A 57,671-nucleotide genomic window follows, 5' to 3' on the forward strand; every position below is an offset into this window, starting at 1 on the left:
ACACTTACTCGGGTTGGACTTTCACCAACTAGCAATTAACGGCTTGCTGGGCACGCATAAATAGAAAAAGACAAGGAATCACTCTCCTTGTCACTCTATTTTTTTTACCTTTTATGTCGAATTCATCCCACAGCTGAAGCAGTGGGCTTTCTTCGACTAATCTGTAAAAATGGTTATCGGGAAATCGGTGTGTTTAAGAATCAGGGAATGCTGGATGGCCGTTATGTTGACGTAATGATTATGGAAAAGATTATCAATAATAATTGCTGATCTGGCTTGTGGAATCGTTCGGATGATATACTGGAAGTACCAAGATAATCGGAGTGATGAACGTGAAACAGATGGATTTTTCTGATTTAAATAGATCAATCGATGAAAAGAAAAGTGATGTTGAACGTAATTTGCTCCGGACAACTAGTTCGGAGCGAAAAATCCGCACCCGTCCCCGTGATGAGGAAGAAGCTAAAATTCTTGATAAACTATGCATCCAGCGGTGGAAAAAAGCAGAATCTGAAGGGAAGATTAAATATATAAGTGATCGGGTGTGGTATTATGAATTCGATTGAAGAAGCCAGGGCGAAAATCAAGTCACTTACTTCAAGAAATAAATTTGAGAAAATGATCGAGGTAGCTGCCATTCTGACAAAGCTGTTAGAGAAAAACCGCATCCGACCGGTGATTGTATTTTCGGATTGCAAATGAATCGCCGGGCCAGGCGGTTTTTGTTATGAGCATCCTGTAAGGCGAACGATACCAATCACTCACAGAAAGGGACATACTATTATTGTGACCCTCGCTCTGCTACATAAAAAACACCAAACGGGGAGGTTTTAACATTGTCAGGAAAAATAGAGTCCCGCTTCGCGGACGCTTGTATTGAACGGTGTGATAAGGAATCAGAACAGGTGATTGCTGCAGAAACACCAGCATTTTTAGAGCGGCCGATTGCATACCTTGAAAAACACAAAAATGAATTTATTTATCTCGAGTCTGATTGGTTCGACAAAATCGGAATCGATGCTGTTTCATTGGAAGTTGATGATGTTTTCGGAACATATGATACCATGGTTGGTTTAAAGCTCAAAAAAGCAGCGGAAGCTAGAATAAAGGCATACCTTAATCAAGAATTAAACGGGGAAGAAACGAAATATGATTTAATGTTCGATCATGCAGACGGTTTATGGAACTTAAATTTTACACTGAACTATGTGAACGCCTTTCACGAAGAGTTGTCAATCGGAGAAGCGTATAACCTGATTTATCTTTTTTTGTTTAAACTGGTTGAGGCGGCGGATCACGAATGCTCCGCAGAATTGAAATAAATCAAAAGTAACCGCTCCTCTGCCAGAGGAACGGCAACCGGTTCAAATCAGTTGTTGTTTTATCAAATATCTGATCACGGTCGCAACTGCATCGTCAAGTGAGTATAGACTCGTATCAATGACTAATTCCGGCGTTTCAGGTATTTCATAAGGGGAGTCAATTCCTGTAAAATCTCGGATTTCCCCTTTTCTGGCTTTCTTGTAGAGGCCTTTAGGATCCCGTTTTTCACAAACTTCAAGCGGACATTTCACATAAATTTCAATAAACTCACTTTGTTCAAAAAGGTTGCGGACTGCGCGCCGATCTTCACGGAAAGGGGATATAAAGGTAGTGAGAACAATTTGCCCGCTGTCGACGAATAGCTTGGCGACTTCGCCAACTCTCCTAATGTTTTCAACCCGATCTTCTTTGCTGAATCCAAGCCCTTTGTTTAAACCGTGACGAACATTGTCACCATCTAAAACATAGCTTTTTGCCCCTAATGTAAACAGTTTCCGGTCAACTTCATTGGCGAGCGTCGATTTTCCCGATCCGGACAAACCGGTAAACCACAATACGAAACTGCGATGCCCATTCCTTTTTTGTCTGTGTGCCTTTGTCACTGTCAAAGGGTGCCATACAATATTACTTGCCATCGTTTGCCACCATCCCTGATCGGAATAGTGATTGCTGCTGCATGCCTTCGATTAGTATTTTGGCGACTTCCGGGCGGCTGAATTCTTTCGGGGGCATCTCCCCGTTTTGCAGCATGGCTCTAACCTTTGTTCCGGAAAGGGACACATGGTGTTCTTTTCCATGTGGACATGTTCTCGATGATGCCATGTTTTCACACTTGCGGCAATAATAGCTATTTTCAAAGAATATTGTCTGAATGCCAATTTCTTCTTGGGAAAAAATACTAAAAATCTTCTGGGCATCATAGCTGCCGTAATAATTTCCAACACCGGCATGATCACGCCCGACAATAAAGTGCGTGCAGCCATAATTTTTCCGGACAAGGGCGTGGAATATGGCTTCTCGAGGTCCTGCATAGCGCATCGCAGCCGGGAAAACCGATAAAAAGACGCGGTCGCTTGGATAATAATGCTTTAGTAGAATTTTGTAGCTTCGCATTCGGACATCGCTTGGAATGTCATCCGCCTTTGTTTCGCCGACAAGCGGGTTAAGAAATAAACCATCAACCATTTCAAGTGCGCATTTTTGCAGATACTCATGGGCGCGGTGGACAGGATTTCGCGTTTGAAATCCGACAATCGTGTTCCAGCCAAGTTTTTCAAACATGGCCCTAGTCGCTGTCGGCACTAAGTAATAACCAGCAAACTCATCATTTGTCGGACGCTTTACAAGTGTTACAGGTCCGCCCAAATAAACTTCAGGGCGGTCAAACAATTTTCTTACACCGGGGTGGTTCAGATCCGCTGTTTTAAAAACTTGCTTCGCTTCCTCTGTTTTGTCCGGCATAAACAAATCTTTTACTGTCATTACACCGTATACGATTCCATCTTTAACAAGATTAATGGTTTCACCGTAATGAATATTTTTCGCCACTTCATTTGAAACAGGGAGGGTAATCGGAATACTCCATGGCAGCCCGCTGCTGAGGCGCATTTCTCTGACAACGGAACGATAATCATTTTCCCCCATAAAACCTTCTAACGGGCTGTAAGCGCCAATCGCAATAAGTTCAAGATCACTAAATGAGATATTATCCAATTCTACGATTAAATTTTCATCATTGACCGGAAGTTCCTCGTCAACACGATTTATTAACACTCCACCGTGTGGCTGAATCATGTTATGTTCCTCCTAACAGCTTCTACAGTTACTGGTTTCTTATAAAATACTGGTTTTTTCTTGTTCCTTGGTTTAATCAGGCTCATAAAGCCGACAGTAGCCACAAACACACATAGGACTGCTGTAATCGAATAAAGGTCAAAATCCATAAACAGTTTTACCAAGTTATACGAAAGCACAAGGGAAAAAAACGGTGACATAAACCAGACTTTCAACAACCTGTTAATCACATCTTTTTCCCATATTTCCCATCCCTTGCTGGACATTCCGATTCCGAGAATGCTGCATGTCGTGATTTGGGTCTGCGGTACCGGAATTCCAAACAAGGACGCGATGATCACAAGAGTTGCCCCAAGGCCAGAAACCGCACTGCCCTGTAAAAGACTTAATTCAGTGATTTTTTTTCCGTTCGTTTCAATCACTCTGCCCCCGAGTAATAATGCACCCAAAGCAACGAATAAACCACCTATAAAGATCCCGCTGTTAACATGGATAAGCCCTGCAGCAACAAGCGGTCCCACAGAATTGGCCACATTATTCATCCCGGCTGACAGAGCCTCCATAAAGCCAGTTGCAATCACAAGCAGGGCTAGAACTTTGGCCCAGCGCTTTTCTTTCAGGAAAGTGAGCTTGTGCTCCATTTTCTTGATGAGCTTATCAGCAAAATAGGCGAGGAAAAAGGCGATGATTGGAATGAAAATCCAGTACATGACGATGGTGAGAAGCGACCCGATATACACCTTTTTAAAAGCAATGCCAACGCCGACAATCGCCCCTACGGTAACCTCGCTTGTTGATAAAGGTATGGCAGCCAGGTTGGCTATAAAAAGCGATATCGTCGCCGATGCAAGAATAATCAGTGAGATATTGACATTGATAACATCCTGGGGGATGATCTTCGAACCAAGCGTTTTCACAACTTCTCCGCCCCCAAGTGCAGCTCCAAGCATCACTCCAATGGCACATATAACCAATGCAATCCGCTTTGTTTTAACAGCCCCGGAACCATAAGCAATTCCCATCGAAGCGGCTGCACCGCTTGCCCCGATATTCATCGCAAAGAAAAGACCGACTGCACAAGCAAGGACAATAACAATCAATGTTGTACAACTCCCATCATGACTTGTGCAGTCCACATTCAGTTTTTTCGCTTGTTGCCCATCTTCCAGCCCGGGAATCTGCAGGTCCTTCGACAGACACCGTGCAAGGTGCACAGCCAATGCTAGGATAATGCTGATCATGCAGAGGGTTATATGGAAGTTGATTCAACTGGATATATTCCCAAATATCATTCCATGTCCAGTGAATGAGCGGGCAAATTTTGATACTTTTAAATTTGTCGTCCTTATTAATGAATTGAATGTTTCTCCTCGTTAATGACTGCTCCCGGCGCAAGCCCGAAATCCAGGCATCGACCTTGGACAGCTCTGAAGCAAGAGGTTCAATTTTTCGCAGCTGGCAGCAAAGATTCGGGTTCCGCTTCCATAGTTCATCTCCATACTGATCAGCCTGTTCTTGAATGGTTAAACTAGGTTTAACGAATTCGATTGAAAAATCTTTGTATCGATTTCTTATTTTGTCAGCAAGTTCATATGTTTCTTTAAAATGCAAATCCGTGTCCAAAAAAATTACTTTTGCTTCCTTATTTACTTTCGATAATAAATCTAAAAGCACCATACCTTCCGCTCCAAAGCTGCAGGCATATACGATGCTGCTGCCATATTGCCGAGTCGCCCACTTCAGCACATCCATTGAATCACGCAACTGTCCCAATATCTGCTGTAAATTCGCTTCATTCCAAGTCTCATATGTTAATGCACTTTCCATCGATTTCCCCTCGCTTTTAGAAAAGTTTTGGGTAAAGGGACATTCACGTCCAAACACCCGATTAACCTTAAAAATTAGGTTAAAGCCTAAAGCAGATTATTCATTTTTTGGGGGAAATGTTCGCTAAAACGGCGCCTATTTATTGCGTTTTCCGCAGAATCCGGGGGATAAGGTACCTTTTACCAATAGGCGAATATACTTATAATGGTTGTGGAGTTTTCTATGTTAATATTTCAATCAATTTCAGGTTAAGCAGGAGAGTGCTAATGAAAATTACCATTCATCAAGGACATCAGCACCAGTTAGAACCTTCCGATATCAACATTGTGATCGATGTAATTCGTGCATTCACCGTTGCACATTACGCTTTTCGGGGAGGCGTAAAAGAAATTTTACTTGTAAAGGAAGTAAGTCAGGCTGTCAGGTTAAAGGAACAATACCCGAACTGCCTATTGGCAGGCGAGGTTGGCGGCCTGCCGATTAAAGGATTTGATCTCGATAACTCCCCCAGGAATGTATCAACACACAACATGTTTGGCAAAACAATCGTGCAAAAAACGACAAACGGTGTAAAAGCAACACTGAATGCATTAGAAGCAAATGACGTTTTTGTTACAGGGTTTAGCAACGCAAGGTCAACAGCGGAATATGTGAAAAAATTAGCAGCTCAAATTGATGATGCGGTCATCAATATTATTGCTTCGCATCCGGACGGGGATGACGATTTAGCTTGTGCGCAATATATGAAATCAATCATCGAAGGGGTATATTCAATGAAAGCCGAGGAAGTGGTCAAAAGAATTGTAAACTGCCGGGCGGCCGAAAAGTTTTTTGATGAATCACAACCCGAGTTTGACCATGACGATATTTATTTTTGTATAAAAGAATTGCCGGAAGAATTTGTAATGAGGGTTGACGTTGGACGAGGAATACCAAGAATTTTGATGGTGACACTATGAGTTATGCGGGATTAAGTCTGCCTGTTAGGCAAAACAAACCTAGAAACAGTGGTCTGACGATTTTGATAGATAACGGTGCACCAATGAGCTTTTTGGAGGATACGATAACAGATGCCGGGCAATTTATAGATTTTGTGAAGTTTGGCTGGGGCACATCAATCGTGAGTAATAATATATCCAAAAAAATTGCCTGTTTACGGGAAAATAATGTTGAGTTTTTTTTCGGTGGAACTTTGTTTGAGAAGTTTTTAAGCCAGAAAAAACTGGACGATTACTATCTTTACTTAAAAAAGTTTGGTTGTAACTATGTTGAAATCTCCAATGGGACAATCGAGATAGCCAACAGAGACAAAGCAAAATTTATCAACGAATTTTCGTCGGAATTTTACGTTTTCAGCGAGGTTGGAAGTAAAGACAGTGATGTGTCAGGATCCATTGATTCTGTTGATTGGATTGAATTTATACTGGAAGACCTTGAAGCAGGCGCAAAAAAAGTGATAACGGAAGCGCGTGAAAGCGGAACAAGCGGCCTTTGTCTGGGAGACGGGGAAATGCGGTTTGATATTATTGATGACATATATAGATCCGGAATCGATATAAATCAAATCATTTTTGAAGCTCCAACCAAGAAAATGCAAACTGCTTTTATCAAGCTGGCCGGGCCAAGTGTAAATTTGGCCAACATACCATTAGTTGATGCTATACCGTTGGAAACGCTGCGACTTGGACTACGTTCCGATACATTTTATTTATTCGACAGGGAGGAGAATAAGTGAGAGCTTCCAACAAAGTATTCCATCTCGCCATTCCTTGCAAAGACCTGGATGAGACAGTAGCATTTTATGAAAAGCTTGGCTGTGAACTGGCAAGAAGATACCACGACAGGGCAACTTTCAACTTTTTCGGTGATCAGCTCGTCTGCCATTTAAGCCCCGAAAGTATTGATTTACAGCCTAAAATGTATCCGCGCCATTTTGGGATTACATTTATGGAAAGACAAGAATTTGAGCACACGCTCAATTATGCGTATGAAAGAAATTTGCCATTTTTTCATGAGCCTGCGATTCGTTTTGCCGGAAAGCAGGAAGAGCATGAAACATTCTTTTTAATCGACCCGGCTAATAATTTACTTGAATTTAAATACTATTATAATATAAATATGGTCTATTAAACTTACCTGAGAGCGGATGTTTGCTGCTCTCTTTTTATTTTTGATCGCATTAGCAGCTATTTCCTATCACAAATTCTTCCATTAATCAAAATATTTAAATTTTTTTGTTAAAAACATAAAATCATACTAAAGACCTAGCGAAATTTGTCGATATTAGTAATATAATGTTGAATATAGGCAAAAAGAATCATGTTCAATTTTTATAATTTTTACTATTTATCCCGATTAAATAGTCATATCCATGTCTTTTCTGTTAAATTCATTCTTTCGATTGGTTGATATTGCCATCGCACAAATGGAGATGATCAATCAAAATACATCTGAAACCGGAAGTGTCATTCAGATGTTAAACGAAAAGTCGCTGGAAATTGAGAAAATAGTTTCTCTCATAAAGAGCATAGCAGAACAAACAAACTTGTTGGCTCTTAATGCCGCGATTGAATCTGCCCGGGCCGGTGAGCACGGAAAAGGCTTTGCTGTCGTCGCAGCAGAGGTCCGTAAATTAGCGGAACAGTCCGGTGAATCAACTGGGCAAATTAATAACCTAATAAAAGACATTCAGCAAAGCGTCAACCAGGCAGTCGAATCAACGATAAAAGGTGAAAATGCCGTAAAAACAGGAACTGAATTAGTTAATAACGCTGGTCATTCCTTTGAGGAAATTACGACAGCAGTTGTTCAGGTAGTAGACCGGCTAAAAGACGTAACAACCTCTATGGATCAGATTAACGAAGGAACCTTTTCTTTAGTTGACACGATGGTTGGAGTCAATGAAACAACCGTCAAAAAAAGCGAATACGCTCAGGAGATTGCAGCAGCAACTGAAGAGCAAACCGCCTCAATGGAAGAAGTCAGTGCTGCCACGGTCACATTGGCCCAAACCGCACAAGAATTGCAAAGCATTGCCAGACAGTTTAAGTTCTAATTTGGATAGTAGTTTGGAACGACAAATAAGCAGCAGAATTCATAAAGAGTTCTCTGCTTTTTTACTTTTATAGAAAATGATGCCTTCTCGATATTTAATAACTATTGTAAGATGAAATGAGAGAAGCTGGGAGGGCGCGTATGAAAATTTTATATATAGAAGATGATCTGGAAATTGGAAAATGGGTCAAGGGAGAGCTGGAATCAAAAGAATATGAAGTGTACTAGCTCACATCCGGACTGCAAATTCCTGAAAAATATAATGATTATGATTTAACAATACTGGACGCTGGTCTTAAGAAGAGAAGGATGCATCCATAATGGTATGCCTCATCGTGCAGCAAAGCAATTATAAATATATACCTCCGGCCTTCATGGTAAAATAGTAGAAGTTGTTTACAGAAACCAGAAGGAGTTTCCCTCGATGAATCAAACATTTAACAACAAGGAAAAAATGACACAAATATTGATCTTATTAATTCCGATCCTCATCACCCAGCTTGGGATGTTTTCAATGGTGTTTTTTAATACGGTGATGTCAGGTAAATATAATCCGGCAGATCTGGCAGGAGTGGCGATCGGTTCATCGATCTGGAATCCCATCTTTACCGGGTTAAGCGGTATTTTGCTTGCCGTTTCCCCGATTGCGGCCCAGCGCTTTGGTGAGAAGAAGAACAGTGAAATCACGTCTGTTGTGGCTCACGGTATTTATTTGGCTGTTTTGATTGCGCTGTTGGTTATCATAGTTGGTATTTTTGCACTCAATCCGCTTTTAAAAAACATGGACCTCAATCCAAGTGTAGCGCAAACTGCTCATGATTATTTGGTTGCGTTAAGTTTTGGAATGATTCCCTTATTTATCTTTAATGTGTTAAGGGCTTTTATTTATTCACTCGGGAAAACCAGGATCGTTATGATCATCACCATCGCTTCATTGCCTATTAATTTCTTCTTGAATTATGTATTGATTTTCGGCAAGTTCGGTTTTCCGGAGCTTGGAGGGGCGGGAGCGGGATATTCAACCGCGATCACCTATTGGATGTTATCAGGTGTAACGGCATGGATTATTGCCCGGCAGGAGCCATTTTCCGCTTATAATGTCTTCTCAAGTATGAATCATTTTTCATTGGCGGAATGTAAGGAAATTTTAAAAATCGGTGTGCCAATGGGGCTGTCGACTTTTTTTGAGACTAGCATGTTTGCCGTTGTCACGATTTTGTTGAGCCGATTTGATATTACCACAATTGCATCATACCAATCTGCGCTGAACATCGTATCCTTCCTTTATATGATCCCGATCAGTATATCGATCGCTTTGACCGTGTTAGTAGGGTTTGAAGTAGGGGCGCGGCGCTATCAAGATGCAAAAATCTATAGCTGGATGGGAATTGCGTTATCCGTGTTGATCGCACTTTGCACAGGATTAATGGTCATTATTTTCCGCTACGAGGTTGCCGGCGTTTATTCCAACGAAGCAGCTGTTATTGCGTTAACAGCCCATTTCTTGATCTATGCTTTGTTCTTCCAAATTTCCGATGCGATCCAGGCAACCGCGCAGGCTGCTTTACGAGGATATAAAGATGTCAATATCGCCTTTATCATGACACTTATTGCTTATTGGCTTATCTGTCTTCCTGTTGGTTTTATTTTAGCCCACCATACCAAATTAGGGGCGACCGGATACTGGATCGGCTTGACGATAGGATTATTGGCTGCGGGCATTTGTTTATCGATGAGGCTCATATATATTCAAAAACGGAAATTTAGCAGTGGCACACATGGGGCCTGACCCCAAAATGCAAGCAGCTCTTTTTTATAGGAAATAGAAAAAGCTGTCTATTTCCATGACAGCCTGCGCAATTCAAGTAATTGATTTTTTTATGTTAGATGGTTGACCTGTAACTGGCCGCCATAGAAATGTCTTTTCTTTAAGTAAACGTAAAGAGCAACAAACAAAACCGCGCTTAATGCCCTCATAACACTAGAGAGTCCCATTGCTATTTCCATCGTCGTTGTTTCAAGCATATACACACCGAATTGCGGAGCGATGAATCCAACAATAGCGAGTAAAATATTGTAGTTGGATATACAGCTGCTGCGATTTGTATCTTCCGTTACTTCAAGAAGCTGATTAAACAGCAGCAACACTGTCCCCGACACAAACAATCCGGAAAAAGTATTGATGACAATTAAGTAAATCAGATTTGTCGATAAAATTGTCAATATCGGAGCAGATGCCATTCCTAATGAAACAAACACGAGCATTTTCGCATTGCTGTGCTTATCAGCCATTCTGCCCCACCATTTGAAGCTGACAACTTGGCTGACTTGATTGGCCACAGCAATTAAACTAATCCATAAAGCTGTCGCTCCTGCATGTTTAATATTATAAATATTAAACAATGACCAGGACATCTGCCAGGCAAAATTAAAAAACAGTCCACAAACCAGAAAGTACAGGAAGGGTTTATGTTTAAAAACATTCACACCCAGCTTAAATGACTTGCTGTTCGTTTCCTTCTCAACACGGGGCTCAACATGCCTGTTTAAATAATAAATTTCAAGCAAGCCGACAAAAAAGGCAAACAAAAACAAGATCTGATAAGGAACAGGATTGCTTTTATCAAATTGTTGCAAGAGTAAACCCATTAAAAAAGTGGCGCCCATCCCAACAATTGTAATGATTTTATTCCGCTCGCTAAAAAAATCATTTCTTCTCTTCTCTGTAATGATATCGCCAATAAAGGCCTGCCAACTTAAATTTGCAAATGATCCCGGAAGATTCATCATGCCAACCAAAAGAACGAACAGCCAGCTTCTGTATTCAGATGGAATATAAATGACAAAAAACATCGCCACTAAAAACAGACGGGTAAATAAAAACGAGTATGCGGTAAATTTCTTTTTTTGTCCAAGCCGGCCTAAGATAACAGACCCGATCAGCATCGCAAACATACCAATAAATTGAGGCAGCGAACTTATTAATCCTACCTGATAATTGGTGGCACCTAAAACACTTATTGCGAACAACGGAAAATAGTTGTTACTTATGTTTAAAACAATCGATGTGCCAATTCCATTTTGAATACTCAACTTTTCGTTACTATCGTTCACACTTTTAATAAGTGCCATTGTTGATTTCATCTTCTTTCATTTATAAAAATAAACCTGGGCTGACTGACATGAAATTCCTTAGTTATCATAATCCTCTGATTATGTTTTGGCAATAGGGAATTTTGTTATTTTTTAACGAAATTATGACTGTGATCCAAGAAAAAATAACATGTGAAAAAAGCTGCGAAAGACGAGATGCAGGAGAGTTTTGCTATAATAGATTCTTGATGGATCAAACCATTATATCTCTTTGGCTAACCCGAATCTTTTCAAAAGTAATATCGATTTTAAATTTCAAAAGGAGGCAGGACAAACATGCGTTTACAAGGAAAGAAAATAGTAAGCCTTGTGCATCACGATTTTGAAGATCTTGAGCTATGGTATCCAATTCTTAGGCTGCAAGAAGAAGGGGCAGTTGTCCATCTGGCAGGAGAAAAGGCAAAAGAAAAGTATATCGGAAAATATGGAGTGCCAGCCATATCTGACTACTCTTACGGTGATATCAAAGCTGAAGATTACGATGCAATCCTTGTACCGGGTGGCTGGGCTCCAGATAAGATCCGGCGTTTTCCCGAAGTGATCTCACTGATTCAACATATGGACGAAAGTAAAAAGCCGATCGGGCAAATCTGCCACGCCGGCTGGGTGTTGGTTTCAGCGAAAATTTTGCAGGGTAAAAATGTAACCAGTACGCCCGGGATAAAAGACGACATGGAAAATGCAGGTGCAACATGGTTTGATGAGCCGGTTGTCGTCGACGGGCACCTCGTATCAAGCCGCCGTCCGCCGGATCTGCCTGACTATCTGCGCGAGTTTATAAAAGTACTGGAATAAAAGTAAACACAATTAGGAGCAGTCTGATAATCTAAAATTCCCCAAACAAAAAGCCGTTTTAACGGCTTTTTGTTAATACCTAAAGTCTATATGTACACAACTAATTTGGTTTTCTCTTGTTTATTTCCTCGGTTACAACATATGCTAATTCATCATTGCCAAACAGTGATAAAATATTAAGCAGCGTTTCGTCAGCAACTTCTCCAGCCTCATCCTTCGGCACAGTTAAATCTATTGCTTCCTTCAAGGCAACATTAGCGAACTGGTTTGGATAGGCCCTTAAATATAACTCTTCAGGGTTTAGATCATGATTAACGCACCACTGGGCAAATACGAGAATCATCATTTTCTCCTCACCTTGATAGTTTTCAATTATTTTCTTTTGCAGCTCTTTATGATCCATTTGAAATCTCCTTAAAGGTTCTATAGACAATTATAATAAAAGATGAATGATTTTTCACTGATGGAAAAAAAGTTGGCACATAGTTTTGCCCAATACAAAATCAACAATCTGTTTTGATTTTAAGTAGAGATAGCATTATTTTGTTTCTTTTAGGGAAGATAATGATTGAATGATTTTCATAAAGTAATTCATTAACTGAAAACGAACAGTTATTTAAATAAGATAGTATTATCGTTTCCTATGGCATACTTTGTTTAGACAACTTCATTCGTTTTTCGGTTTAGCTTATTACGTTATGAAATTTACTCGATTGTTAAGCTAATTCAAATGAGAGGGGAATATTCCATGGAAAAAATTGAAGTGGGCGAAGTGTTTACGATCAGTGATGAAAATGACGAGGAGCAGGAGGTTGAAGTGCTTGGATCGATGCATATTGAAGGCTCTGAGTATGTGGCAGTTAGCTTTGTCGAAGACCTCCAGCAGGACGACGAAGGCGACATTGATGTTTTCTTTTTAAAGGTTGATGACGATGGTGATTTCTCAGCTATCGAAACCGATGCGGAGTTCGAGAAAGTTTCTGCTGCATTTGCAGAAATTATGGAAGAGGAAGATTGAATGTACATAAAGTGAGCGATCAAGAATCAACAAGCAGGGGGGATGTTAGTATCCACCCCTGTTTTTTATTTCTTCCTTCCCGACGAAAGTAAGAATTAGCAGAAGTAAAACATAAAATGCCTGGTTTATTCATAGAATGGACAAGGTGTAAAAAAGAAGGCATCAGACGATTGGAGACGGGTGAAATAATGGTGTTGTCGAAGGGAAACAATCGATCATTAGGCTCAATATTCTTTCGGCAAGTGCTTACCTATGGTTATTTAACATTCGGTGGGGTTATTCAGGGAATAGGGATGGCGTTATTCTTATTTCCTAATTCGATTCCTTCCGGCGGCGCAGCAGGACTTGCTGTTCTTTTAAATTTTTTTCTGGACCTTTCATTGGGGCTGGCCCTTTGGTTTTCGAATTTGATTGCTCTTTCATTAGCCGTTAAATATTTCGGCTACGAATGGACATTTCGGACCATGTATTCGGTATCAATTACTTCATTTACCGTGAATTGGGTAACTGCTTTTTGGTATATGCCTGAATTAAATATAGGATTAGACATCGTTTTAGGTGCAGTATTGTATGGGATCGGCGTTGGTATTTTAATCAGGTACGGTTCATCGAGCGGAGGGATGGTCGTCATCGCACTAATCATTGCCATGCAAAAAAATTGGTCTCCAGGGAAAGCAATGTTTTGGGTTAACATATCGATATTTTTCTTAACTGCTTTAGTGATTGATTTAAAAATCGTATTATTTGCGATTACTTGTCAATTCCTATCGACCAAAATCATTGATTTGGTGGATAAATACAAAATAGAATTCACCGTTTTTCAAGAGATGGGATGGAGAAGAAAATAGTTGATAGCAATGAAAAGACCTAAATCGGGTTGTACAACAGAACACTGAACATATATTTAAAAATAGTGTATATAAAAAGTGTATTGATAAAAATGGGGGGAGCGGATATGTTCATTCACACGGTTCAAGCTGGTGAGTCTTTGTTTGCAATAAGCAGGAGGTACGATATATCACTTGATCAACTTCGGATTGTCAATGGTCTAAATGAAACGAATATTGTTCCCGGTCAATCCTTGCTTATACCTCTTTATACTTATACGGTTCAGCCAGGTGATACTTTTATGACAATTGCCAGAAAGAGTTTTGTACCACTGGATCAACTACGAAATGCTAATCCGGAAATAGATCCCGATGCTTTACAGCCCGGAATGAGGATCAGGATTCCTGATATTTCGTATTATTATGCAAGCACTCTTAGTTATTATGTTCTTCGGAACCCGGAATTGGACCGAGCATTAATCAATGATTTCGCCCCTTATGCATCCTACTTATGCCTGTTTGAATACCATTTTGCTAATAATGGGGATATCGCCAATGATTTAAATGACCTCGCTGCGATTGAGACGACATGGAGCCGGCGTGTCACTCCACTGGCAACCATCACAAACCTCAGCCCCGGGGGATTTAATCCTGAACTGGCTCATCAAGTCCTAAATAATCCCTCCTCAAGAACGAATTTAGTCAATAATATTTTTAATTTAGTATCCAGGAAAGGCTATGGCGGAGTAAATATCGATTTTGAACGGATAAGGGCAGAGGATAGGGACCTGTTTACAGGATTTTTACGGCAACTAAGAGACCGATTAAAGCCAGCTGGCTATGTGTTAACTATAGCCCTACCAGCCAAAACAAGCGAAGATATTCCCTGGTTAAGAGGGTACGATTACGGCGGGATTGGCTCTGTCGTTGATTTCATGTTCATCATGGCTTATGACTGGCATCATTCAACCAGTGAGCCAGGCCCTGTCGCACCGATCAACGAAGTAAGGAGAACGATACAATTTGCAATAGGCCGCGTACCAAGCAGAAAAATTATACTCGGAGTTCCTTTATACGGATATAATTGGGTGCTGCCGTATAGACCCGGTTCGATCGCACCTGCCCTATCAAATCAAGCTGCGATTGAAACGGCGATGAGGTACCAGTCACCGATACAGTATTCGGAGGAACATGAATCGCCCTTTTTCCAATATAGGGATGAACAGGGACAGCTGCATGTCGTATGGTTTGAAGATGTCAGAAGCATGAGCGTAAAAATGGTATTGGTTCGCGAGTTCGGGTTAGAAGGGGTAGGAGCATGGCAATTGACTCTTGGATTCCCGCCTGGAGTCTGGTTGTTGAGAAAATTTTTTCAGATTAAAAAGGTATAAGATTTTACGTACAATTCGAAGCCATCATGTTTATGCAGAAGATATAACCAAATTTAATTGTTATTTCCGCAAATTCGAGCAGAGTTACAAAACATGATAAATCTCGATCGATTATTTTTTCTCCATAAATGGGTTAATACTAAGATTATACATTGACATGGAGGAAAAACGATTAATGCGCAGAAAATGGGTTATTGTCACAGTTATTTTTATAGCTATTGTCCTTATTTCTATTGTTTCTTTCAGGTTTATCCATTTTGAATATGCTTATATGCCTGCAAGGAATAAGGTACTTTCGACTGAAAACAGAAATAGTGAAGGTTCCTATGATATATGGGGAACTATGGTTTCTAAAGAAGAAGCGGTTGAATTAAAAAAACAACATAAAGCAAGCAGTCTTTCCGCTGAAAACGGTGCAGTGGAAATCAACTACTCCTTATTACAACTAGGCAGAGAAACTTTTTACAAGGAAACCTTTGGTAATGAAGTTTTTCTTACAGATATTATGGGTGTCGTAGATGGCCCTTTAACGATAGCGAATATGTCTAAAGCTATTATAGCTCTGAAAGGACAAGGCACGACAAATTTGCGGGTTACGCTTGCAAAATCTGCTGTTATCGGAGATAAAAGTTTTAATAAAGGTGATTTGATCGATACCGGCATTGATGTTGCGAAGGGGAGTTATACTCCATTGGGGATGCCGGTTTCTTTATCTGATGGCAGAATCCGGGTAGGAATCAGTTGTGCTGCCTGTCATGCAACAGTTGATCCCACTAACAAACAGGTAATGGAAGGTGTCACAAATCCAGATTTAAACACAGGGCTCATTATGGCACTTGCTCCTAATACAGCTTCATATTTTACTCATTCTGAAGTTACTTCTCTTAAAAAGTTCTTAAATGAAAATTCAACTTCGGTCACTAATAGTAGTGGCGAACAAGAATTACTGCCGGATCCTTATCTTTTAGAAAACTCGGTAGACCGCACACTATTAAAATGGCCGCGCGGTAATTTTGATTCATCCATTGATATGAAAAGCAATCCGACTCAAATCCCTGATGCTTTTACTTTAGGAGATCACCCATTCAGTTGGAGCGGAGCCGCAATGGCTGGCCCGTTTAAAGGGTTAAGCGCGTTCAGCAATAATGTTCATGCGCAAAATTCAGATAGTCTTGCGCAGGCGCCATCAAGCCAAGTTCTTTTTGGTATAGACCCGGAGGTTTATCTCGGAACCATTCTTCAAAATTCCGCTGCCGAAAAATATCGGTATGATCCGAAAAAAGGGCAAAAACCATCGAGCCTTTTCGCAGATATCGATCCAACCCCGGGCGTTCCCGGCTTAAACCAAATGGTTAAACCGCCTTCTTTTCCAAAAATTACACTGGTCGCGCCAGATGGCCTGCATGTCAGTGCGCCGGATCACAAAGTAAATGAGCAAAATAATAGTGTGGCGGCATGGCAGAATACACTTGAACCGCCACAGAGAAAGAAGAAAATAAACAAGGAGATGGCGAACCAGGGAAGGAGTGTGTTTGTAAACGCAGGCTGCATTTCCTGCCATGCAGGGAACTATTTCACAAACAATCAGGTCATATCGTCACAAGTGCTTGGTACCGAGCCGACAAGAGCTGCCGCATTTAGGAAAACAGAGACGTTGTTCGGCGAGAGTGAGCTGTATGCTCCTAATACACCCGTACCCGTTCCCGAAAATGCAAAAGTATTGAAGGTGCCAACAAAGCAGTTTGATCCGGAGCAAATCAAACTTGCCTGGGCTAAAGATGGATCTCCCGGAGGTTATAAAGTTCCAAGCCTGATCGGGTTGTATTGGGGCGCGCCTTATTTGCACGATGGCGGTGTAGCAGTGGGACAATCGCTAAAAGACGCTGGTGTCGCTAACACGATTTTAAAAGGGAAACCTGCAGATCCGCAAAATAGCTTGCTGGCATTGATTGATCGAGATTTGCGGCAAGAGGTTATCAAAAACAATCAATCATCGCAACACTTACAAGATGTTAGAGTTACTGGTAAAGGGCATGAATTTTGGATTGACTCCGACAATGGCTTTTCTGAGACCGAACAAAAGGCGCTGGTCGAATACTTAATGTCTTTGAAAATGCCTTAAATAACATACTCTAAGCAAAAACCCGGCAAAATGTGCCGGGTTTTAACATGATTTATAACGTTCCCATCAAGATGCTTGCCACTATTACAGATGCAACGGTTACAGTTGTAAATCCGCCAATAAGGAGCGGTAAAAGGATTTGGTTGAAAATATATTGTTGTTCCTCATTTATTTATTATTATCTTCAGATAATTTCTTTTTTTAGAAATATAAAAATTAGTCTATAAAAAATCATTAAAAAAAGGACAAGTAGAATATCTTTATTAAAAGCAAGAAATGTAAAAATGCAACAATTGGAAAGTCATACCTATATATTAGAATAATTTAGATTAAAGCTACTAAAGCCAGGAGAGAGCATATAAAACTCAATATAAGTTCAACAATGACATAAAAAAACGACCCACTGGGTCTTATATTTTAACTGCAGCAAAATCTTCTACAACCTGCTTTACTTCTTCCATTACTTCCTTGGCAATATCAATCTCGTTCAGCTCGATTACTATAACGCTAAGTCTGCCAACATACTCTGGCTGTATCGACCTGTCCATTTCGTTCACCTTTTGTTTAATCCTCGACAATAATTGGTCTTTTACTGACGAAGAACACACTGCAATTGTAGGCAGATATACACTGTACGGAGTTATATCCGTGTCCACGTTTGTGATTAAATTTACCCGAAATTGTCCCATCGGAGTCTCAAGCTCGTTAAAGTAGGTTTTTCCATTTTGATGGGTTTCTTCATAGCAGTCCCAAGCCAAAATTTCCACCTCCTTAAGTAAACCCTTTTCTTTTATACTATCATTTTTTGATTATTTTGAGTACTTATTCTAGTTGTTTAAGCGGATCAACTTTTTCCAAGTATCAAACTTTATATGAGTTAGCTAAAGATGTTAATAAAGACAATCCTCCTGCGATAGCTCCTGGGTTTTCAGGGATTACATTAGCTTATAATGCGAAATATCTTGAAGAAGTGGATGAAATTTTGAAGAAGGCAGAATTAGCTGGCGCGGAAATAGAAAAAAGAGCCGACAAGAACAGATTGGGGCGGCTATGGCGGATATTTCACTGACCTTGATGCTACTATTGGGAAGTTGCATACGGAGATGACTGGGAATTTGATGAATCTAATATGTTAGTTATTGAAGAACAGTAATCAGTTCACATGAAATACTTGACCCGCTTTGCTATATGCAGAGCGGGTCTTTACTGATATGACAAGGGAGTGACATTGCTTTTTTCTTTTATAAAAAAACCAGAGTAAAGCTTGGGTGAACTTTATGAACAAAATTGATTTTAAGTTTTTTATGCTTTTTATTTAATTAATATTTAAAATAGTTTTAACTTTTGTAAAATTAAGAAAGCGATTACAAAGGAGGAATTTAAATGTTTACACTAAAAAAAGTTTCAGGAATGATGCTCGCTTTCGCGTTGGTTGGTGCTTTGGGGGCATGCAGCAGCGATGAACCGTCGGCCAAGGTTCAAAGAAGTGAGGAGAAGACAGGCTATCCGAATAAGGCGATTACGGTGGTTGCCCCATCAGGAGCGGGAGGAGGCTGGGATTTAACGGCCCGTTCGTTTGCAAAAGTTTTAAGCGAAACAAAACTGGTTGAACAGCCTATGACAGTAGAAAACAAACCGGGTGGCGGGGGTGCTGTCTTTATGGCGGAATATGCGACCCAGCAAGTACAAAATAACGATATGCTATTTGTAAACTCACCGCCCATCATCATCAATAATCTAAAAAAAGAAGGAAACAGTCCATATGGCTACAAGAACACGACACCATTGGCGCAGCTTACGAAGGATTATGGAGCGATTGTTGTCAAAGCAGATTCGTCATTCAGTAATTTGGAATCTGTGCTGGCGGAAGTGAAAAAAGATCCTCAGAAACTTACATTTGCTGGTGGATCTGCACCAGGATCGATGGACCACCTTGTATCCATTCTTCCAGCGTATGAATACGGAATTGATCCAACGAAGATTAAATATGTTTCTTATGATGGCGGCGGCGAAGCAATCACTGCCTTGCTTGGCGGCAATGCGGATGTGATTGGCACGGATGCTTCAAGTGTCAAAGAGTTTTTAAAGGCGGGAGATGTCAAGGTGTTGGCCGTCACTTCACCGGAACGGCTGGCAGGAGACTTTAAAGATATCCCAACAGCAAAAGAGCAGGGAATTGACGCGGAGTTTACAATCTGGCGCGGAGTATTCGGACCGGAAAAAATGTCTGAGGAAGCAAAAGCATATTGGGAAAAGACTATTGAGAAATTAGTAGACTCAAATGAATGGAAGACGGAAGTCGAAACACAGGGATGGGAGTTAGACTATAAGAACAGTGCAGACTTCAAGAAGTTTTTGGATGATCAGGAAAAACAAGTACAGCAACTGTTAGAAGCTCTTGGTATGGAAAAATAATCATTTAAGGGGAACGTCCTCCCCTTAAATGTCAACTGCGGTACACCTCACGCTATCATTAAAAAGTAGGAAGAGGAGTTTGCAACGAGCAGGGGGATAAACTTATGGAGTTGAAATTTGATCGTGTTGCAGCCATTTTGTTTCTGGCTGTCGGAGTGCTTTTTATGATTGGAAGCAGGGGGATTGCGAGTTCGGCATATGGAAGTGTAGTAGGGCCTGATATTTTTCCGTTCTTTTTAGGACTATTGCTAGTTTTATTAAGTATCCGCTTGTTTTTTGAAGCAAAAGGTACCGCTTCACATGCGGAAAAACAGGAAAAAAGGGAATACAAGCCTTTTCTCATCATTCTTACAGCAACATTGCTGTATATTTTAACGTTGGAAACAATCGGGTATGTGATCACGACTTTTCTTTTTCTGTTTGTGTGCTTTCAGACAATGGAACGTACAAAGGTGATTTCATCCCTTATGATATCGGCCTGTTTTTCTGGGTTGGTCTATTACTTGTACGTTGAAGTGCTGAAAGGGACGCTTCCGGGGTGGCCTGTCTGGTTTTAGTATTGGAAGGGGGGATTGCTGATGGGAACAATCGATTACTTAATTCAAGGTTTTCATACAGCATTCATTTGGTATAATTTGATTTTTGCGTTCGTCGGTGTGTTAATTGGGACTGCAGTTGGCGTTCTCCCGGGGATTGGCCCAATGAGCGGAGTTGCCTTGCTCATTCCCGTTACAGCTTCGATAACGGGAGGCCTGCCGCCGGAACAGGCTGCCACAAGTGCCATTATTTTGCTTGCCGGAGTCTATTATGGGGCCATGTATGGAGGTTCGACAACTTCTATTTTGCTAAACACACCAGGTGAGTCCTCTTCGGTCGTGACGACATTGGATGGATACCAAATGGCGAAACAGGGAAGGGCAGGCAGCGCGTTATCAATCGCGGCTATTGGTTCATTCGTTGCGGGAATTTTTACGCTGGTGGCCTTAATTGGCCTGGCCAAGCCATTATCGAACGTAGCGCTGAAATTCGGCCCGGCAGAATATTTTTCCCTTATGCTCCTGGGACTTGCCGCTGTCAGTGGATTAGCAGGGAAATCAGTCACAAAGGCGCTGATTATGACAGTTTCAGGATTGCTGCTTGGGACGATTGGCATTGATAATGTTTCAGGAATGGCACGTTTCACCTTTGAAGTACCATGGCTGTACCAGGGCATAGAATTTCTGACGATAGCAGTAGGGTTGTTTGCGCTCGGAGAAGTCTTCAAGACAATCCTTGAAAAAGATGAGGACAACGGTGAGGTTGCGAAAATTAATAATTTGCTTCCCTCTAAAGAAGAACTGAAGGAGTCGGCAGCACCCATTGCGCGCGGCTCTCTTTTAGGATTTTTTATAGGGATACTGCCAGGTGCAGGTGCAACCCTGGCTTCTTTCTTCTCATATATCATGGAAAAAAAACTTTCAAAGAATCCAGCGAAATTTGGAAAAGGAGCGATTGCTGGTGTCGCAGCACCTGAATCAGCAAATAATGCAGCGTCCGGTGGAGCGATGATCCCATTGCTCACTTTAGGAATTCCAGGTTCAGGTACGACAGCAATCTTGATGGGAGCCCTGATGATGTACAATGTTCAGCCAGGTCCATTATTGTTCGAAGACCATCCGCAGGTCGCCTGGGGCCTGATAGCGAGCATGTTCATAGGAAACGTCATGCTGTTGATTCTGAACCTTCCGCTCGTCAAAGTGTTTGCAAAAATTATCCAGACACCAAAGCAATTTTTAATTCCGATTATCATTGCCATTTCCATCTTTGGCGTCTATGCCGTCCAGGTGTCGACCAATGATTTGCTGCTATTGCTGGCGTGCGGTGTTCTGGGGTATTTTTTCAGCAAAAATGATTTCCCGATTGCTCCGCTTGTTCTTGGTCTTGTTTTAGGGCCCATGATAGAGAACAACCTTCGCAGAGCGTTGACCATTTCAAATGGGGACTACGGAATTTTCTTTGACCGGCCGATTTCCCTTGCATTTCTTTTGGTAACCGCCCTCTGGCTTGTAGTACCAATGATTTTAAAAATGAGAGGCAAACAGGTCATCGTCAATGAAGAAGCTTAAGATTATTTATATTAAACTGCCGCAAAAAACTCCTTTTTTCAAGGGGTTTTTTTCTATATGATTAAAAGAGAGGTGATTGGATGCGTTTACATACCAAACTAATGCTTGGAATCAGCATTGTGATTATCTTCCTGGGTGTGGTATATGAATATACTTTTAAAAACATCATGGAATCCAACCTTGAACATGATATAGGCACGAAAGCATTAGCAATTGCTGAAACGATTGCCAGTATGACGGAAATTGAACGGGCTTTTCAGTCAGAAAATCCCGCCTTTATCATCCAGCCGATCGCCGAAACAATACGGAAACAGGTCGGAGCAGAATTTATCGTTGTCGGTAATAGGGAGGAAATTCGCTATTCCCATCCAAACCCTGAGAGGATTGGACAAAAAATGGTGGGAGGAGATAATGGCCGTGTATTTAAAGGGAAATCGGTCATTTCAGAATCAACGGGCACTCTTGGACCGTCATTAAGGGGCAAAGCTCCGATCATGAGCGGGGATCAAGTGATCGGGGTCGTGTCTGTCGGGTATTTACAAACAGATATCGAAAAGGAAGTTTCAGCAATACAGCGTAAAATTTTTATCACTACAATGATCATTTTAGTAGGGGGGTTGCTCTCTGCTTTATTAATCTCTCTAAATATCAAAAGGGCGATTTTCGGACTCGAACCGAATGAAATTGCCTGGATGTATCAGGAAAAGCATGCAATACTGGAATCGATTCATGAAGGGATTATAGCCATCGATACTGCAGGCCGGATTACCGTTGTGAATGAGACAGCACACAGAATTATGAATATTCCAATTACCACCATTCTCCGTGGCCAAAGAATAGAAGACATCATTGAACATACTCATCTTCTTGATGTAGTCAGCTCAGGAAAAGCTGAATATGACCGTGAATTCATGATTGCCGGAGAGGTTTTTCTTGCAAACCGTGTCCCAATCTTAGATAAACACGGTGAAGTGATTGGCGCAGTAGCAAGCATGAGAAATAAATCTGAGCTCTCATCTCTTTTACAGGAGCTATCCCATGTAAAGGCCTACGCCGAAGGGTTGCGTGCACAAACCCATGAGTATTCAAACAGGATGTACACCCTGCTTGGTTTGATTCAGCTAGGTTCCTATAAAGAAGCGATTGATTTTATCTCAAAAGAAGTAGATGTAGCCCAAGGATTCATTCGTTTCCTTATGAAAGAAATACCTGATCCTATACTGGCAGGGTTTATTTTAGGGAAGATCAGTTTGGCGAGCGAGCTAAAAATCAATTTTTCCGTAGACCGGGAGAGCAGTTTTACAGATGTTCCCGTCGACATAAGCAGGGACCAATTGGTCACAATTATTGGTAACCTGATTAATAACGCCTTTGAAGCTGTACGCGAGAATAGACTCGAAGACAAGAAAGTTTCTTTATTCCTGACGGACCTTGGCAAGGAGTTGATCATCGAGGTTGAAGATAATGGCGGGGGAATAGCCATCGAAAACAACGGAAAAATCTTTCAGGAAGGGTTTACGACGAAAAACATACATGGCAACGCCGGGATTGGACTAAGCCTTGTGAACAACACGATAGAAAGATTAGGTGGATCGATCAGCTTTTCTTCCAAGCTGGGAGAGGGAACGATCTTTACTGTTGCTATACCGAAAAAAGGAGGTAAACTAAATGAAGGACAGCCGGAATATTGAAGTTTTGATCGTCGAGGATGACCTGAGGATCGCAGAAATCCAGAAGCGGTTTATTGAACAGATTGATGGGTTCCAAACGGTAGGGATTGCGGCCAGTTACATGGAAGCAAAGAGCTTTATTGATATTATAAAACCGGATCTTCTTCTGCTGGATGTCTACTTTCCAGACATGAACGGGATCGATCTATTAAAAGAGACGAAGCAGCAAACAAAACAAATAGATGTCATCATGATCACCGCTACAAAAGAAATACATAAGGTTCAGGAGGCTGTTAGTATAGGAATCTTTGATTACATCATCAAGCCTGTCGTTTTCGAAAGGTTTAGGCAATCCCTAAACCGGTATAAGGAATATCACACCAAACTTCATGAGCTAAGCAAAGAAAGTTTACTAGTCACACAGGAACAAGTGGACAAGCTTCTAAGGAAAGACATCGATGGTAGCGGAAGCGACAAATCGTTTTTGCCAAAAGGAATCGATCCGCTCACTTTGGATAAAGTATTAGAAGTCCTTGGCAAAGTCAATTCCGGTTTAACAGCCGAAACTGTCGCGAAAGAAATTGGGGTAAGCCGAACCACAGCGAGAAGATACCTTGAACATCTCATGTCTGAAGAAAAGGTCCAAGCCGATCTAGCTTATGGAACGGTTGGACGACCAGAGAGGGTTTATGTGGTAAAGGATTAAGATAGTAATAGCATCTTGGAATGCCGATGACTATCAATTCTAAGTCAATGTTCGTTTTTCAATTAAAGAATTGCTTTATGAAATTCATTCTATTAATAGAAAATAATAAATTATCACCAAAACATGTTATTTTATGCAGAGTTGTACAGCTTATAGGTTATAATTAAAAAAAAAACTAGGGGAATAAAGAAAAAGATGAATTCGATTGCTAGTGTTGGAAACTACTTAATAGTTAATGCAGAAGAAATAGCTGTTGAAATTGTTGAATATGTACTTGAAAAAATACATGCAGATATTCCTGACTGGGAATTAGCGAACTAAACATTGATTACTTAATTGTCGATTTTTCCGGAATTTTGAAAATTGACGCAGAAATTGCAGAATACCTATATCAAATCGAAAACGTTCTCCGTTTGCTTGGGCTACACACAATTGTGACAGGTCTACGGCCGAAATTAGCACAAACAGTCGTAATTGCAGGTATTGACATGTCATCTATTCAGACATTTGCTACGGTTAAGCAAGCACTGGAAAGTATAAAGCTGTAAATATAATTTATAGCGGGGGTTGCTGCGGCAACTCTTTTTTTCATTGAACACGAAAAAAACGAATAAATGTTATGTAAGGCATTGTTCTTTAAATACTTATAAGCTACTGTAAAACAAAATATTAGCCCTTGGTGAATGAAAGGGTAATAATAGAAGATGTATTTATCGAGGAAACAGGTGAATTACATGGCACAGCATGATTTTACGACTGGAAGCATCTATAAGCAGCTGATTGTTTTTTCAACACCGATTATGCTGACAAATATACTGCAGGTTTCATATCAATTTATCGACAGTCTATGGGTCGGAAATCTCCTCGGGGCTAACGCACTTGGAGCCATCTCCGTATCCGCGACGGTTATTTTCACTGTCTTGTCTTTTATTATCGGGATTAACAACGCTTCATTGACGATCCTCTCCCAACAAAAAGGGAAAGACAGCGAAGAAGGTTTAAAAAATTATCTAAATGCGTTTGTTGTTTTGCAGACAATATTGTCATTAATGCTGGGTGCAATTGGGTTTGTATTTTCCAAAGAGATCTTGTTGCTGCTCGATACACCGGAACCAATGGTGGCTGAAGCGACATCCTATTTGCAAATCAATTTTCTTGGGATTTTATTTTTGTTCGGGTATAACTTTATTGGCACTGTGCTGCGGTCGCTCGGGGACAGCAAAACTCCGCTCTATTTCGTTGTTGTTGCTGTCGTCTTAAATGCAGTCCTTGATCCAGTTTTTATTAAAGTTTTCGGATTAGGAATTGACGGCGCTGCATACGCGACAATTCTATCCCAGGGAATTGCCTTCCTATACGGATTGGCTTATATTTTGCGTCTATGCCTGGCACCTTTTGCGCTTCCCAAAATTCCCCGAAGAGAAGAAGTTGGCATCATTCTGAAGCTTGGAATTCCTGCCGGGCTGCAAATGGTGGTTATCTCAGCAGGAGTGATGGCGATCATGAGCGTAGTTAATTCACTGGGTGCTGATGTTGTCGCCGGGTTTGGAGCGGCGCAGCGGCTCGACAGTATCATCATGATTCCGGCGATGGCACTCGGTACAGCCGTCAACAGCATGGCCGGGCAGAATATCGGGGCTAATCGCTGGGATCGACTCCATAAAATCGCCCTATATGGGACGCTGTATAATCTAGCAGTTATGTTTCTTATTTCTGCCGTCACGTTCCTGTTAGCACGTGTAAGCATCAGGCTGTTCATTCAGGAAGCAGCGGCCCTGGAGTTTGGGACCACATATTTGAAATTGGTTGCGTTTTTCTACCCGTTTCTTGGAATCAATTTTATCCTGAACGGTGTTGTCCGAGGCGCAGGAGCCATGTTCCAGGTGCTGATCTTAAACGTCATTTCCTTCTGGGTGCTTCGCTACCCTTTAACCTATTGGTTTGCCGGGATGTTCGGGGACAAAGGGATCGCATTGGGTATGGGTATAAGCTTTGTCATCAGCAGCATTATTGCGTATCTGTATTATAGATTTGGAAGATGGCGCAGGCAGGTAATTTTTAAAAAGAGTGAATAAAGGCTGGTAGGGCAGATACAGCACGGTTCATAAAGACTTAATCCTGCTTTTCAAAATGATCGTCATTGGGTATCTTAAAGGTATATATTTGCGAAGCGCTAAATCGAAGGGAAACAAAAACCCAAACCTTCTTCAGGAAGAGAACAATAAACAAGCAAGGATGATAAACATGGCAAGAATATTAGCCGTAATTGATATAGGCTCTAACACAATTAGACTGACTATTTACAATCATAAAGCGGACAGTATTTTGAAGGAAATTGAGAATATTAAGGTTTCAGCCCGCCTGCAAAACTATCTTAATAGTGAGCAAATATTAACCTCCGAAGGTCTTAATATTTTGTTGGACACTTTAAGTGTTTTTAAAGAAGTAGTCGCTTTACATAGGGTCACATCAATAAAAGTGGTTGCCACCGCCGCGATAAGAAGAGCGCAAAATCAGTCCGAAATAAAACAATTGATACATAAAAAAATGGGGTTTTCTGTCGAAGTGTTGCCAGGAGAATCCGAAGCGTATTATGGTTTTCTCGGTGTCATTCACGCTACTTATCTGAAGGATGGAATAACGATTGACATTGGCGGCGGCAGCACGGAAATTACCCTGTTCTCAAACCGAAAAATGGTCCACACCCATAGTTTTCCTTTTGGCGTAATCAGTTTAAAACAACAATTTATAAAAGATAAGATTCCTACATCCGAAGAATTATCCCAACTGTCTTCATTTTTACAAACTACATTTCAGCAAATTGATTGGCTAAAAAATTGCCGGCTGCCGGTTATTGGTATTGGCGGAAGCGCCAGAAATATAGCGAAAATCGACCAGGCAATCAAGAACTACCCGATTGATTCCATCCATCAATATGAGATTAACCAACAAGATATATTGACGGTGCAAGAAAAATTATCTTTGTTAACCTATGAAGAAATCCAACGTGTCGAAGGGCTTTCGAAAGAACGGTCAGACATTATCATTCCTGCAATTGAAGTATTTCTGGCACTTTATCAGATTGTAAATGCACCATTTTTTCAAATTAGCCGAACAGGAATCAGGGACGGAGTTTTATATCAGCAGCTCATCAATGAAGGGAGCATAGACTCAAGTCAACAGCCGCTTCAGAGAAGCCTTTATCAAATGGCAACTGAGTATGATTTGGATGTGGAGAAAAGAACTCAAGCCGCTAAAACCGCTGAGAAAATCTTCAACGCTATCCGTAACGAGGAAATGGTTGAATTGAATGAGGATAATTTAAAAGATCTAAGAAATGCCAGCTCTATTTATAAATTGGGCGAGTTTTTTGAAAGAGATTCAGCCACTGCGCATACATTTTATCTGTTGTCGATCCGTAATATTGACGGACTTTCCCATCGTGACAGGATAAAACTGGCTTTATTGGCTTCTTATCATTCAAAAAAGTCTTTTAAGGAGAATATTAATCCTTTTCGGGATTGGTTTACTAATGAAGACAAACAGAAAATAAAGATCCTTGGAGCAATACTAAAGTTTTCATTCATTTTAAGCAGTACAAAAAGAGACATTATACAGGATGTACGTTTTATACACGGAGAAGATAATATTAATATGGAGCTGTTTTGCGATCAGAGCTGGAAAGTGGAGCAACAGGCAGCAGGAAAACAGGTCAAGCATTTGGAACAAGCCCTGGGGAAAAGCATCAGCTTGCATTTTAAATGGCAAGCTTAACTTTAAGTGAAAGAAATTTGAAAATATCCCCATTAGAAAAGGGAGTGATCAATTTGCAACAGAAAATCGATTTAAATCAACCTGCTTTTTTTAATAATAGGGAACTTAGTTGGTTAGCGTTTAATAACCGAGTTTTGGAAGAAGCAATGGATGAACGGAATCCGTTGCTTGAACGGCTCAGATTCCTGGCGATTTTCAGTTCAAATCTCGATGAGTTTTATATGGTTCGGGTAGCCGGTCTCAAGGATCAGATAAAAGTAGGCTATATGAAGCCAGAAAATAAAGCGGGATTAACACCGAAAGAACAAATAACTGAAATTACGAAATTTACGCATGAAATGGTGTGCAGACAATACCTCACTTTCAAGCAACTACTATCGCTACTCGCAAAAGAGAATATTTCCTTTCTTTCAATCAAGGAACTTGAACACGATTCATTAATGTACCTGGAACAGCATTTTGACAAAGTTATTTTTCCTGTTTTAACACCGATGGCAATTGATGCTTACCGGCCTTTTCCTTTGTTGGCCAATAGAAGCATGAATATCGCCATTGTTCTTTCCGAAAAGGATGAATTATCAACTGACATAATAAAATTAGCAATTGTGCAAGTACCAAGAGGGTTCGCACGGTTTGTAGAAGTTCCAAACAAAGCAGAAAATGGCATCAAACAATTTGTATTAATTGAAGATTTGATAAGCCACTTTGTACATAAACTGTTTCATGGCTTACATGTTGAATCAGTGACTCAATTTCGCATAACCAGGAACGCAGATCTGGAAATACACGAAGAGGGCGCCAGAGACCTGTTAGAGGAAATTGAAGAAGAGTTGAAAATGAGAAAGTGGGGAGCGACCGTCCGTTTAGAAGTCGCCAAAGACTTTTTTGATCCTGAAATATTAACTTATTTATTAGATGAATTGGAAATACATGAAAAGGATATTTATTTTATCAACGGTCCTCTTGATTTAACGTTTTTATTCAGTTTTTACAAACAAATTGCTCCCGTCAAGGAACATCTCATTTTTGAAACGTATATGCCCCAGCCTCCGCAGGATCTTATCCAGAATACAAACGGGGAACAGCCACATATTTTTGATATTGCCGCAAGTAAAGATATTTTAATGCACCATCCTTATGAATCGTTTGAGCCTGTTATAGATTTAGTCAGGTGTGCCGCTGAGGACCCCAATGTGCTGGCCATTAAACAAACTCTTTACCGGGTCAGTGCAAGTTCCCCAATAATCGAAAATTTAAAAAAGGCGGCTGAAAATGGGAAGCAAGTGCTTGTTCTTGTTGAGCTGAAAGCGCGGTTTGATGAAGAGCATAATGTACATTGGGCAAAGGAACTCGAGAAGTCAGGCTGCCATGTTATTTACGGGAAAACGTCCTTGAAGACGCATAGCAAAATCACGCTCATTGTCCGCAAAATGAATGAAACCATTCAACGCTTTGTCCACCTGGCAACCGGAAATTATAATGAAGAGACAGCAAAGTTTTACACTGATTTAGGATTAATAACGTCAAATCCTGAATTCGGGATAGATGCGACAAATTTTTTTAATTATTTAAGCGGTTTTATGGAAAAACCGGATTTTCAGCATTTTTATGTGTCCCCTATGGATATTCGTAAATATTTAATTCGACTGGTTAACCAGGAAATAGAGTACCATCAGCAATTTGGGAACGGCAGGATCATTCTGAAAATGAATTCAGTCACAGACAAAAAAATAATCGTCAAGCTGTATGAAGCTTCACGGGCTGGAGTCAAGATCGATCTTATTGTGCGGGGAATTTGCTGCCTGCGTCCGAAGATCGAAGGGGTTAGTGACAATATCCGGGTCATCAGCATTGTTGGCCGTTATTTAGAGCATAGCAGAATATACTACTTTCATCACAATGGCCGAGAAAAAATGATCCTTTCCTCCGCTGATTTAATGACGCGCAACATGGAAAAACGTGTTGAAATTGCCTTTCCTGTTATCAACGATGAGCTGAAGGCTCGGCTGAAAAAAATGCTAACAATTCAACTAAGTGATAATGCTAAAGCCCGCGAACAAGACCAATATGGGAATTATTCTTATGTAACAAGAAATGCTGATGACCAGGAAATCGACAGTCAAATGATCTTTTTGGGTATGGCGTACCAGGTGACTGATGATGAAGAATAACAGGTGTTAAATAGGACAGGCATATGAACGCTCATTTTGCCCTAGTTCAACCATTCAAGTAAAGGGGGAGCGGTGCTGTAGTGACCGCCCTGATGCCCAAGGAGTATCACTTATGAATGCACTTATTTCAGTAAGTAATTTAAACGCGAAGGGCTGGAGAAGAAAAGCCAACATATGATCCCATTACGGGGTAAGTGGACAGGACAAAGAAAGGTAAAAGTTTTGGTTAGCAGAAGGATATCTTTTTTTCGAACATGTTGGAAATGGGTATGCGATGAACACGGATTTCGAGCTTACTCCACTCATCTTTCGTGGCGAATCGCCGTTTGTGATTGCTGATGAACTTTTGAAAGATAATGTCGACGATGTGCTTGAAGCAATATTAATAAAATATTATCACAAAGTTGAAAGCAGTGATTATGTGGATTACTATGATATTTTGGAAGAATTGGAGTGGGAGTTATCATCTGAACAGCAAAAATACCTTGCTTTAGTCTAAGACATTCAATTCATTGATAGGAAATACCGGAAGATGTTAACGTCGATATGAACGCATAATGTCTCTATTGCTCTTTAATATTAAGGATGATAAGAACTATGATTAGAAATAAATAGATTTATCCTCCAAAAAACCATTTCTTCAAATTAATATGACGAAGCCACCCGGAAAAGCCAGTAAGTATTGAAACTTACCGGAAAAACCAGTAAGCATTGAAACTTACCGGATTTTCCGGTAATATTTTTTGTGTACATAGCTCCCAGTATGTGTATAATTCGATGTATAGCAACAATTTTATAAGATTTCAATGAAACAGAGGGATTCGAATTGGAAGATAAAATAATTAAAAAATGTGTTTGTATATCAGCGGATGTCATTGACTCCAGAGTCAAAAGCAAACACAAGGAACTTCTACATATCGCTAATGAACTTAATCTTAAATATGAAAATGAAATAATAACTAAATTTACAGTCAGAGCCGGAGATGAAATTTTTGGCGTAGTACACGACTTTGATAAAGGATATCGTGTATTTAAAGATCTATTTAAATTATCAAAAACACACCAGGTACCATTGTATGTCGGCGTAGGTTTTGATGATATATTTAACCAGAATCTTATTGACCCAAATACAGTAAATGGAAAGGCGATTTGGAATTCAGCTGATGCAATAAAAATTCTTAAAGATAGCAAAAAAATAGCTCATTTAAAAACCTTAGATAAAAATTTCTTGTTTTTATTTCTGGTTGGTCATAAATTCAATCATTATATGGCAATAAATTATTTATTGTATTTTATCATTGAGAAAGTCATAAAAAGAACAGAAAAACAAAATAAAGCAATAGAATTAATAGAGAACAATCCAGATAAGAATTATAAAGAAATAGGCTTAAATTTAGACTATGACATAAACAATGCCGAATCCAATATAAGTAAACTACTTAACAGAGCTGAATACAATATTGTAAAAGAAGCAGAAGAAAATCTAATCAATTTAATAAATATTTTATATGAAAATGAAAGGAATCAATAACTAATATGATAATCATGTTCTTAATATTTGTATTGGCGCATTGTTTATCTGATTTTATTATTCAAACCGATTCGATTATCAAGAAAAAACAGGACAATAGTAATAGAGTTTTTAATGAAGGAATTTTTATTCATATAATACACCATTTTATTATTGGTGTTATGTTACTGGTTTTATTTGGAAATATCAAAATAAATCTGGTATTTGCTCTTATCATTATTTGTTTTGTACATTATTTTATTGATCTATTGAAAATTAAATACGATGAGAAAATGATAGAATACACTAAAAATGATGAATCCTGGAGAAAAAACATATTCTATTTTTTGCTTGAAAAAAGAACGATACTTTTTTTACTGGATCAAACCGTACATATTTTAACTATATATATGGTCCTAAAATTTTTTAACTACGTCTTTTCAATTAATGAAATAGCCAGTTTAGTTATTGATTTTTATCAAGACGCAATAACTATAAGTTTAACAACAAAAATCACTTCTGTTGCAATTTTATTAATACTACTAACATGGGGCAGTAGTTATTTAATAGCTGAGTTCTTTAAGGACATAAAGAAAGAATTAAATATGAATCCAGAAATCACAGCAAGTATAGAAGATCATCAACAAGGTGAAAATTTATCATTAATAGAATCACAAATAAATGCTTTACATCGAAATATAACGGTTGAACGGACATGGGAATTTTCAGCTAGTGAGAACGAAAAGAGAAGCATAAAAATCCAATTTCAGAATTTCAATGAGGCAGATAACAACTCCGTAGGAAAATATATAGGTATCTTCGAGAGAATTTTAATAGCCATTTTCGTTTTTCTTGGTGCTTATCAAGGTTTAGTACTGTTAGGGGGATTTAAAACTCTTACAAGATTCAAGCAGTTTGAAGATAAATCATTTGCAGAATATTATTTAATCGGCACTTTGTTTAGTATGCTCATAGGAGTAACCATCGGAGAAATAATCAAAAAAATAGTAATGAACTAACCCATTGAAAAACTACTGTACTATTGGAATGAAGTTTTAATTTTTTAGTACACATATCCCCATGAAGCTGGACTATTGTTGCTTATTGAGCAATGGACTCGCAACACCGACTTCCCGATCCTACTTGTTAGGAAAGATAAATAAAGGATGTAATAATGAGTCCAGAGCCTATCGAAACATCGGTAGGATTTTTTTTGTTTAGTATACATCCTGATGAACCAAATCATCAATGACGCAGACGCAAATTTTTTGAAATATGTTCCTTGTATAGTTTTCACCCGGTAATCAAGGCGGACATTAAGCACACTTTCTGTCGTTTTTATTTTGAGAGAATCCTCAGTTCTCATTTCTCTTTATTAGCTACAGCTAGTCCCAGAAGCAGCATCTGGCTTGCCACCATAGTCACAGATTTTTTCAGCATGTCTCGGTATTTACATTTGTGCTCTGACGCCTTATTAATAATGTGATCATCCTGTTTCCGTTTTGAACGGTGTTTACGGAGACCCAATAAAAATAGGCATTTGAAACAGTAACAATACCCAATTATAGTTCATATTTTGTTGGGGAGAAGATTCGATCGAAGTACTAGTGGATTCACCTAGTACACAGTTGTTTTTCTGATTATCTAGTTCTGTTCCCCTGTCATGTTGCTGGCACACTTTGTTAATTTAATTTACGGAGGTTATGAAAATGAATGATTTCCAAAGCCAACTTCAAATGTTGAATATTGGCGATTTCCAGGCGAACGAGGCAGTTCCTTGGGACCAAAACCAGTACTATATTGATCAGTCTCGACAATGCGGTGGCGGTTTTGGTGGTTGTTTTGGTCGTTGCTTTAGCTGCTTTAATTGCTTTCGTTGTTTTAGTTGCTTTAACTGCTTTAGTTGCTTCCGTTGTTCTAATTGCTTTAGCTGCTCTCGTTGCGGTGGTCGTTGCGGAGGTTAATAGTTCTAGTTTTCTTACGTAAACCCTAACAAGAGGCTGCCCCTGCATAAGCGCAGGGGCTTTTCACTTTAACATTAGACATAAGAGACAAATTGCGGCACATAGGATGATAGTAAACGTGATTCTATAGATTTGAGAATAAATCACGTGTAAGGAGGAGCGGAATGACAAATTTGATCCCTTCTATGCGTCTGAAAGTGAAAAGGGACACGTTTTTTCTCCCTGATCCAAATAGCAGTGTGTACTTTCGCAACAACTTAAGTTCGTTCCTTATGAAAGGCAGTTCAATTGATCAGTGGGTTGAGAAGCTGTTACCGATGTTCAACGGGGAGTACACATTGAGGGATTTGACAGACGGTTTGCCTGAGCCATACCGGGATCGGGTGTATGAGATTGCAGGAGTGCTGTATCGAAACGGGTTTGTTCAGGATGTGAGCCAACACCGCCCGCATCAATTGTCGGACCAGCTTCTAAAAAAGCATGCTTCTCAAATTGAATTTGTGGACAGTTTATGCGATTCTGGTGCTTACCGTTTCCAAGCCTATCGTCAGGCCAAAGTGTTGGCAGTTGGCTCTGGTCCTTTTTTTGTTTCGTTGGTTTCTGCGTTGATTGAATCCGGATTACCCAAATTCCATGTTCTAATCACAGACTCGGTACCAACCAATAGGCGGCGGTTGGAGGAACTGGCGGTACATGCTCTTAAAACAGACCCCGAGGTCGCGATAGAGGAGGTCACCTTGCATAAAGAGTGTGTGAGTTCATGGCGGGAGATTGTGCAGCCGTTTGATTCAATTTTGTATGTATCGCAGGAGGGAGATGTTGAGGAACTACGGGTTCTTCATTCGGTTTGCAGGAAAGAGAAGAAGGTGTTACTCCCAGCAATATGCCTGCAGCAGGTGGGTCTAGCGGGTCCGGTAGTTCATCCGGACTATGAGGGCTGCTGGGAGTCTGCGTGGCGCCGCATACACCATACCGCATTTTATAAAGACCAACAATTATCCGCCTACTCTAACATAGCGGGAGCGATGTTGGCCAATGTGATCGTGTTTGAATTGTTTAAACAGGTTACAGGAACAGTGAACGAAGTGGAACAGAAGAATCAATTCTTCCTGCTTGATTTGGATACGATGGAAGGAAATTGGCATTCGTTCATACCTCACCCACTGGTGACAGGACGGATATCGGCTGAATGGGTTGAAGATTTCGATATGCGGCTCGAACGGGGCGTCAGCAGAGGTGAGCAGAGTGAATTGCTTCTTTACTTTAACCAGTTGACATCAGAGGAATCAGGCATTTTCCATATTTGGGGGGAGGAGGACTTAAAGCAGCTGCCGTTGGCTCAGTGCCGCGTTCAGGCAGTCGACCCGTTGTCGAAGGGACCGGCTGAGCTGTTGCCTAACATAGTCTGTACAGGTCTGACGCATGAGGAGGCACGGCGAGAAGCAGGTCTTGCAGGGATTGAAGCGTATGTGTCACGAATGGTCGATGTGCTCGTTCCGACTCTAACTCCACTTCAGGAAGTAGAGGTTAGCATGGTAGAACCACAAGAATTTGTCGGCGTCGGAGCGGGGGAAACGTTTGCGGAAGGCGTTTGCCGCGGGTTGCAAAGGTGTTTGGTCGAGGAGCTGAGCAAGCAACAGGTCAATCAGAAGAAATCTGCCTCCCGCGTGCAGTTGAGTGCCGTAGAAGATGAACGCTGCCGCTTTTATTTGCAGGCACTGACTACGAAGCAGGGAGCACCGATAATCGGCTTGGGGGAGGAAGTGTCCGGTTTCTCTGTGGTATGGGTTGGTACGAACGGTCGCTGGTATGGTAGTGTAGGCTTGAATAAAACAATGGCGTTGCGGACTGCGTTACAACAGGCGCTTACGAAGGCACAAAACCAAGGGGCTTGCCTCACGACGGAAGCGTTTGAGGTTTCGTCCCTGCTTCTGGAAGAAAGGGTGCCGCTAAACCTAGTAATCCCTGTATGTGAAGAGACGGCACAAACCGAGGTCTTGCAGTCCGCCATGGAGACATTGGAACGGAACGGCAAGCGGCTTTTCGTGTTCGAACTACTATTGGAACCATTTTTAAAAGAGGAACTGGCAGGGGTTTTCGGTGTGTTGTTACGAGAGGAGGAAACCGGGTGAGTACTGTCGTGGATGTTGTCGGCGAAGGATTGTTGGCGGACCTGGCGTGCACAGAACTGTCCGCCCAATACCAGGTAGTTCGACATACCGATTTCGAGGCAGGAGTATCAGAAGCGACTGATTTGGTTCTGGTGTTGCACGATGCCTGGAATCCCTCCGTTCACCAAAAGGCGGAACAGGTGTTGCGACCAACCGGCATCCCTTGGCTGCGAGGCTTCGTTTCGTTTGGCGAGGGCGTGGTCGGGCCTATGGTTCACGTTAGTAAGCCGGGGTGCTCCCAGTGTGCGGACATGCGACGTCTCATGGCAGGACGAGAGCGTAAAGAGATGTCGGAGATGCAACAGAAACTTGCGGCGCAAGGTGGAATGTCGGGTGATGCGTGGGCATCGCGCACGGGACTATTGCAGATGGCATACGTGCTCAAGGCGGAGGTCCAAAGGTTTTTGGAAGGTGATCAGGCTTACTCGAAAGAACGGGTATGTTTAATCAATCTCAAAACACTGAAGAGTTCATGGCATTCCTTTCTGCCCGACCCGTTGTGTCCGGTTTGCAGTCAAATACCCGACGATTCACCAACCGCGGCCCGAATTTCGCTGCAACCAAGTCCGAAAATTAGCATCGATAGTTACCGCTGCCGGTCGATGAATGATCTGAGTAAAGTTCTAGTCAAAGACTATCTGGATAATCGGACTGGCTTTTTGAATGGGAAAATGTATGACCTGGTGCCGCCATTTGCCGATGTAAGTGTTAATCTGCCGTTGTTCATGGGGGACGAGGGAGCAGCAGGCCGGACTCATTCATACGCGGTAAGTGAGTCGACTGCCATTTTGGAGGGTTTGGAGCGATACTGCGGTCTGGCACCCCGTGGCAAACGGACAGTAGTTCATGACAGTTTCCGCAATCTGAAAGATCAAGCGCTCAATCCTATCATGGTAGGAGTACACGCAAAGGAACATTATGCGCAGCCTGGTTTTCCGTTCAAACCGTTTAATCCTGATCACTCAATCAATTGGGTATGGGGATACTCGTTTTTGCAGGAGCGTCCGATTCTGGTTCCTGAGTTGCTTGCCTATTACAGCCTGGGCTGCGGTCAGGGATTTGTCTATGAAACTTCCAACGGATGCGCGTTAGGCGGAAGTTTGGAGGAGGCCATTTTCCATGGTATTTTGGAAGTGGTTGAGCGAGATTCGTTCCTCATGACTTGGTACGCGCAGCTGACCCTCCCGCGTCTTGACCCTAATTCCGCCAACGACCAAGAATTGCAGTTGATGGTTGACCGTGTGCGGGCGGTGGCAGGATATGACCTTTATTTGTTTAACTCTACGATGGAGAACGGAATTCCAAGCGTTTTGGCGTTGGCGAAAAACAGGAAGCAAAAGGGATTGAATCTTATCTGTGCGGCCGGAGCTCATCTGGACCCGGTCCGGGCAGTGAAAAGCGCGGTTCATGAGTTGGCGGGCATGATGATGACACTTGACGAGAAATTTGAGGCGAACCAGGAGGAGTATGTGCGAATGTTGAACGATTCTTCCCTGGTGCAACAGATGGATGACCATGGCATGCTGTACGGTTTGCCACAAGCGCAAGAGCGCCTGCAGTTTTTGCTGGACGATAATCGTCCGTTGCAAACGTTTGAGAAGGAATTCAAGTTGAAGGCGAGGCATGCAGACCTGACTGATGATCTTCAGGACATTCTTCAGGAGTTTCGCCGATTGAACCTTGATGTGATTGTGGTGAATCAGACGACACCGGAAACCATACGGAACGGATTGTATTGCGTGAAAGTGCTGATTCCGGGGATGTTGCCGATGACATTTGGACATCACCTTACTCGCGTCACAGGGCTGGAGAGGGTACTGCGGGTACCAATGGAACTCGGATATACGAAAAAACCGCTGAAACTTGAACAGCTTAATCAACATCCACACCCGTTTCCATAAGCGGTGATTAGGAGGTAGGGGGATGAGTTTAGAGGCATTTCTGCACAATCTACATTTTGACATTGACAAGGTAAGTCCACCGGATTGGGAAGTGGATTGGGAAGACGCACCGCTTGCGTATAAGCTCTATCGTGGCTTGCCTGTGGTTCCGTTTTCTCTGGAAGTACCGCTGACGCTTGAAGGATGGGAATCGCCTGCAAAGCCTGACACTCGCAGAATCGGTGATTTTCTTTGGTATGTATTCGGACTTACTCAATTATCACAGTCAGTCTTTACCTTGGATTCCACAGAAAAAACTGCGGGCCTAATGCAGTCGTATCGGCGCTTTGCTCCTTCCGGTGGAGCGTTGTATCCAAACGAATTGTACGTGTATCTGAAGATGGAGGATTTGCCTGCCGGGGTGTACCATTATGATGTGGCACACCACCGCTTGGTGTTGTTGCGAGAAGGCAATTTAGATTCATATATAGCCCGGGCTCTTGGTAATCGCTGTGATTTGTCCGCTTGTTTCGGTGCTGTTTTTGTATCGACAATGTTTTGGAAAAATTTCTTTAAATACAATAACTTGGCCTACCGTCTGCAAGGGTTGGATGCTGGTGTGCTGATCGGACAGCTGCTGGAAGTGGCGAAACGGTTTGGTTTCGCATCGGGGGTGTACTTCCAATTTCTTGATCGGGCCATCAACCATCTGCTTGGGCTATCCGAGCAGGATGAGAGCGTGTATGCGGTTATCCCGCTATCGGTGGAACCTACGATCTGGTCTTCTAGCGGGAGGGACAAAGACGTGATCGTCTCTGCCGCCGAATTGTGTCGAGAGATGACAGCGATTCAGCATAATCTCTACGTCCGGTCACAGAGGGTCATAGAGTATCCGATGTTAACTAAGATGAATGAAGCGTCCATGCTGGAGTCAACGCAATCGTTTAGGGAGATCAAAGCGAAGGAGAGTATGAATTGTGAGGATCAAGCGATAGCCCTGCCTTACGTGAAGCGGTTGCCGTATGATCTCGCGTCGGTCTGCCGACAGCGGTATTCACCGGATATGGATTTCGTTTTGGGAAAGGTAAGTCAACCGCAACTGGCCGCTCTGCTACAGGAGGCGACGGCTTCCTTCTTGTATCGAAATGATTTGGATGGAGCACATAAGAAGCACGAGTCCCGTGTCTCACTGTATGGCTGTTTGTATAATGTTGAAGGCATTCCGGATGGTGCTTATCGTTATGACAGCGATGCTCATGTGTTACGACAGGTACATCCCGGAGATCATCGACTTCGGTTGCAATATGGATTGTCTCTAGATAATGTAAATTTATTCCAAGTACCACTTTGCCTACATGTGGCAGGAGACAAGGATCACTTCAAAACGGCACTGGGGTACAGAGGATATCGGATTCAACAAATGGAAGCAGGTATGCTCGTGCAACGATTACTGTTAGCAGCGTCAGCCATCGGGATGGGGGGGCACCCACTCCTTGGGTTTGATGCCAACTTGAGTGATGAGATATACAAAATGGATCCACAAGGCAAAACCAGCCTAATCCAAATCCCGACAGGCCTCTATCGACATCGACCTTGGTTGAAGGGGAGTTTGCATGGCTAAGTAAGGCAAGAATGAGAACTTTGGAGCAGTTGCGAGTAAATTCGTTATTCAACTTTTGCAGTTTAAAAATTAGCACTAAACCTTGACTGATCAAATGAAAACACTTCCTGTCCTCGTAACACCTTTTGATAAACAATTAGAGGCTATCGTATATAAAGAACATATAACTTTATTTGAGTTAATAATTTAGACATAAAAAGGGTAGTCTTTCCGTGGAAAGGCTATCCTTACTGTCATATTATCGAGATCAATTTGCTGGCCAACTAAGGTCCTAACTCTTTCGTATTCGTTTTGCTGAAGGACTTTTATCGACGTTTCAAATTTGGAAGTTGCGTTCTGAGATTGCTTCCGAATTCACGCAGGCTGATAATCCCGTATACCGTGTTTGGGTTAAAGGTAAATACGATCTTCCTAAACTAGCAAAGATTATATATAATAATGCTACCGATGATTGCATCAAGTATAAAAGGGATCTTATGTCACAGCGGTTAGAAGAACAGTTAGCTTATTAGCCAATTAGGAGAGATAATCATGTGGAAAAAAATTGACGGACGATTAGTTGCGACAAGAGATGAATCCAGGGTCAAATTTAGAACTAACGTGAGCAAATCTATTATTGATCAATTAAATAAAGCTGCAGCAGAATATGATACTCATGTTAATTACCTAATCGAAAATGGTCTGAAGAAAGTTTTGTCTGAAGGAGTTATAACATACAATAAAGAAACCAGGCCTAAAGATCGTATTCAATATAAAACTACATACGACAAAGAACTGTTGGAGAAAGTTAAAGAGTTTGCAAAGGAGCACAATTTGTTTATTAATGACGTTATTGAATATAGCGTTAAATTTATTGATGTTGAAAATCTCAAACATAGTGGATATAAACACAGAATAGAGTAGACTGTTTTTCATATTTCAAACAACGCCCCCAACATAATATATATTATAGGTAGTTCTATAAATTATTAATTTCATATCTCAAATACCAAGTATACTCATAATAATGAGACGAAAAAGAAAATTTCATTAATTTAGATCACTACCGAATTCTAATCTTAAATAACCTATATTCCGTTATACGCATTCAACCTATTAAATTTTAAACAGATAAAATAAATGTTAGCTCACTAGCTATGTGCAGAATCCAACTGATGCATTAAAACTAATCAACCAGGTTTGTGTATGTATTATCTTAAAAAGCTATTAGCAACAATCGTGATTTTTATGATTGTTGCCCCATTTCCACCCTCCCTGAACGCTATTAGTTTACATAATATAATTATGGGATCGTATATCTTTAAACTCCTTCTAACTGATCATTAAATTAAATGACTATACTCCAGTGTTCTGCAGGCACGCCTCCCACTTGTTTCTCTGCTAACGTTTTCATTATAAGTGTAAAAAAAAAATAGTCCCAAGCTAGATTTAACTCGGAACCCTTCTCTCCATGGTCAGACATCAAAATTCGACTTAATTAGGACTTTGGACATTATGCTTAAAACTGTTTGCTCTTATAAAGGTTAAAGACTCGATAAAGCTATAACTGCCTTTAGTTGATCAGCGCCTGGAGCGGTGCGGGAATTCGTCCGGCGCGACGGATTAATTTTTCCGAGCTGTATGGATTTACACCCATTACTGGAGCACGGCCGAGCAGTCCCCCAAACTCAACAATGTCACCTTCTTGCTTACCTGGAACAGGAATAACACGTACAGCTGTTGTTTTCTTGTTAATCATCCCGATTGCTGCTTCATCGGCAATAAGTGCTGACAAAGTGGCCGGCGTTACATCACCGGTCAGGGCAATCATGTCGAGACCTACTGAGCACACGCATGTCATTGCTTCCAGCTTGGATAGAGTTAAGGCGTTGTCGATAATTCCGCGAATCATTCCATTGTCTTCACTGACCGGAATAAATGCTCCGCTCAACCCGCCTACATATGAACTTGCCATTGCACCTCCCTTTTTCACTGCATCATTCATAAGTGCGAGGGCTGCGATCGTTCCGTGGGTGCCAACTCGTTCAAGCCCGATTTCTTCGAGAATTTCGGCTACGCTGTCATTCATCGCATTCGTTGGCGCAAGTGACAAATCCATGATTCCAAACGGAATGCCAAGGCGTTCTGCTACGACCCTTCCGATCAATTCACCAGCGCGCGTGACTTTAAACGCCGTTTTTTTGATAATATCCGATACTTCCCCAAGATCGGCGTCCGGATGTCGCTTTAATGCACTTAAGACAACGCCGGGCCCACTAACACCTACATTAATGACCGCCTCTCCTTCACCGGCACCATGAAAAGCACCTGCCATGAAAGGGTTATCCTCAACTGGATTGCAGAAAACAACAAGCTTTGCGCAGGCCAGACCATTTTGGTCCTTTGTTCTTTCTGCAGCTTCTTTAATGATCAAGCCCATTTGCCGGACCGCATCCATATTAATGCCGGTTCTTGTCGTAGCCACCGAAACGGATGCGCATACCCTTTCCGTTACGCTTAACGCTTCTGGAAGCGCATCAAGCAATGTTTGGTCGCCCTTTGTGATTCCTTTATGTACAAGTGCTGAAAAGCCGCCGATAAAATCTACTCTAAGGTCAGCAGCAGCTTTATCAAGGGTCCTCGCAAGTTCGACTGCTTGTTCTTTCGTTGCATTTCCAAGTATTTCAGCGATTGGAGTAATAGATATCCGTTTATTTATGATTGGGATTCCAAATTCCTTTTCGACTTGGTCAGCAACTTCCTTTAACCGTCCTGCATAGCTGACTATTTTGTCATAAACCTTCGTATTCATTTGTTGAAAATCAGAATCTGAACAGTCATGCAGGCTAATCCCCATTGTGACAGTACGGATATCTAAATTTTCCATCTCAATCATGCGCATTGTTTCCATCATTTCATCAATTGCTATGTTCATTTTTTCACACTCCTTCTCACACTCGATGCATCGCCTGAAAAATTTCTTCAAGCTGGATATTAATTTTCAGGGAGAGGTTATCTCCGATCTTGCTAAGTTGCTCTTGCAAACGATCCAGATTACCGGTTCCATTTACATCAACGATCATCATCATCGTGAAGAAATCCTGCAAAATCGTTTGGCTAATATCAAGAATATTGATTTCATTTTCCGATAAAACCGTGGTCACTTTAGCGATTATTCCCACCTGGTCTTTTCCCACAACACTTACTACTGCACGTCTCATCCTGACAGCTCCTCAAAAAGTTTTAGAAAATAAAAAAGAGACTGGATTTATCCAATCTCGGCAAAAAGTAGAATAACCTACATGATGAACCATAAGTTACTCTTCCGTCCTTTTGCCTGAGATTGTGAATCCTTCGGCGCCGCATCAGCGGTCTCTCCAGAAGATGCTCCCGTTATAGTTTTATCCATAACGATCGTCGCTTGTTATTAAATAATAAAATGATTATAACAATACAAAAATATAAGATCAAGACGATTGTTTGAAAAAGCAAACTCATCTATTAGTAAAGGCATGATAAAACACAGGTATAAACCTGTGTTTAAGAGACGGTTTTCTTCAATGCGACATTTAAATATTGTCTTGGTGTTCCTTGGTACACGATCTTATTGAATTGCGGATATACCGATTCAAATTGGATATAGATCGGTGAGTCTAAAAGCCATGGATAATAGGTGAAAAATGCCTGGTCCCCGTAAGTGATTGCGGTTAGCGCCAGCTCTAGTTCACGCTGGAAAATTAAAAATCTCACCTGTGAATATTTCTCATCAAAGTCACCATTGCTTATATACACTCTGCCAAAGAGAATATACTGTCCAGATTTAGGTTTCCACTCAGCAAACACTTCATCGCGCTGCTTCGAGTTAACGGCATCTAAATCGAAATGACAGCCTATTTTTAAGAGGAATTCTCCGTTCGTGTCAGAATGGGTAAGCGTGTATTTTCTGTTGTCCACTGGCCCAAACTGAGTGGCTGGGGCTTTTATGTCGGTGGACAGCTTAGCAGGATCAAACTTATTCATCGTAAGTATAAAACCCCCTTACTATAGCGATAATTTGTTTACCCCATATTATGTTAATACGGGGGAAATGTGACTAGAGCCCAGTGTTACAGAGTATTCCGCTAAATATCCTCTCTCATTTAACGGGCTGTCATCTTCCTGGAGCACTGGCACCTGTCTCATAGACTGCTGTTTTTATTAAGATCCACTTGCCATTCTCCATGCTCCATTCCGATTCCACGAAAGCGATGGCATCAGCACTATAGGCACCGCTGATTCTTTGTACTCCCAATAAACGATTAGCTGTTCCGTTACTTTCTACGACCTTTAATGTACTGTATGGGAACACCATTAGTTCTGTTGGTTCATTCAATTTACCATTCCGGTATAAGCCAAGGCGCTCATAATCGTCTTTTCTGCTGCTAAGATCGAACCGGTATGTTTTTCCGGTTTTATCAATCGTAATGGAGGCCTGATAGTTTTCTTCGAACTGGCTGGTAATAGCGACTGGATCGGGAACAGTCAAATCTGTCATTTTAAAATCCTTCAAAGTGTATAAATAGTAATTAGAAAGTCCGCCGCTTCCTCCAGACGGAATGCTGACAAACATATCGAGAACACCATCGTGATTGACATCCTTAAAATCAACAACAGGCTCATATCCACCTGCTAGTTTAACCTCGTACGTTTTTCCGTTCGATGCCTTTACTTCCAAAAAAACATCTTTTTGAAAATTCGCACCTTCTTCGAACGGAAGCCCCTTTAAAATGATCGTATCTTTCTTACCGTCTCCTGAGACATCATATTTTTCTTCTGAAAAGATGTTCATTTTGCCAGCCTGTTCAACTGCGTAAACGCCGGTGATCGCCGATAATGACATAAAAAAGAAAGCGGTAAAGGCAAATAACAAGTCCCTTTTCACAATATCCCTCCTCGGATTTTCTTGTTAATGTTAACTTCTCCTTTCTTGGAAAAAACATGTAAGAAAATCAGGGAACGATAAAAAACCCTTCATCTCGTTTGAAATGAAGGGTTCCCACCTTACAGTTTATTCCTCAGTTTTATCCAATTTCCAAAGATGCTTTAGTTTTCCGCTTTCAGTTTCATCAAAAATGAATGAGCCATTGGAATAACGGTCGGTAAAGCGCAGTTCTGCCGCAACGACATGCTCCACTTGACCTTTTTCCGTCTGCAGGAAGACCCGGTCTCCACTCTGCACGGTTGCAAATCCGACAATACGGTGAGGGTTTGCTTTTAGCTCGCGAAGAATAACAAGCCCCCGTTTCGCCCGGGAGGACAGTTCAAATTCGCTGAGCTTCATTCGTTTAATCGCACCACGCTGTGTCGCAACCACGATTGACTGTGAAATAGAGTGGTCGATTATTTTACCACCGATGACGAAGTCCTGATCTTTCAGGTTGATACCCTTCACTCCTGCGGCGCGGGCCCCGACAATGCTGACCTCTTCTTCACGGAACCAGAGAGCATAGCCAAAGCTCGTTGTTAAAAACAGTTCCTTTGTTCCATCCGTTAGATGAACATCAACGACTGTGTCATCTTCTTTAAGATTGATAGCGACGAGCGCCTTCGAATAACGCTGCGCCTTATAATGCTTTAATTCCGTTTTTTTGACCATGCCGTTTTTCGTCACGAATAACAAAAACGCTTCCTGATTGAAATCTTTGACTGGAATCGCTTCAATGATTTCCTCATCGCGATCGATCGGGACGATATTGGCAACATGCTGGCCAAGATCCTTCCAGCGAGTATCAGGAATTTCATGGACAGGCAAATACAAGTAGTTCCCTTTGCTTGTAAAAAGAAGAACCACTTCCTTTGTATTCATCTCCAGCTGGGAAAGAAGCCTGTCCGTTTCCTTCATGCCAAAATCCTGGCCATTCGACGCAGCAAAAGAGCGAAGGCTTGTTCGTTTCAGATAGCCGTCTTTTGTGAGGGTGACAATGACATCTTCACTGGCAACCAATACTTCGAGATTAATTTTAATTTCCGAAATCTCATCTTCAATACTCGTTCTGCGCTGGTCTTCGAAGCGTCTCTTGACGTCTTTTAAATCCTTCTTAATAACCGCAGCAAGCTTTTTCTCACTGTCCAGAATGGCGGACAGCTCCTCGATTTTCTTCGCTAACTCATCTGCTTCCTGCTGAAGCGCCGTTATATCTGTGTTCGTTAAACGGTAAAGTTGTAAAGACACGATTGCTTCAGCCTGTGCTTCGCTAAATTCGAATGATGAAATTAAATTGTCTTTGGCGTCGCGCTTGTCCTTTGAAGCGCGGATCGTCGCGATTACTTCATCAAGGATCGATAAAGCTTTCATTAGGCCGTCTACGATGTGCTGGCGGTCCTTTGCTCTTTGCAGGTCGTACGTGGCCCTGCGTGTTACAACTTCCTTTTGGTGGCCAATATATGCATCAAGCAGGTCGCGCAGTCCCATTAATTTTGGGTGCCGATTGTGAATGGCAACCATGTTAAAGTTATACGTGATTTGAAGATCGCTGTTTTTGTATAAATAGTTGAGCACGCCTTCAGCGTCTGTTTCTTTCTTTAATTCAATGACGATTCGCAAGCCGGTCCGGTCGGTTTCATCCCTAACCTCAGCAATCCCTTCAAGCTTGCGGTCAAGCCGAAACTCATCAATTTTCTTAACGAGGTTGGCTTTATTGATTTCAAACGGGATTTCGGTAATGACAATTTGCTGTTTGCCACCGCGTACTTCTTCAATCTCCGTTTTTGCGCGGATAATGATTTTTCCCTTACCTGTTTCATATGCTTTCTTAATTCCGTCTACACCTTGAATAATCCCGCCGGTTGGAAAATCGGGACCTTTAACGGCAGTCATTAAGTCTTCCACTGAACAATCGGGATTGTCCATTCTCATGATCACACCATCAATAACCTCACCAAGATGATGGGGCGGAATATCTGTCGCATAGCCGGCAGAAATCCCCGTTGATCCGTTGACAAGCAAATTAGGGAACATCGCTGGTAAAACAGTCGGTTCATTTGATGTGTCATCAAAGTTCGGAATAAAATCGACGGTTCTTTTTTCGATGTCCCTTAAGAGTTCGGCCGCAATCGCCGAAAGCCTGGCTTCTGTATAACGCATCGCTGCAGGAGGATCGCCGTCGATACTGCCGTTGTTTCCATGCATTTGAACAAGATATTTACGAACTTTCCACTCCTGGCTCATCCGCACCATGGCATCGTAAACGGATGTATCTCCATGGGGGTGATAATTACCGATTACATTTCCAACTGTCTTTGCTGACTTACGAAATCCTTTTTCATGGGTATTGCCCTCAACATGCATAGCATAGAGAATCCTGCGCTGCACCGGTTTTAAACCATCACGTGCGTCAGGCAGGGCCCGTTCTTGAATAATGTACTTGCTGTAGCGTCCAAAGCGATCGCCCAGCACGTCTTCAAGCGGCAAATCTCGAAATTTTTCAACTGAACTCATGATTCAGCACCCTCCTCTGCAACCGAGATATTTTCGTTTTCAAGGATGTTGCTGTCATCTTCAAGGCCAAAAGCAACATGGGTTTCAATCCATTTCCGGCGCGGTTCAACTTTGTCACCCATTAACGTTGTCACCCGGCGCTCTGCCCGCGCAACATCGTCAATGCGGACTCGGATAAGTGTTCTAGTTTCCGGATCCATCGTTGTGTCCCAAAGCTGGTCGGCATTCATTTCACCAAGGCCTTTATAGCGCTGGATCATATAGCCTTTACCAACCTTCTTAATCGTCCCTTGAAGCTCTTCATCGCTCCATGCATATTCGACCACTTCTTTTTTGCCCGATCCTTTGCTTACTTTGTACAAAGGAGGAAGCGCAATGAAGACTCTTCCTGCTTCAAGAAGCGGTTTCATATATCGGTAAAAGAACGTCAACAGCAACACTTGAATATGGGCACCGTCCGTGTCGGCATCCGTCATAATCACGATTTTTTCATAATTTATATCGTCAAGGTTAAAATCGCTGCCAACCCCGGCACCAACTGCATGAATGATCGTATTGATTTCTTCATTTTTAAAAATGTCCTCAAGTTTGGCTTTTTCAGTATTGATGACTTTTCCACGCAATGGCAGAACAGCCTGGAAACGGCGGTCGCGCCCCTGCTTTGCAGAGCCGCCTGCAGAATCGCCCTCGACAAGGTACAGTTCATTTCTCTGCGGATTTCTCGATTGAGCCGGCGTCAATTTCCCGGAAAGAACCGCATCAGAGCGTTTTCTCTTTTTCCCGCTGCGGGCATCCTCACGCGCTTTTCTGGCCGCCTCCCTTGCCTGGAAGGCCTTGATCGCCTTCTTGATCAACAGCGAACTGATATCCGGATTTTCACCAAGAAAATAAGCAAGATTTGATGACACAACTGCATCTACTGCCGAACGGGCTTCACTCGTACCGAGTTTTCCTTTTGTTTGTCCCTCAAATTGCAAAAGTTGCTCAGGAATCCGCACTGAAATGATTGCAGAAAAACCTTCACGAATATCGGCACCATCCAGGTTCTTATCCTTTTCTTTCAGAAGTCCGGCTTTTCTGGCGTATTCATTAAATGCTCTTGTTAACGCAGTTTTCGAACCGGCTTCATGTGTGCCGCCGTCCTTCGTCCTTACGTTATTAACAAAAGACAGAACGTTTTCAGAATATCCATCATTGAATTGAAAAGCAAAATCTACTTCAATCCCATTTTGTTCACCTTCAAAGCTGACAACAGGATGAAGGACATCTTTTTCTTCATTTAAATATTCAACAAACGCCTCAATCCCGTTTTCAAAATGAAATTCTTCTTGTACATTGTTGCGCTCATCGATAATATCAATTTTCATCCCTTTTAACAAAAAGGCGGACTCGCGGAGTCGTTCACAAAGCGTCTCAAAATTGTAAGTAGTTGTCGAAAAAATACTGGAATCGGGCTTAAAATGAATCGTCGTTCCAGTTTGATTCGTTTTTCCGGTCTTTTCAAGTGTCGTAACCGGCTTGCCGCCGTCTTCAAAGCGTTGTGTATAAATAGAGCCGTCGCGTTTAATTGTGACAACGAGCCATTCCGACAAAGCATTGACGACAGAGGCGCCAACACCGTGCAAGCCGCCGCTTGTTTTGTATCCGCCCTGGCCAAATTTTCCGCCGGCGTGAAGTACCGTCAAAATCACTTCAGGTGTAGGCTTGCCAAGCTTGTGCATCCCTGTCGGCATACCGCGCCCTTTATCGATTACACTGATAGAGTTATCTTTATGGATTCTAACGATAATATGGTTTCCAAACCCGGCCAGTGCTTCATCTACCGAGTTGTCAACAATCTCGTAAACAAGATGATGCAGACCCCGTGCATCGGTGCTCCCAATATACATGCCCGGGCGTTTTCTTACCGCCTCGAGACCTTCAAGCACCTGTATGGCATCATCATTGTAATCAAATGCTTCCTGATTTGCTGCCACGAACATACCCCTTTCATTGCTACAAAACAACATTAACGTATTCTCTGGATGTTGTCGAACACTCTTTTTAAGTATCGTCCATTTAAATTAGATTCTTTAGAAGTTTACCATTTTAGGAAATTGGAACAAACGTTCTTATCATATTTTACCATAAGTTCGCCAAGCGTCTATGCTTAATTGTATCTATTTATTTCGTTTTGGCAAATCTATTTGAAAAATTCATCGTAAAATCCAAAGAAATTTCGGCTTAATTGCTGTTATTTTATTACATAAACACGCGGTCTTTTAAAAAAAAGAAACATGAATCATTATGATTTCATGTTTCTTTAAAACGCTATTTCGTCATCGCATGCTCAACCTTGATACAGCGGTCCATGATGACAGTATAGCCTTTTTCTTTTAAATATTGAAAGACTTCTTGATCCCTTACCCCAAGCTGGGCCCAGAACACATCGGCATCCACTTCTTCAAACTCTTTTGCAAGCCCGGCTAAATGCTCGGGACGCCGGAAAATGTCGACAATATCGATATGGCCTTCAACATCCTTTAACGACGGAACAGCCTTCACGCCAAGCGCTTCATCAATATTTGGATTGACAGGAATGATTTCATAACCGGCATTTTGCATCGCTTCCGACACCATATAAGAGGTCCTTGCTGGATTATTGCTTAAACCAACAACAGCAATTCTTCTAGCCTTTTTTAAAATTTTGCCGATTTCTTCACGATCCGGATTTTCAATTGCCATTCTTTTCACCCTTTTCACTAAAAATATAGGATTATTCAGTGATTAAGCCCTTTTCAATCAAGAAATCTTTGGCCACCTGTTCAGGATCTTCCTTATCGATGTCGACCTTTGCATTCATTTCTGCCATTTCTGCTTCAGAAATCTTTCCGGCCAGACCATTCACAACCTTTTCAAGTTCAGGGAATTCGTCCAATACTTCCTGTCTGACGACCGGTGCTGCATAATATGGCGGGAAGAATCCCTTATCATCCTTTAAGGAAGCAAGATCATATCGGGCAATGCGGCCATCGGTTGTGAAGGCCGGAATCACATCAACTTCCCCTTCCTTGACTGCTTCGTACATAATATTCGGATCAAAACTTTTCTGGTCTTTAAACTCAAAATTGTAGGCTGCAACCATCGCGTCATAGCCATCCTCGCGCTCATAAAATTGGTGTGGTGCCCCAAAGGAAAGATCCTTTGAATATGGCACTAGATCAGAAAAATTCTCAGCTGCAATGTTTTTATCCTTCGTATAGGCAAGTGTATAGGTGTTTTCAAAGCCGAGAGGCTCTAGCCAAACTATATCATATTTTTCTTGATAACCCGTCTTTACCCGCTCAAATATGTCATCAGCAGACTCACCTGGTTCTGCCTTTTCTTTTAAAACCGCTTCAAGGCCGGTCCCAGTATATTCAACATACATATCAATATCACCTTTTTCCATTGCTGGTGTCAGGATCGAAACCTCCCCGAGTCCATCCTCCACCTCGACATCATAGTCGGTATGTGCTTTAATATATTCAGATAAAATATGCGGCAGGATGTATTGCTCTGTCCACATTTTCCCCGAAATAACAATCTTATCTCCTGAGTCACCGCTGTTGTTGCAGGCAGATAAAACCCCGATCATAAGCATAAGCGAGACGCACATTAATAATCTTGTTTTCATCAATTTCCCCCCTGAATATTTTTTAATCCCTTTGGTGTAGCTGCAACTTCAATTCGTTTTAAAATAAAGTCAAATAAGATTGCTAATAGTGCGGCAGGGATTGCTCCTGCTAACACAAGCTGATTATTCCAAGTCGATAAGCCCCTGTATATGAGTTCACCGAGGCCGCCTGCTCCGACAAATGTGGCCAGCGTCGCCACTCCAACCGTTAAAACAGTGGCAGTACGTACTCCCGCCATAATGAACGGAAGTGAGAGAGGCAGTTCAATTTTCGTTAAAATTTGTTGATTGGTCATACCCATTCCTTTGCCTGCTTCAATCACCGCACTGTCAACTCCGACAATTCCCGTGTATGTATTGCGCAGGATCGGAAGTAACGAATAGACCGTTAAGGCAGTAATCGCAGTCACATTACCAGTCCCAAAAATGGGAATCAGGAATCCGAAGAAAGCAAGGCTTGGAATTGTCTGAAATACAGCCGTAATCCCAATTACAAACTCGGCAAGCTTCTTCTTCCTTGAAACGATGATGCCAAGAGGCAGGGAGATTACTAGCGCAATCAAGATAGCCGTAAATGACAAAAATAAATGTTCCGTCAAACCTTGCCAAATATCATCAGATCTGGATGTAATCGTTTCTATAAATGCTGAAAATACGTTTTCTTCCATCTGTGGACATCCTCCATCCTTACCTCGGCCAAAACGCTTAATAAATGGTCTTTCGTGATGATACCGACCATTTTATGCTGTTCATCAACAACGCCGAGCGAATTTAGGTTTTTCTCAATAAGCAAACGGACTATGTCTTTAAGATCATCCTGCTCTTGCACGATCGGATAATCTTCTTCCTCGGTTAAAGCTGACATGGCTTCAAGGACTTCTGTAGGTTGAACGGTAATTCCTTGTTCGCCTTGGGCGGCTTTAACCATCACATCTTTCGCTGTTAAAGCTGTTTTTTCGGTTAACCGCTCTTCCCCCAAGAAGTCGCGGACAAAGTCATTTTCCGGGTTAGAAAGCAGTTCGTCAGGAGCTGCTATCTGAATGATTTCACCATCTTTCATGACGGCAATCCGGTCGGCAATTTTAAGGGCCTCATCAATATCATGTGTAACAAACACGATTGTCTTGTGAATTCGCTGCTGAAGGGATTTAAGCTCGTCCTGCAGCTGTTCACGGCTGATCGGGTCAAGGGCGCTGAATGGTTCATCCATCAATACGATCGGCGGTTCAGCGGCCAGGGCCCGGATGACACCGACACGTTGTTGTTGCCCGCCGCTTAATTCCAATGGATATTTGGACTTGTATTGTCCGGGATCAAGCCCAACCATCTCCAATAGCTCTTCAACGCGCTTTTCATAGTCTGCCTTTTTCCAACCCTTTAGCCTTGGGATTAGTGAAATATTGTCGGCGATTGTCATATGGGGCATCAGGCCGATTTGCTGGATCACATAGCCGATTCTTCTTCTCAGTTCCACACCATCCACTTCAGCAATATCTTCACCATCGATATAAATAGTGCCTGAAGTCGGAGCGATCAATTTATTGATCATTTTCAGCGTTGTCGTTTTGCCACAGCCGCTCGGACCAATTAAGACGACGAGTTCCCCTTTTTCAATATGTAAGTCGATCCCTTTTACTGCTTCAAACCCATCTGGGTATACTTTGCTCACCCGATTAAACCGGATCATTTACGATCACCTGCTTTTATTCTTGATTATCTATTTCGTGCTATTATTCCCCATAAGCGGTTTATCTCTTGCATTGACGCTTGAAGCTATATCCTTTTGCCTATACCCGAAAATTTTTCTGAAAAACCTTTCAGTCCGCTAAGATTTTCATTTATCTAACTTTGCGAACCTCTCGATTTCTATCTATTCCTTCTCAAATTTTCATGCTCAAATTTTCATGTCTTCCCTCCCTTTGACTTTCGCTTATTAGTTAATTCTGCCAGTTCTTATCGTAAAAGTCATTTTTCAAGCTTCTGTTTAAAAAAATGGCCTGATTGTCTCAGACCATTTTTCGCTGTTATTTCTTCGTGATGTTGTTATCTTTTTTCCACTGTAACGCTGTCCAGGCCGCTTCGTCGGCAAAATATCTTGACCAGCTTGCCACTCCTGCCAGTTCATATTGGGCGGCCATCTCTGTCCGTTTTCTTAATGAAAGTTCATCTTCAAGCCAAATTTTATATGTTGCTTGTTCTGCCTCATTATAGTATTCCGCGTAATTTTGGCCGCTGTCCGGATCATAAGTCGGTTGAATTTTGTTTGTAATAAGCCATTCCTTTACTTTATTCATCGACAGTGCCGTTGAAGTAACCTCGACGTTCCCGCCGGCGAGTACTTGTTCTTTCCAAAGTCTTGCGTATAAAGGGACGCCAAGAATTAATTGTTCTTTCGGGACTTCATCCAACAGTTTGCTTAAATTTTGCTCGACCCATGGAAAGCTGGCGACGCTTCCCGCCTTCTCAGAGCTTGCCCAATGCTCATCATATGCCATCACGATCATGTAATCGACGATATTCGCCAGTTTGTCTCGTTCATAAAAGGCAGACCAATTTCCACCGGAGATAAACGTAATATCCATCGAGACGACTAAGCCAGCCTGATGAAAATAAGCAGTTGCCTCGCGAACGAATTGGGTCACAAGCGGTCCATCAGCTTCATTTACATTTTCAATATCCAGGTTGATTCCGGCCAATTGATACGTTTGACTGTAGTTAAGCAGCTGGCGGATAATCTTTTGTCTTGTTTCGAAATCTTTAAAGGCTGAATGGGTCAGCTCCGGGTTAAAAGCGTTGGAAAAGAGTCCCCAAACATGGTAACCCCTGTTTCGCGCCCAGTTTACATAGTCAATGGATGCGAGATTTTTCACAGCTCCATCAGCTGATGTAAGTTCGAACCATGTTGGCGATACAACATTTACTCCGGGCATTGCCGGAATTTGATTCGTATCTGGATTTTTTGTATAAACAGCCTCCCAAGTAAGTTGGACAGGCCCGTCTAGTTGCGGAAGCACAGGATTATTCGAATCACGTGCAATGGTAACCACCTCTTCTGAAGTCTCCTTGACTAAATCTTTCTCGATATAGCCGGCAATTCCGCTTTCGTTTCTAACGAACAAATAATCGTCCGTTGCCTTTTCAATATATATCGGCTCTTGATCAATTGTTTTCGCAACATAGGCTGACTGGAGGCTTGCTTTAGTGCGAAGCCGCAACTTTTCAGCATGAGCATCCTTTCCCGTAATGACTCCTCTTGTCAGATGCTGCCCGTCCTGCTGAATCCAAACGGCATTTGATTCCTGCAAAACTTTAAATTGGATCGGAAAATAAGCCAGCATCGCATCGAGCGCGACATGCAATTCACCACTCTTGGCAGTTACTGCTGGAAACTGGAGTTCAACCGGCTGGCCATTTTCATAAATAGTCTGTGATTCGCCAGGCATTTGGACAACTTTATCCTTTGTTGCGATAATTATAGAATTAGATTTTTGATCATAGGCGATATTCCCTTCAATGCTGTTCATAAAGGAGACGGGAACATACACCGATTCACCTTCAATGATCGCATTTCCTGCTTGTGCCCCTTTAAAAAGAATCGGGTTGTCACCGATAAAATGATTGTCTTTCACCTTTGACGCAAAAGGATACAAGAGTAAGAGAACACTCGAAATGACCATCAAACACGCCAAGAGAAGTCCCCCGGCAATCCATTTTTTTGATAGTTGCTTTCGTTTCTCTCGTTGCAGAATTGCTATTTTCATCTCCCCCTCACTCTTATCGTACTGAAAACTGCCGGAAATGAAAAGGATTGTTTACCTCCAATAATACCTATGAAACCAATCTTTTTTCATCCCATATTGTTAACGAAAATAACAGACAAATAGTTTCATCATGAATAGAAAAAAGAACCGGTATATCCCGGTTCTTAATGAAAAATAGATTAATAGGTTGTAAAGCCCGTTGCTTTTTGGATTAAATAGGTTAAATACTTAAAAACGGGGAGATCGTTCTGATCCGCTTCGTAATCGACAGTATAACGCCCGTTTTTATTGTCCCAAATTCGCTCAAAATAGGAATCAACGTCTTGATATATATCTGTTTCCGGTGGTGCCGTGATTTTGATATCTGTCTCTAGATTAAGATCATTTAAGTTTCTTGCCGTAAAATTAGCAGAGCCCCCGATGATGACACCGTTGTTTTCTTTTTTGATAAACATTAGCTTACTATGAAATTGTTCTTTACCGATATCGTACCAGCGGATGTGAATATGGTCATGCCCGAGCTTATCCAGCTCTGCTGCTACCGGGATGTTTGGGAGTCCGATTTTTTCCGAGCCGAATGCATTTTTGTTCGGATCTAAAATAAGACGAATATTGACGCCCCGGTCTGCCGCTTCTTTTAAGTGGTCAATAACATGGCGATCTGCAAGATAAAACATTCCAAGCCATACTATATCCCCTTTTTTTGTATCATTGAGCTCGCTTAATATATGTTTTGGAATTTTCCCTTCTGTCAGGAGCTGGATTTTAACGGGGCCGGGTTCTGCTTCTGCAGCTTGAAATTCCGGCAGCTTTGGGCCATTTGAAATGTTGGAAACAGCCTGCTCAGATTCCAAAATGTCATTTATAATATTCCCGCTTACTTGAAAGGCTATATTTGAATGGTTAGCACTTTCATCATGAGGGTTTGCTGAAGAAATAATTGCCGTTTTTTCGGATACAAATACCTTACGGTGGTTTGCTTTAATGTTCAACAGTTTAAGATAGGAGCGCATCGTCACATCCGGTGCAGTTTCCGCCAAAGGATTCGGCATCCAGCCGTTGCCATTCTGGCCAAACCAGTGGATAAATGTTCGCCAAATCCCCGAGTAAAGAGGATTAGAATCCCTAAGCCGGTCGACATTGGTATACACGGTTTCGATTCCGTGTTTTTTTAGTTCTGTCAACTCCTTTGCTCGATGGGAGTTGTATGTTGTGTTGATCTCATCTGTAATAAAAATAATCTTGATATCGTTGTTTTCCTGCTTTTTCTTAATCAGTTCTTTTGTTAAAACAGCACTGATTTCGGGGAAATCCTTGCCTGGTTGTGTATATCCGTTAAATAAAAACATATCTATCACGATATACTGTTCAGCATTGCGAATTGCCTCAAATATGGTATCAAATATATGCTGATCATGCATGATGCGTCCATTTTCATCTTTATAGGTGAGATCATAAAGAAATGAGGCATCTTGAACAGTGTGAACTTTTCCTTCATATGAAATATTCGGGGGCAGCGGCTTTTGTCTATTGTAAATAATCACAGTACTGATGATGGCTATAACGAGAAGCGGAATCCACACCCTTTTTTTCTTTATCAGGATTTTTAGTTTATTCAATTTAAGACTCCCCTTTAAATGCTATCTGTTCGCCTTGAGTGGACTTACCGGCCTTTCACAGCCCATTTGGTCCGTTTTACCCATTTGCCACCAGCACAAAACTCCTTGTCTGCCGTTTAGCGAATTTAAAAAACTGCTTCGCTTTATGCAGAAGCAGCCTGTGTGTTCATTATTTAGTGAACTAGCCTTACTAGCATATGGGCAAGCATATGCTTTTCTTCTTGGTTGCCGACTTGCCAGAGCTCCTGCAACAATTTTTCTTCGCGATTGCGAGGCTCTTCCTTTTGGGCAAGATAATCACCAACCTTTTGGGCAGCGTTTGCGAGCTGCTCTTCATCAAGCCCCAGCTTCATTCCTTTCGAAACTTTATCGCCCAAATAGCTTTTAAATTGATCAAAATTGGCTAAGATCTCTTCCTTTTTTTCACTGCCCAGGTCATTTAATTTTGCTTCAATTCTTCCATCCGCGTCAGTATTAGATTGATTGATCTGATGTTCCATGGTGAACCTCCTTTTCTATTAATGGGTAATCTGTTTTCATTTACCCCTTCATCAGAAACTGAAACAGTTTCTAGCCATGCAAGCTATGTTTATATTATCTAGTTTGCCTTGCTGTGGTAAATTTATTGTCAGCAAACATATTTAAATCCGCGATTTATCTGCTATAATATTTTCGGGGTGCTATTATTATTTTGCCACCGATGAAGGGGTGAATACATGGCGGTTGACGCATTAATCATTTTATTAGCTTATTTACTTGGGTCAATTCCTTCAGGCCTGATTATCGGAAAAGTTTTTTATGGAACCGATATTCGCCAGCATGGAAGCGGTAACCTCGGAGGAACCAATACATTCCGGACTCTCGGAGTAAAAGCGGGGTTGATTGTTACAAGTGCCGATATTTTAAAAGGAACACTTGCTGCAGCATTGCCTGTTTTGTTTGGATCAGATATTCATCCATTGATCGCAGGTGTTGTTGCAGTCGTTGGCCATATGTACCCGTTGTTTGCGGGGTTCAGAGGCGGCAAGGCAGTCGCAACATCAGGCGGGGTGCTGCTTTTTTATGCGCCACCGATGTTTGTCATAATGCTGTTAATCTTTTTCGTAAGTCTGTACATAACAAAGTATGTTTCCCTATCTTCGATGATGGCAGCAATCGCCGCTGTTATTTATGCAATCATCTTTGGTGATCTTCCGCTCATCATCGTCGTCTCGATTCTTGGTTTTTTTGTGTTCTACCGGCACCGGGCCAATATTAAGAGAATTATCAATAAAACGGAACCTAAAGTGAAATGGCTGTAGAGGATGAAAACCTTCCTCCGCAGCCATTTTTCTGCAGTTTTTCTTTTCAATGGAACTGACAATCCTCTTGTAAGAACATTCATTCTGATCTTCCTTTCGGCTTTCAGTTGCATAGTCCGCCTACAATTCGCTCCATTTAAATAATTTTTTATTTGCTCAAATGCCAAATGTTCTAAAAAAGAAATATTTTGTGCGTTATTGCTAACATATGGGGTATTTTGGTATGATAATAGTATGAAAGTCTTATTTATCAGCAAACTCTTTTTTCAGTTCGCATAGTTTGACATAATCATACTTTATTATCCATAAAGTATATTGACCGTGCGATTTTGATACGCAGTTTTTTAATAATAATGATAAGGATGGTTCGGAAATGGACTCATATGAGAACGTTTTAGAAAAACTGCCTTTCCCCTATTTTTATATTGAGCATAACTTATTGATATTGATGGCGTCGAAGTATGCGGAAATGGCCTTTCAAGCGCCATATGCCTTTTCAGAGCTGGTGATGGAGCGCGATGAAGAAAAACTCCGCTCTTTCTTATTTGAATGCTCAAATAAGACCTCTTTGACTATTCCAATGAACCA

General features: G+C 41.5%; 53 protein-coding genes, 1 pseudogene and 1 riboswitch (1 of these 55 running past the window's edge). Of the genes and pseudogenes, 34 read left to right on the plus strand and 20 right to left on the minus strand.

Translation table 11 applies throughout. The annotated features are described in order from the left end of the window. Positions 1–326 precede the first annotated feature (326 nt). The 3 genes from CU635_RS11370 (at position 327) to CU635_RS11375 (ending at position 1,322) form a co-directional block, all read left to right on the plus strand. On the plus strand, positions 327–566 hold the full coding sequence (locus CU635_RS11370) for a hypothetical protein (RefSeq protein WP_245917425.1): 240 nt from the start codon (positions 327–329) through the stop codon (positions 564–566). After that, a complete protein-coding gene (locus CU635_RS23345; protein ID WP_180954847.1) occupies positions 553–702 on the plus strand; it encodes a hypothetical protein in 150 nt (49 codons plus the stop codon). The genes CU635_RS11370 and CU635_RS23345 overlap by 14 nt, the downstream gene beginning before the upstream one ends. Positions 703–836: 134 nt before the next feature. After that, on the plus strand, positions 837–1,322 hold the full coding sequence (locus CU635_RS11375) for a branched-chain amino acid aminotransferase (RefSeq protein ID WP_101577495.1): 486 nt from the start codon (positions 837–839) through the stop codon (positions 1,320–1,322). Between the two features lie 42 nt (positions 1,323–1,364). Here the strand turns inward: CU635_RS11375 and cysC are convergent, their stop codons facing one another. From cysC to CU635_RS11395, 4 genes are read right to left on the minus strand one after another with little or no spacing between them, the layout of a single operon-like run. Next, positions 1,365–1,958 carry an adenylyl-sulfate kinase gene (cysC, locus tag CU635_RS11380; protein ID WP_101577496.1) on the minus strand — a complete coding sequence of 198 codons (594 nt, stop codon included), beginning with the start codon at positions 1,956–1,958 and terminating at the stop codon, positions 1,365–1,367. Beyond that, positions 1,948–3,117 carry a sulfate adenylyltransferase gene (gene sat, locus CU635_RS11385; protein WP_101577497.1) on the minus strand — a complete coding sequence of 390 codons (1,170 nt, stop codon included), beginning with the start codon at positions 3,115–3,117 and terminating at the stop codon, positions 1,948–1,950. Before sat ends, cysC begins: the two co-directional genes overlap by 11 nt. Then, on the minus strand, positions 3,114–4,217 hold the full coding sequence (locus CU635_RS11390; protein WP_281258885.1) for a sulfate permease: 1,104 nt from the start codon (positions 4,215–4,217) through the stop codon (positions 3,114–3,116). The genes sat and CU635_RS11390 overlap by 4 nt, the downstream gene beginning before the upstream one ends. Positions 4,218–4,233: 16 nt before the next feature. Further along, on the minus strand, positions 4,234–4,944 hold the full coding sequence (locus tag CU635_RS11395; protein ID WP_101577498.1) for a phosphoadenylyl-sulfate reductase: 711 nt from the start codon (positions 4,942–4,944) through the stop codon (positions 4,234–4,236). Between the two features lie 266 nt (positions 4,945–5,210). On the opposite strand from CU635_RS11395, the gene CU635_RS11400 reads away from it, so the two are divergent. The 5 genes from CU635_RS11400 (at position 5,211) to CU635_RS11420 (ending at position 9,787) form a co-directional block, all read left to right on the plus strand. Next, a complete protein-coding gene (locus CU635_RS11400; protein ID WP_101577499.1) occupies positions 5,211–5,903 on the plus strand; it encodes a 2-phosphosulfolactate phosphatase in 693 nt (230 codons plus the stop codon). Then, a complete protein-coding gene (locus CU635_RS11405) occupies positions 5,900–6,679 on the plus strand; it encodes a phosphosulfolactate synthase (RefSeq protein ID WP_101577500.1) in 780 nt (259 codons plus the stop codon). Before CU635_RS11400 ends, CU635_RS11405 begins: the two co-directional genes overlap by 4 nt. Next, positions 6,676–7,074 (plus strand): VOC family protein, encoded by a 399-nt coding sequence (locus CU635_RS11410; protein ID WP_101577501.1) that lies wholly within the window; start codon positions 6,676–6,678, stop codon positions 7,072–7,074. The genes CU635_RS11405 and CU635_RS11410 overlap by 4 nt, the downstream gene beginning before the upstream one ends. Positions 7,075–7,369: 295 nt before the next feature. Continuing rightward, positions 7,370–7,999, plus strand: coding sequence for a methyl-accepting chemotaxis protein (locus CU635_RS11415; protein ID WP_373270883.1), 630 nt, complete (start codon positions 7,370–7,372; stop codon positions 7,997–7,999). A 423-nt stretch (positions 8,000–8,422) separates the two neighbouring features. Continuing rightward, the gene (locus CU635_RS11420; protein WP_101577503.1) at positions 8,423–9,787 is read left to right on the plus strand and encodes an MATE family efflux transporter; all 1,365 of its coding nucleotides are present in this window, start codon (positions 8,423–8,425) and stop codon (positions 9,785–9,787) included. 89 nt (positions 9,788–9,876) lie between these two features. Here the strand turns inward: CU635_RS11420 and CU635_RS11425 are convergent, their stop codons facing one another. Continuing rightward, positions 9,877–11,130 (minus strand): MFS transporter, encoded by a 1,254-nt coding sequence (locus CU635_RS11425; protein ID WP_180955598.1) that lies wholly within the window; start codon positions 11,128–11,130, stop codon positions 9,877–9,879. A gap of 297 nt (positions 11,131–11,427) precedes the next feature. Between CU635_RS11425 and CU635_RS11430 the strand changes: the two genes are divergently transcribed. After that, positions 11,428–11,946: a type 1 glutamine amidotransferase domain-containing protein gene (locus CU635_RS11430; protein WP_101577505.1), complete on the plus strand. Its 519-nt coding sequence runs from the start codon at positions 11,428–11,430 to the stop codon at positions 11,944–11,946. A 100-nt stretch (positions 11,947–12,046) separates the two neighbouring features. On the opposite strand, the gene CU635_RS11435 is transcribed toward CU635_RS11430, so the two are convergent. Further along, entirely contained in the window at positions 12,047–12,349 is a 303-nt protein-coding gene (locus CU635_RS11435; protein ID WP_101577506.1) for a hypothetical protein, read from the minus strand. Positions 12,350–12,694: 345 nt separating this feature from the next. Between CU635_RS11435 and CU635_RS11440 the strand changes: the two genes are divergently transcribed. From CU635_RS11440 to CU635_RS11455, 4 genes are all read left to right on the plus strand, one after another. Then, the gene (locus CU635_RS11440; protein ID WP_101577507.1) at positions 12,695–12,964 is read left to right on the plus strand and encodes a DUF1292 domain-containing protein; all 270 of its coding nucleotides are present in this window, start codon (positions 12,695–12,697) and stop codon (positions 12,962–12,964) included. 170 nt (positions 12,965–13,134) lie between these two features. After that, positions 13,135–13,812 carry a YitT family protein gene (locus CU635_RS11445; RefSeq protein WP_245917427.1) on the plus strand — a complete coding sequence of 226 codons (678 nt, stop codon included), beginning with the start codon at positions 13,135–13,137 and terminating at the stop codon, positions 13,810–13,812. Between the two features lie 107 nt (positions 13,813–13,919). Beyond that, on the plus strand, positions 13,920–15,182 hold the full coding sequence (locus CU635_RS11450; RefSeq protein WP_101577509.1) for a glycoside hydrolase family 18 protein: 1,263 nt from the start codon (positions 13,920–13,922) through the stop codon (positions 15,180–15,182). A 175-nt stretch (positions 15,183–15,357) separates the two neighbouring features. Next, positions 15,358–17,304 carry an electron transport protein gene (locus CU635_RS11455; RefSeq protein ID WP_245917429.1) on the plus strand — a complete coding sequence of 649 codons (1,947 nt, stop codon included), beginning with the start codon at positions 15,358–15,360 and terminating at the stop codon, positions 17,302–17,304. A gap of 410 nt (positions 17,305–17,714) precedes the next feature. Here the strand turns inward: CU635_RS11455 and CU635_RS11460 are convergent, their stop codons facing one another. Beyond that, a complete protein-coding gene (locus CU635_RS11460) occupies positions 17,715–18,062 on the minus strand; it encodes a hypothetical protein (protein WP_101577511.1) in 348 nt (115 codons plus the stop codon). Between the two features lie 116 nt (positions 18,063–18,178). On the opposite strand from CU635_RS11460, the pseudogene CU635_RS23800 reads away from it, so the two are divergent. From CU635_RS23800 to CU635_RS11545, 19 genes and pseudogenes are all read left to right on the plus strand, one after another. Continuing rightward, positions 18,179–18,457 (plus strand): annotated as a pseudogene (locus CU635_RS23800) (VOC family protein); the annotation flags it as partial. A 230-nt stretch (positions 18,458–18,687) separates the two neighbouring features. Continuing rightward, positions 18,688–19,719, plus strand: a complete 1,032-nt coding sequence (locus CU635_RS11470; protein ID WP_101577512.1) for a Bug family tripartite tricarboxylate transporter substrate binding protein — start codon at positions 18,688–18,690, stop codon at positions 19,717–19,719. Positions 19,720–19,823: 104 nt separating this feature from the next. Next, entirely contained in the window at positions 19,824–20,276 is a 453-nt protein-coding gene (locus tag CU635_RS11475) for a tripartite tricarboxylate transporter TctB family protein (RefSeq protein ID WP_101577513.1), read from the plus strand. A gap of 21 nt (positions 20,277–20,297) precedes the next feature. Next, positions 20,298–21,824, plus strand: a complete 1,527-nt coding sequence (locus CU635_RS11480) for a tripartite tricarboxylate transporter permease (RefSeq protein WP_101577514.1) — start codon at positions 20,298–20,300, stop codon at positions 21,822–21,824. An 80-nt stretch (positions 21,825–21,904) separates the two neighbouring features. After that, entirely contained in the window at positions 21,905–23,515 is a 1,611-nt protein-coding gene (locus CU635_RS11485; RefSeq protein ID WP_101577515.1) for an ATP-binding protein, read from the plus strand. After that, positions 23,493–24,200 (plus strand): response regulator, encoded by a 708-nt coding sequence (locus tag CU635_RS11490; RefSeq protein ID WP_101577516.1) that lies wholly within the window; start codon positions 23,493–23,495, stop codon positions 24,198–24,200. The genes CU635_RS11485 and CU635_RS11490 overlap by 23 nt, the downstream gene beginning before the upstream one ends. A 195-nt stretch (positions 24,201–24,395) precedes the next feature. Beyond that, positions 24,396–24,521: a hypothetical protein gene (locus tag CU635_RS24090; RefSeq protein ID WP_257985656.1), complete on the plus strand. Its 126-nt coding sequence runs from the start codon at positions 24,396–24,398 to the stop codon at positions 24,519–24,521. 2 nt (positions 24,522–24,523) lie between these two features. Next, positions 24,524–24,748 (plus strand): STAS domain-containing protein, encoded by a 225-nt coding sequence (locus tag CU635_RS24340; RefSeq protein WP_373270884.1) that lies wholly within the window; start codon positions 24,524–24,526, stop codon positions 24,746–24,748. Between the two features lie 186 nt (positions 24,749–24,934). After that, positions 24,935–26,275 carry an MATE family efflux transporter gene (locus CU635_RS11495; protein WP_101577517.1) on the plus strand — a complete coding sequence of 447 codons (1,341 nt, stop codon included), beginning with the start codon at positions 24,935–24,937 and terminating at the stop codon, positions 26,273–26,275. 169 nt (positions 26,276–26,444) lie between these two features. Continuing rightward, positions 26,445–27,974, plus strand: coding sequence for a Ppx/GppA phosphatase family protein (locus CU635_RS11500; RefSeq protein ID WP_245917432.1), 1,530 nt, complete (start codon positions 26,445–26,447; stop codon positions 27,972–27,974). A 53-nt stretch (positions 27,975–28,027) separates the two neighbouring features. Then, entirely contained in the window at positions 28,028–30,145 is a 2,118-nt protein-coding gene (locus tag CU635_RS11505; RefSeq protein WP_373270881.1) for an RNA degradosome polyphosphate kinase, read from the plus strand. 274 nt (positions 30,146–30,419) lie between these two features. Continuing rightward, the gene (locus CU635_RS11510; RefSeq protein ID WP_101577519.1) at positions 30,420–30,644 is read left to right on the plus strand and encodes a hypothetical protein; all 225 of its coding nucleotides are present in this window, start codon (positions 30,420–30,422) and stop codon (positions 30,642–30,644) included. 327 nt (positions 30,645–30,971) lie between these two features. Beyond that, complete coding sequence (locus CU635_RS11515; RefSeq protein ID WP_101577520.1) at positions 30,972–31,676, plus strand: SatD family protein; 705 nt, start codon at positions 30,972–30,974, stop codon at positions 31,674–31,676. A gap of 5 nt (positions 31,677–31,681) precedes the next feature. Beyond that, on the plus strand, positions 31,682–32,674 hold the full coding sequence (locus CU635_RS11520; RefSeq protein WP_101577521.1) for a DUF3307 domain-containing protein: 993 nt from the start codon (positions 31,682–31,684) through the stop codon (positions 32,672–32,674). Positions 32,675–33,391: 717 nt separating this feature from the next. Beyond that, positions 33,392–33,619 carry a heterocycloanthracin/sonorensin family bacteriocin gene (locus CU635_RS11525; protein ID WP_308303511.1) on the plus strand — a complete coding sequence of 76 codons (228 nt, stop codon included), beginning with the start codon at positions 33,392–33,394 and terminating at the stop codon, positions 33,617–33,619. Between the two features lie 164 nt (positions 33,620–33,783). Further along, positions 33,784–35,751, plus strand: coding sequence for a putative thiazole-containing bacteriocin maturation protein (locus CU635_RS11530; RefSeq protein ID WP_101577523.1), 1,968 nt, complete (start codon positions 33,784–33,786; stop codon positions 35,749–35,751). After that, a complete protein-coding gene (locus CU635_RS11535; protein WP_101577524.1) occupies positions 35,748–37,691 on the plus strand; it encodes a TOMM precursor leader peptide-binding protein in 1,944 nt (647 codons plus the stop codon). The genes CU635_RS11530 and CU635_RS11535 overlap by 4 nt, the downstream gene beginning before the upstream one ends. 22 nt (positions 37,692–37,713) lie before the next feature. Continuing rightward, positions 37,714–39,291 carry a SagB family peptide dehydrogenase gene (locus tag CU635_RS11540; RefSeq protein WP_101577525.1) on the plus strand — a complete coding sequence of 526 codons (1,578 nt, stop codon included), beginning with the start codon at positions 37,714–37,716 and terminating at the stop codon, positions 39,289–39,291. 531 nt (positions 39,292–39,822) lie between these two features. Further along, positions 39,823–40,194: an rRNA methyltransferase gene (locus CU635_RS11545; protein ID WP_101577526.1), complete on the plus strand. Its 372-nt coding sequence runs from the start codon at positions 39,823–39,825 to the stop codon at positions 40,192–40,194. Positions 40,195–40,843: 649 nt separating this feature from the next. Here the strand turns inward: CU635_RS11545 and CU635_RS11550 are convergent. From CU635_RS11550 to CU635_RS11610, 13 genes are all read right to left on the minus strand, one after another. After that, on the minus strand, positions 40,844–42,205 hold the full coding sequence (locus CU635_RS11550; protein ID WP_101577527.1) for a PFL family protein: 1,362 nt from the start codon (positions 42,203–42,205) through the stop codon (positions 40,844–40,846). Between the two features lie 16 nt (positions 42,206–42,221). Continuing rightward, a complete protein-coding gene (locus CU635_RS11555) occupies positions 42,222–42,491 on the minus strand; it encodes an ACT domain-containing protein (protein ID WP_101577528.1) in 270 nt (89 codons plus the stop codon). A 94-nt stretch (positions 42,492–42,585) separates the two neighbouring features. Next, a riboswitch (glycine riboswitch) is annotated at positions 42,586–42,661 on the minus strand. 149 nt (positions 42,662–42,810) lie between these two features. After that, positions 42,811–43,290 carry a staygreen family protein gene (locus CU635_RS11560; RefSeq protein WP_101577529.1) on the minus strand — a complete coding sequence of 160 codons (480 nt, stop codon included), beginning with the start codon at positions 43,288–43,290 and terminating at the stop codon, positions 42,811–42,813. A gap of 130 nt (positions 43,291–43,420) precedes the next feature. Continuing rightward, positions 43,421–44,191 carry a hypothetical protein gene (locus tag CU635_RS11565; protein ID WP_101577530.1) on the minus strand — a complete coding sequence of 257 codons (771 nt, stop codon included), beginning with the start codon at positions 44,189–44,191 and terminating at the stop codon, positions 43,421–43,423. A gap of 126 nt (positions 44,192–44,317) precedes the next feature. Continuing rightward, positions 44,318–46,747: a DNA topoisomerase IV subunit A gene (parC, locus tag CU635_RS11570; RefSeq protein ID WP_101577531.1), complete on the minus strand. Its 2,430-nt coding sequence runs from the start codon at positions 46,745–46,747 to the stop codon at positions 44,318–44,320. Next, positions 46,744–48,723: a DNA topoisomerase IV subunit B gene (gene parE / locus CU635_RS11575; RefSeq protein WP_101577532.1), complete on the minus strand. Its 1,980-nt coding sequence runs from the start codon at positions 48,721–48,723 to the stop codon at positions 46,744–46,746. Before parE ends, parC begins: the two co-directional genes overlap by 4 nt. 334 nt (positions 48,724–49,057) lie before the next feature. Continuing rightward, positions 49,058–49,471 (minus strand): CoA-binding protein, encoded by a 414-nt coding sequence (locus CU635_RS11580; protein WP_101577533.1) that lies wholly within the window; start codon positions 49,469–49,471, stop codon positions 49,058–49,060. A 31-nt stretch (positions 49,472–49,502) separates the two neighbouring features. Further along, positions 49,503–50,402 carry a glycine betaine ABC transporter substrate-binding protein gene (locus CU635_RS11585; RefSeq protein ID WP_101577534.1) on the minus strand — a complete coding sequence of 300 codons (900 nt, stop codon included), beginning with the start codon at positions 50,400–50,402 and terminating at the stop codon, positions 49,503–49,505. Beyond that, positions 50,402–51,070 (minus strand): ABC transporter permease, encoded by a 669-nt coding sequence (locus CU635_RS11590; RefSeq protein WP_101577535.1) that lies wholly within the window; start codon positions 51,068–51,070, stop codon positions 50,402–50,404. Before CU635_RS11590 ends, CU635_RS11585 begins: the two co-directional genes overlap by 1 nt. Next, positions 51,040–52,089, minus strand: coding sequence for an ABC transporter ATP-binding protein (locus CU635_RS11595; RefSeq protein ID WP_101577536.1), 1,050 nt, complete (start codon positions 52,087–52,089; stop codon positions 51,040–51,042). Before CU635_RS11595 ends, CU635_RS11590 begins: the two co-directional genes overlap by 31 nt. Positions 52,090–52,426: 337 nt before the next feature. Next, positions 52,427–54,163 carry a glycosyl hydrolase family 18 protein gene (locus CU635_RS11600; RefSeq protein WP_180955602.1) on the minus strand — a complete coding sequence of 579 codons (1,737 nt, stop codon included), beginning with the start codon at positions 54,161–54,163 and terminating at the stop codon, positions 52,427–52,429. Between the two features lie 179 nt (positions 54,164–54,342). Further along, entirely contained in the window at positions 54,343–55,782 is a 1,440-nt protein-coding gene (locus tag CU635_RS11605) for a phospholipase D family protein (protein ID WP_101577537.1), read from the minus strand. 173 nt (positions 55,783–55,955) lie between these two features. Continuing rightward, positions 55,956–56,282 carry a DUF3243 domain-containing protein gene (locus CU635_RS11610; RefSeq protein ID WP_101577538.1) on the minus strand — a complete coding sequence of 109 codons (327 nt, stop codon included), beginning with the start codon at positions 56,280–56,282 and terminating at the stop codon, positions 55,956–55,958. Between the two features lie 216 nt (positions 56,283–56,498). Here CU635_RS11610 and plsY point away from each other — a divergent pair, with 216 nt between their 5' ends. Both plsY and CU635_RS11620 read left to right on the plus strand, forming a co-directional pair. Further along, positions 56,499–57,083, plus strand: coding sequence for a glycerol-3-phosphate 1-O-acyltransferase PlsY (gene plsY, locus CU635_RS11615; RefSeq protein ID WP_101577539.1), 585 nt, complete (start codon positions 56,499–56,501; stop codon positions 57,081–57,083). A gap of 373 nt (positions 57,084–57,456) precedes the next feature. Next, positions 57,457–57,671: the start of a two-component system sensor histidine kinase NtrB gene (locus CU635_RS11620; RefSeq protein ID WP_101577540.1), read on the plus strand. 904 nt of this gene lie beyond the right edge of the window; only the first 215 of its 1,119 coding nucleotides appear in the window; it begins with the start codon at positions 57,457–57,459; its stop codon lies beyond the right edge, outside the window.

The organism is Bacillus canaveralius, assembly GCF_002860125.1.
Taxonomy (GTDB): domain Bacteria; phylum Bacillota; class Bacilli; order Bacillales; family Cytobacillaceae; genus Bacillus_BJ; species Bacillus_BJ canaveralius.

Coding starts and splice junctions, on each gene's coding strand:
- CU635_RS11370 (WP_245917425.1), top strand. CDS start 327: ATGAACGTGAAACAGATGGATTTTTCTGATTTAAATAGATCAATCGAT.
- CU635_RS23345 (WP_180954847.1), top strand. CDS start 553: ATGAATTCGATTGAAGAAGCCAGGGCGAAAATCAAGTCACTTACTTCA.
- cysC (WP_101577496.1), bottom strand. CDS start 1,958: ATGGCAAGTAATATTGTATGGCACCCTTTGACAGTGACAAAGGCACAC.
- sat (WP_101577497.1), bottom strand. CDS start 3,117: ATGATTCAGCCACACGGTGGAGTGTTAATAAATCGTGTTGACGAGGAA.
- CU635_RS11395 (WP_101577498.1), bottom strand. CDS start 4,944: ATGGAAAGTGCATTAACATATGAGACTTGGAATGAAGCGAATTTACAG.
- CU635_RS11400 (WP_101577499.1), top strand. CDS start 5,211: ATGAAAATTACCATTCATCAAGGACATCAGCACCAGTTAGAACCTTCC.
- CU635_RS11405 (WP_101577500.1), top strand. CDS start 5,900: ATGAGTTATGCGGGATTAAGTCTGCCTGTTAGGCAAAACAAACCTAGA.
- CU635_RS11415 (WP_373270883.1), top strand. CDS start 7,370: ATGGAGATGATCAATCAAAATACATCTGAAACCGGAAGTGTCATTCAG.
- CU635_RS11420 (WP_101577503.1), top strand. CDS start 8,423: ATGAATCAAACATTTAACAACAAGGAAAAAATGACACAAATATTGATC.
- CU635_RS11425 (WP_180955598.1), bottom strand. CDS start 11,130: ATGGCACTTATTAAAAGTGTGAACGATAGTAACGAAAAGTTGAGTATT.
- CU635_RS11430 (WP_101577505.1), top strand. CDS start 11,428: ATGCGTTTACAAGGAAAGAAAATAGTAAGCCTTGTGCATCACGATTTT.
- CU635_RS11435 (WP_101577506.1), bottom strand. CDS start 12,349: ATGGATCATAAAGAGCTGCAAAAGAAAATAATTGAAAACTATCAAGGT.
- CU635_RS11440 (WP_101577507.1), top strand. CDS start 12,695: ATGGAAAAAATTGAAGTGGGCGAAGTGTTTACGATCAGTGATGAAAAT.
- CU635_RS11450 (WP_101577509.1), top strand. CDS start 13,920: ATGTTCATTCACACGGTTCAAGCTGGTGAGTCTTTGTTTGCAATAAGC.
- CU635_RS11455 (WP_245917429.1), top strand. CDS start 15,358: ATGCGCAGAAAATGGGTTATTGTCACAGTTATTTTTATAGCTATTGTC.
- CU635_RS11470 (WP_101577512.1), top strand. CDS start 18,688: ATGTTTACACTAAAAAAAGTTTCAGGAATGATGCTCGCTTTCGCGTTG.
- CU635_RS11475 (WP_101577513.1), top strand. CDS start 19,824: ATGGAGTTGAAATTTGATCGTGTTGCAGCCATTTTGTTTCTGGCTGTC.
- CU635_RS11480 (WP_101577514.1), top strand. CDS start 20,298: ATGGGAACAATCGATTACTTAATTCAAGGTTTTCATACAGCATTCATT.
- CU635_RS11485 (WP_101577515.1), top strand. CDS start 21,905: ATGCGTTTACATACCAAACTAATGCTTGGAATCAGCATTGTGATTATC.
- CU635_RS11490 (WP_101577516.1), top strand. CDS start 23,493: ATGAAGGACAGCCGGAATATTGAAGTTTTGATCGTCGAGGATGACCTG.
- CU635_RS24090 (WP_257985656.1), top strand. CDS start 24,396: ATGAATTCGATTGCTAGTGTTGGAAACTACTTAATAGTTAATGCAGAA.
- CU635_RS11495 (WP_101577517.1), top strand. CDS start 24,935: ATGGCACAGCATGATTTTACGACTGGAAGCATCTATAAGCAGCTGATT.
- CU635_RS11500 (WP_245917432.1), top strand. CDS start 26,445: ATGGCAAGAATATTAGCCGTAATTGATATAGGCTCTAACACAATTAGA.
- CU635_RS11510 (WP_101577519.1), top strand. CDS start 30,420: ATGAACACGGATTTCGAGCTTACTCCACTCATCTTTCGTGGCGAATCG.
- CU635_RS11520 (WP_101577521.1), top strand. CDS start 31,682: ATGATAATCATGTTCTTAATATTTGTATTGGCGCATTGTTTATCTGAT.
- CU635_RS11525 (WP_308303511.1), top strand. CDS start 33,392: ATGTTGAATATTGGCGATTTCCAGGCGAACGAGGCAGTTCCTTGGGAC.
- CU635_RS11530 (WP_101577523.1), top strand. CDS start 33,784: ATGACAAATTTGATCCCTTCTATGCGTCTGAAAGTGAAAAGGGACACG.
- CU635_RS11540 (WP_101577525.1), top strand. CDS start 37,714: ATGAGTTTAGAGGCATTTCTGCACAATCTACATTTTGACATTGACAAG.
- CU635_RS11545 (WP_101577526.1), top strand. CDS start 39,823: ATGTGGAAAAAAATTGACGGACGATTAGTTGCGACAAGAGATGAATCC.
- CU635_RS11550 (WP_101577527.1), bottom strand. CDS start 42,205: ATGAACATAGCAATTGATGAAATGATGGAAACAATGCGCATGATTGAG.
- CU635_RS11555 (WP_101577528.1), bottom strand. CDS start 42,491: ATGAGACGTGCAGTAGTAAGTGTTGTGGGAAAAGACCAGGTGGGAATA.
- CU635_RS11560 (WP_101577529.1), bottom strand. CDS start 43,290: ATGAATAAGTTTGATCCTGCTAAGCTGTCCACCGACATAAAAGCCCCA.
- parC (WP_101577531.1), bottom strand. CDS start 46,747: ATGAGTTCAGTTGAAAAATTTCGAGATTTGCCGCTTGAAGACGTGCTG.
- CU635_RS11580 (WP_101577533.1), bottom strand. CDS start 49,471: ATGGCAATTGAAAATCCGGATCGTGAAGAAATCGGCAAAATTTTAAAA.
- CU635_RS11585 (WP_101577534.1), bottom strand. CDS start 50,402: ATGAAAACAAGATTATTAATGTGCGTCTCGCTTATGCTTATGATCGGG.
- CU635_RS11590 (WP_101577535.1), bottom strand. CDS start 51,070: ATGGAAGAAAACGTATTTTCAGCATTTATAGAAACGATTACATCCAGA.
- CU635_RS11595 (WP_101577536.1), bottom strand. CDS start 52,089: ATGATCCGGTTTAATCGGGTGAGCAAAGTATACCCAGATGGGTTTGAA.
- CU635_RS11600 (WP_180955602.1), bottom strand. CDS start 54,163: ATGAAAATAGCAATTCTGCAACGAGAGAAACGAAAGCAACTATCAAAA.
- CU635_RS11610 (WP_101577538.1), bottom strand. CDS start 56,282: ATGGAACATCAGATCAATCAATCTAATACTGACGCGGATGGAAGAATT.
- plsY (WP_101577539.1), top strand. CDS start 56,499: ATGGCGGTTGACGCATTAATCATTTTATTAGCTTATTTACTTGGGTCA.